The 51,946-nt window shown below is 42.3% G+C and carries 43 protein-coding genes; 16 read left to right on the forward strand and 27 right to left on the reverse strand.

The features are described from left to right. The coding region (locus tag BHC51_RS07140) for a YobI family P-loop NTPase (protein WP_143558806.1) at positions 1-3,664 on the reverse strand (3,664 nt) is incomplete at its 3' end. Positions 3,665-3,965: 301 nt separating this feature from the next. Continuing rightward, entirely contained in the window at positions 3,966-5,675 is a 1,710-nt protein-coding gene (locus BHC51_RS07145; protein ID WP_100153659.1) for a hypothetical protein, read from the reverse strand. A gap of 695 nt (positions 5,676-6,370) precedes the next feature. Between BHC51_RS07145 and galE the strand changes: the two genes are divergently transcribed. From galE to BHC51_RS07160, 3 genes are all read left to right on the forward strand, one after another. Continuing rightward, positions 6,371-7,399 (forward strand): UDP-glucose 4-epimerase GalE, encoded by a 1,029-nt coding sequence (gene galE / locus BHC51_RS07150; protein WP_100153660.1) that lies wholly within the window; start codon positions 6,371-6,373, stop codon positions 7,397-7,399. A gap of 393 nt (positions 7,400-7,792) precedes the next feature. Beyond that, complete coding sequence (gene tldD / locus BHC51_RS07155) at positions 7,793-9,244, forward strand: metalloprotease TldD (RefSeq protein WP_100124266.1); 1,452 nt, start codon at positions 7,793-7,795, stop codon at positions 9,242-9,244. Positions 9,245-10,078: 834 nt separating this feature from the next. Continuing rightward, positions 10,079-10,642: a hypothetical protein gene (locus BHC51_RS07160; RefSeq protein WP_100099228.1), complete on the forward strand. Its 564-nt coding sequence runs from the start codon at positions 10,079-10,081 to the stop codon at positions 10,640-10,642. A 513-nt stretch (positions 10,643-11,155) separates the two neighbouring features. Here the strand turns inward: BHC51_RS07160 and BHC51_RS13080 are convergent. The 3 genes from BHC51_RS13080 to BHC51_RS07170 form a co-directional block, all read right to left on the reverse strand. Then, a complete protein-coding gene (locus BHC51_RS13080) occupies positions 11,156-11,281 on the reverse strand; it encodes a hypothetical protein (protein WP_257381463.1) in 126 nt (41 codons plus the stop codon). Between the two features lie 183 nt (positions 11,282-11,464). After that, the gene (locus BHC51_RS12770; RefSeq protein ID WP_180296457.1) at positions 11,465-11,605 is read right to left on the reverse strand and encodes a hypothetical protein; all 141 of its coding nucleotides are present in this window, start codon (positions 11,603-11,605) and stop codon (positions 11,465-11,467) included. A 19-nt stretch (positions 11,606-11,624) separates the two neighbouring features. Next, a complete protein-coding gene (locus BHC51_RS07170; protein ID WP_100153662.1) occupies positions 11,625-12,164 on the reverse strand; it encodes a gamma carbonic anhydrase family protein in 540 nt (179 codons plus the stop codon). A 129-nt stretch (positions 12,165-12,293) separates the two neighbouring features. On the opposite strand from BHC51_RS07170, the gene BHC51_RS07175 reads away from it, so the two are divergent. The 3 genes from BHC51_RS07175 (at position 12,294) to BHC51_RS07185 (ending at position 17,501) form a co-directional block, all read left to right on the forward strand. Beyond that, positions 12,294-14,393, forward strand: coding sequence for a M3 family metallopeptidase (locus BHC51_RS07175; RefSeq protein ID WP_100153686.1), 2,100 nt, complete (start codon positions 12,294-12,296; stop codon positions 14,391-14,393). Positions 14,394-14,688: 295 nt separating this feature from the next. Then, the gene (locus BHC51_RS07180; protein WP_180296458.1) at positions 14,689-16,392 is read left to right on the forward strand and encodes an AAA family ATPase; all 1,704 of its coding nucleotides are present in this window, start codon (positions 14,689-14,691) and stop codon (positions 16,390-16,392) included. Between the two features lie 5 nt (positions 16,393-16,397). Continuing rightward, positions 16,398-17,501: a 5-methylcytosine restriction system specificity protein McrC gene (locus BHC51_RS07185; protein ID WP_100153664.1), complete on the forward strand. Its 1,104-nt coding sequence runs from the start codon at positions 16,398-16,400 to the stop codon at positions 17,499-17,501. Positions 17,502-17,593: 92 nt separating this feature from the next. Here BHC51_RS07185 and BHC51_RS07190 read toward each other — a convergent pair whose 3' ends face one another. The 7 genes from BHC51_RS07190 to BHC51_RS13085 all read right to left on the reverse strand — a co-directional run bounded on the left by BHC51_RS07190 (position 17,594) and on the right by BHC51_RS13085 (position 24,127). Next, positions 17,594-18,652 carry a hypothetical protein gene (locus BHC51_RS07190; RefSeq protein ID WP_100153665.1) on the reverse strand — a complete coding sequence of 353 codons (1,059 nt, stop codon included), beginning with the start codon at positions 18,650-18,652 and terminating at the stop codon, positions 17,594-17,596. Positions 18,653-18,965: 313 nt separating this feature from the next. Further along, positions 18,966-20,258, reverse strand: coding sequence for a signal recognition particle-docking protein FtsY (gene ftsY / locus BHC51_RS07195; RefSeq protein WP_100153666.1), 1,293 nt, complete (start codon positions 20,256-20,258; stop codon positions 18,966-18,968). Between the two features lie 180 nt (positions 20,259-20,438). Next, positions 20,439-21,053 (reverse strand): Type 1 glutamine amidotransferase-like domain-containing protein, encoded by a 615-nt coding sequence (locus BHC51_RS07200; RefSeq protein WP_100153667.1) that lies wholly within the window; start codon positions 21,051-21,053, stop codon positions 20,439-20,441. 38 nt (positions 21,054-21,091) lie between these two features. Then, the gene (locus BHC51_RS07205; protein WP_100153668.1) at positions 21,092-21,640 is read right to left on the reverse strand and encodes a 5' nucleotidase, NT5C type; all 549 of its coding nucleotides are present in this window, start codon (positions 21,638-21,640) and stop codon (positions 21,092-21,094) included. A gap of 41 nt (positions 21,641-21,681) precedes the next feature. After that, on the reverse strand, positions 21,682-22,260 hold the full coding sequence (gene ruvA / locus BHC51_RS07210; RefSeq protein ID WP_100153669.1) for a Holliday junction branch migration protein RuvA: 579 nt from the start codon (positions 22,258-22,260) through the stop codon (positions 21,682-21,684). Positions 22,261-22,343: 83 nt separating this feature from the next. After that, positions 22,344-23,057: a septal ring lytic transglycosylase RlpA family protein gene (locus BHC51_RS07215; protein WP_180296459.1), complete on the reverse strand. Its 714-nt coding sequence runs from the start codon at positions 23,055-23,057 to the stop codon at positions 22,344-22,346. A 359-nt stretch (positions 23,058-23,416) separates the two neighbouring features. Then, positions 23,417-24,127, reverse strand: coding sequence for a ComF family protein (locus BHC51_RS13085; protein ID WP_257384787.1), 711 nt, complete (start codon positions 24,125-24,127; stop codon positions 23,417-23,419). On the opposite strand from BHC51_RS13085, the gene bioH reads away from it, so the two are divergent. The 3 genes from bioH to BHC51_RS07235 are packed head-to-tail and all read left to right on the forward strand — an operon-like array spanning position 24,126 to position 26,587. Continuing rightward, the gene (bioH, locus tag BHC51_RS07225; RefSeq protein ID WP_100099870.1) at positions 24,126-24,878 is read left to right on the forward strand and encodes a pimeloyl-ACP methyl ester esterase BioH; all 753 of its coding nucleotides are present in this window, start codon (positions 24,126-24,128) and stop codon (positions 24,876-24,878) included. The two genes, BHC51_RS13085 and bioH, sit on opposite strands and share 2 nt — an antisense overlap. Further along, entirely contained in the window at positions 24,875-25,690 is an 816-nt protein-coding gene (locus BHC51_RS07230) for a methyltransferase (protein WP_100099852.1), read from the forward strand. The genes bioH and BHC51_RS07230 overlap by 4 nt, the downstream gene beginning before the upstream one ends. A gap of 6 nt (positions 25,691-25,696) precedes the next feature. After that, positions 25,697-26,587: a patatin-like phospholipase family protein gene (locus BHC51_RS07235; RefSeq protein WP_100099853.1), complete on the forward strand. Its 891-nt coding sequence runs from the start codon at positions 25,697-25,699 to the stop codon at positions 26,585-26,587. A 395-nt stretch (positions 26,588-26,982) separates the two neighbouring features. Here the strand turns inward: BHC51_RS07235 and BHC51_RS07240 are convergent, their stop codons facing one another. The 9 genes from BHC51_RS07240 to metE all read right to left on the reverse strand — a co-directional run bounded on the left by BHC51_RS07240 (position 26,983) and on the right by metE (position 34,175). Further along, entirely contained in the window at positions 26,983-27,387 is a 405-nt protein-coding gene (locus BHC51_RS07240; RefSeq protein WP_100135768.1) for a DUF6201 family protein, read from the reverse strand. Between the two features lie 67 nt (positions 27,388-27,454). Then, entirely contained in the window at positions 27,455-27,856 is a 402-nt protein-coding gene (locus BHC51_RS07245) for a DUF6201 family protein (protein WP_100153670.1), read from the reverse strand. A 21-nt stretch (positions 27,857-27,877) separates the two neighbouring features. After that, positions 27,878-28,282, reverse strand: a complete 405-nt coding sequence (locus tag BHC51_RS07250; RefSeq protein WP_100135770.1) for a DUF6201 family protein — start codon at positions 28,280-28,282, stop codon at positions 27,878-27,880. Between the two features lie 67 nt (positions 28,283-28,349). Further along, positions 28,350-28,748 (reverse strand): DUF6201 family protein, encoded by a 399-nt coding sequence (locus tag BHC51_RS07255; RefSeq protein WP_100153671.1) that lies wholly within the window; start codon positions 28,746-28,748, stop codon positions 28,350-28,352. A 21-nt stretch (positions 28,749-28,769) separates the two neighbouring features. Then, complete coding sequence (locus BHC51_RS07260) at positions 28,770-29,168, reverse strand: DUF6201 family protein (RefSeq protein ID WP_100138019.1); 399 nt, start codon at positions 29,166-29,168, stop codon at positions 28,770-28,772. A 53-nt stretch (positions 29,169-29,221) separates the two neighbouring features. Continuing rightward, positions 29,222-29,746, reverse strand: a complete 525-nt coding sequence (locus tag BHC51_RS07265) for a DUF6201 family protein (protein WP_100153672.1) — start codon at positions 29,744-29,746, stop codon at positions 29,222-29,224. 176 nt (positions 29,747-29,922) lie between these two features. Further along, entirely contained in the window at positions 29,923-30,771 is an 849-nt protein-coding gene (locus BHC51_RS07270; protein ID WP_100153673.1) for a DUF6402 family protein, read from the reverse strand. Between the two features lie 2 nt (positions 30,772-30,773). Next, positions 30,774-31,271, reverse strand: coding sequence for a PAAR domain-containing protein (locus tag BHC51_RS07275; RefSeq protein ID WP_100153674.1), 498 nt, complete (start codon positions 31,269-31,271; stop codon positions 30,774-30,776). A gap of 630 nt (positions 31,272-31,901) precedes the next feature. Beyond that, positions 31,902-34,175, reverse strand: coding sequence for a 5-methyltetrahydropteroyltriglutamate--homocysteine S-methyltransferase (metE, locus tag BHC51_RS07280; protein ID WP_100153675.1), 2,274 nt, complete (start codon positions 34,173-34,175; stop codon positions 31,902-31,904). A 298-nt stretch (positions 34,176-34,473) separates the two neighbouring features. On the opposite strand from metE, the gene BHC51_RS07285 reads away from it, so the two are divergent. The 4 genes from BHC51_RS07285 to BHC51_RS07300 all read left to right on the forward strand — a co-directional run bounded on the left by BHC51_RS07285 (position 34,474) and on the right by BHC51_RS07300 (position 39,036). After that, positions 34,474-35,406 carry a LysR family transcriptional regulator gene (locus BHC51_RS07285; protein WP_100153676.1) on the forward strand — a complete coding sequence of 311 codons (933 nt, stop codon included), beginning with the start codon at positions 34,474-34,476 and terminating at the stop codon, positions 35,404-35,406. A 39-nt stretch (positions 35,407-35,445) separates the two neighbouring features. After that, entirely contained in the window at positions 35,446-36,222 is a 777-nt protein-coding gene (locus BHC51_RS07290; RefSeq protein WP_100153677.1) for a 2-keto-4-pentenoate hydratase, read from the forward strand. 125 nt (positions 36,223-36,347) lie between these two features. Next, positions 36,348-38,567, forward strand: a complete 2,220-nt coding sequence (locus tag BHC51_RS07295; protein ID WP_100153678.1) for a UvrD-helicase domain-containing protein — start codon at positions 36,348-36,350, stop codon at positions 38,565-38,567. Positions 38,568-38,616: 49 nt separating this feature from the next. Next, a complete protein-coding gene (locus tag BHC51_RS07300; protein WP_100153679.1) occupies positions 38,617-39,036 on the forward strand; it encodes an HIT family protein in 420 nt (139 codons plus the stop codon). Positions 39,037-39,576: 540 nt separating this feature from the next. Here BHC51_RS07300 and dnaJ read toward each other — a convergent pair. Together dnaJ and BHC51_RS07315 are read right to left on the reverse strand one after the other, a co-directional pair. Beyond that, a complete protein-coding gene (gene dnaJ / locus BHC51_RS07305) occupies positions 39,577-40,686 on the reverse strand; it encodes a molecular chaperone DnaJ (protein ID WP_100153680.1) in 1,110 nt (369 codons plus the stop codon). A gap of 283 nt (positions 40,687-40,969) precedes the next feature. Further along, entirely contained in the window at positions 40,970-42,844 is a 1,875-nt protein-coding gene (locus BHC51_RS07315) for a ribonuclease catalytic domain-containing protein (protein WP_100153682.1), read from the reverse strand. 930 nt (positions 42,845-43,774) lie between these two features. Here BHC51_RS07315 and BHC51_RS07320 point away from each other — a divergent pair. Next, a complete protein-coding gene (locus BHC51_RS07320) occupies positions 43,775-44,002 on the forward strand; it encodes an exodeoxyribonuclease VII small subunit (RefSeq protein ID WP_100099862.1) in 228 nt (75 codons plus the stop codon). Further along, entirely contained in the window at positions 43,986-44,882 is an 897-nt protein-coding gene (locus tag BHC51_RS07325) for a polyprenyl synthetase family protein (RefSeq protein WP_257384788.1), read from the forward strand. The genes BHC51_RS07320 and BHC51_RS07325 overlap by 17 nt, the downstream gene beginning before the upstream one ends. Positions 44,883-44,978: 96 nt before the next feature. Here the strand turns inward: BHC51_RS07325 and BHC51_RS07330 are convergent, their stop codons facing one another. After that, positions 44,979-45,548 (reverse strand): L-threonylcarbamoyladenylate synthase, encoded by a 570-nt coding sequence (locus BHC51_RS07330; RefSeq protein WP_100153683.1) that lies wholly within the window; start codon positions 45,546-45,548, stop codon positions 44,979-44,981. Positions 45,549-45,648: 100 nt separating this feature from the next. Here BHC51_RS07330 and BHC51_RS07335 point away from each other — a divergent pair, with 100 nt between their 5' ends. Then, complete coding sequence (locus tag BHC51_RS07335; RefSeq protein ID WP_257381581.1) at positions 45,649-46,422, forward strand: HesA/MoeB/ThiF family protein; 774 nt, start codon at positions 45,649-45,651, stop codon at positions 46,420-46,422. Positions 46,423-46,437: 15 nt separating this feature from the next. Here BHC51_RS07335 and BHC51_RS07340 read toward each other — a convergent pair whose 3' ends face one another. The 3 genes from BHC51_RS07340 to BHC51_RS07350 form a co-directional block, all read right to left on the reverse strand. Next, positions 46,438-47,643: a CynX/NimT family MFS transporter gene (locus BHC51_RS07340; RefSeq protein ID WP_100153684.1), complete on the reverse strand. Its 1,206-nt coding sequence runs from the start codon at positions 47,641-47,643 to the stop codon at positions 46,438-46,440. A gap of 56 nt (positions 47,644-47,699) precedes the next feature. Then, positions 47,700-48,569: a patatin-like phospholipase family protein gene (locus tag BHC51_RS07345; protein WP_100099865.1), complete on the reverse strand. Its 870-nt coding sequence runs from the start codon at positions 48,567-48,569 to the stop codon at positions 47,700-47,702. A 530-nt stretch (positions 48,570-49,099) separates the two neighbouring features. After that, positions 49,100-51,946, reverse strand: a 2,847-nt coding sequence (locus BHC51_RS07350) for a YadA family autotransporter adhesin (protein WP_180296460.1), incomplete at its 5' end; no start/stop codon positions are given.

Here is a 51,946-nt window from a genome sequence, read left to right on the forward strand (position 1 = left end):
GATATTTACTGATTAAATCCGCTAAATCATCAGTTGCAAAATTATGCTCCAGCACATAGGCCATTACTGCTGGTAAAAAAGAATGCTCAACAACAGATACCGGTTTGTCCGTACATTTCAGTAATCTGATTGCATCTTCATCATCAAGCCCTAGATTAACTAGCTGCAATGTTTCATCATAATCAAACAATTCAGTATCTTCAGTAATTAAATCCGCATAGTCGGCAATGTTTTTCTGTAGATAATCCAATACTGCTTCTTTATCACAATACACCCTTATAAATTCCAAAGCCTGAGTATTTTGCTCGATTGAAACTGATTCAATATGTTCATTCACCTGCTGTTTAATAAGCGCCTGAATATCGGCATCGTATTGTTGATATTTACTGATTAAATCCGCTAAATCATCAGTTGCAAAATTATGCTCCAGCACATAGGCCATTACTGCTGGTAAAAAAGAATGCTCAACAACAGATACCGGTTTGTCCGTACATTTCAGTAATCTGATTGCATCTTCATCATCAAGCCCTAGATTAACTAGCTGCAATGTTTCATCATAATCAAATAATTCAGTATCTTCAGCTACTAAATCCAGATAGTTAGTAAAATTGTTCTGGATAAAATATAAAGCATCCTCTTCATCATAATGACTTCTAATAAATTGCAAGGTATTTATACTCTTTGATTTATCATCTTCTAGTTTCAAACCAATTATTTTTTTATCAATCAGAATTTTAAATTTATTTCTACTTATATTATCAATATTGAAATTCACTTGCCAAAACTTTAAAGTTGATAATATTTCTCCATATTTATTATCACTGATATTTTGATTAATAATTACTTTAGCAAAAAAATTACCTCTTACATCTACGTTTTCATCATTACAGATTGGTTTAAAATCTAAAGCTTTTTCATTACTATTTATAAATTCAATTAAAGGTTCATCCACTTCTTGCGTATGTTGAAAATAACACAGAATATTTTCTTCGTTATAGTCAAGTTTGCCCGGATACAATAACTTTTGCCACAACTCTGTATTTTTAACCTTATCTAATCTGGTAATGGTTGTATACAGATAATCTATATATTCCAGCTTATGTTCTTCACTTATATCTTTGTGATTTAATAGTTGTAATACATCTGTTTCATCATCTTTTATCTGCTGTTCACAATTAGCCAGCATGATATGTATGTAGGCATCTATATTTAGTGCCACATACTTGGCTAAAGGCGAATCAGGCTTTTTCATAATACTAGTGTAATTCTGATAAATAATATTTTCCTTACTTACAGAAGTATATTGCGTAGCCAACATCAACTGGATATTAGTAAAATTCAGCTCATATAAATCATTCTGATATACCACATTAAATAAGTCTTTATTAGCCGTTTTATATTCAATTTCTTTAAATTTAATTTCCAGAAATATGAATTGTTTAATCAACTGTGCTACATCAGGTTTATCAATAATTAAATAATCATGGATATTAGCAATATAATTACTTAAAATATGGTTATCTGTATTTATTGTTGCAATAATATCCTGTGATGAAAAATATAAGGTTTTTATCGAAAAATCTTTAATTATATTATTTGAAACTGTTGTGCTATTTAACATAAGCATAAAAACCTGTGGGCAATGCTTATTTAACAACTGTACAAATCGTTCTAAATTTTTCTCATTGGATGACGGCCAGAATGCATTAATAAATTTCAGATTAGCTTCATGCACCAATTGATTCAAAATAGTTGTTACTTCGTAAGTATATACTGTAAAAGAACCTAACAGATAATTAACCAGATCAATATTCAATACCTCTGGTTGTTCAAACATGCTCTGCTGATGCAGAAGTTTTCCAGTAATTAACTCAGGATTATTTAGTTTATATTCATACTCCTTGGCTACTTCATCTGTCACACTACGAAGAAAAGTTTTATCTGCTATAGTCAAACTGTTAGGATAGAAATAAGTCATATAATCTGCATAAGTTTCATCAATATAGCCATTACGAATCAAATATTTTAATAGAGAGAGGTATGGACTAGTTTCTATATCTAAAATTTCTTTATTTTTATTATAATGCTCTAAGCATTCAGAAAAAAATTTATCAATATTTTCCTTATTAAGGATACACTTAAGTTTTTTATTTTGTAAAAATAATATTTCTCTACGGATATTACTTATTTCTTCTTGAAGCGATTCTATTTTTTCTCCATGGTTATTTTCTTCAACTTTTTTCAATTCTATTAGTGCATTTAATTTTTCTAATAATTTTTCCTTTTCAGTATTAATATAAAATATTTTTCTATTAAAGGCAGTAAAGACAAACCCTTGGCTAAGCTGTAAACAGGCAAAATCTAATGGAAACAGATTTTTATAAGTAATCAAGGCAAACATTTTATTAGCATTAAGTTCTGTATTATTTAATTTGGAAAAATACAGATGGAATTCATTACAGATATTTTTTAGCAGCCTCATATCATCAATATATAAAGATATTCCTTCCAAGAAACCTTTGTCTATTTCATGATTATCTACATACCCCTCTAGCAATTTTATCAGTTGATCATAGGAATTCGAGCCATCTACAACAGGAATAACGGGAATAATAAAATCAAAAAATTTTGTTCTGTCTTTGGTGGAAAAGATATCATCACGCAGCAAATAAAAAAATCTCAATGTATGCTTTTTCTGATACTGTTTAAGCTGATTATTCGCTAGAGTATTGATTTCCCGTAACCGTTCAAAGATATGCCGGTTCTCAAACCGGTCGATATCTTCAAATACAATTACATCTACATTAGCATTGGCAAAAATATACACTACTTCATTTAAATACCTGTCAAAAAAAGAATCACTGCATTCCGTGACAATTTCTATTTCATTGCCCTGTAATTTTAGTTTTTTGAATATATTTTTATGTTTCTGCATTTTAATTACATAGTTGAGAAAAATTGCAAATAAAGCAACATTCCATACACCACAAGACAGAATGAAGCCATTAGTTGTTGACGTTAGTAACAAATCTTTTAAGCAACTATCATCCAAAGATAAAACAAACGCTTTCCATGCCGCCGGGAAAATAATATCCAGCATCAGAAGAATAAAAATAATACTACTTATAGTGATGCCCAATAAATCTCTTTTACTGATTATTCTTTTAACAGCAAAATTGCTTTGCGGTATTTGTTCCGCTGGAATTTGATGAATCAGCTGATTAAGAATCTTAGCTTCCAGAACAGCTAACTCATTAGTCTTATGTGCTGAATTTTCTTTGTCGTTTGGGTATGCAGATAATTGATTATTTTCTGAACGAAAATGAGCCAGTGATATATGTAAAAACTTTTGTTTTTTACTCTGGCTTTCGTCTTGATGGTTATTTACTTGAATGCGTTTAATCTTCTCTTTATACGATTCAATCAGGCTGCTTTTACCCGAACCATATGCACCTGATATTGCTACATTTCTGACATCTTCGTGTTCAAATACATAATCGAATGCTTCTTGATAAGCATCTAATTCTACATCGGTATAAGGTGTTAATTTCTGATACTGATATTTTTTCTCTTTTTGTATATCAGCAGAATCTTTTTGCTTATTTGGATCTATTTTGTTCCGAATCCAATCCCACCTCCTTTTTAAAGACGATTTGATATTCATATTAGTCATGTTTAGAATTATTCAGTCAGTAATATACAAATTTGCATTTTAATGTATATTTTTACTAAATATCAACATTCTAAACATTTATACTTTGCTGTTACAAATTGCCGCAAACGATATCAAATTCCATCATATTAAGTCATACCACTTATTATAGGTAACTTCTTAAACATGAATACCTGCCACTAAAGCACCCAAGCCCATCAGTTGAAACAGATACTCAAATTATATTTACTAAATTCAGGTAACCATCAGTTGATGACTACCTGAATTGAACAACCACATAGACCAGCAGATATTATTTAACAGATAGTTTTTGCTGCAACTGTGCGACACAATCTCTTGCGGCCTGTTTAAGTTCACTGGCTTCTGGCTTGTAAAACTCTTTGTCAGCATACTGTTCGAATTGTTCCAGATTGCCAATGAGAAATTCATTCATAAAAATTTTAAATTCTTCATGCAGACAGGCAGCAAAAATCGTTTTCTTTGTGGAAGTACAGTTTTTTCGATAGGCAATGTTTTTTATCTTGTTAAGGCTCAGGCGTAGCCATCTGACATCCAGATTTTCAGGCAGATATCTGATGGCAGTATTTTTCAGATTTATGCCATGACTAAGTTTCAAATTATTCGGCAATTTACTGATTTTAGTATTATTCAGTATTATGCATTTTCCTACTTTCAAACCTGCTGGCAAAGATTTAATTTTGGTTTTGCTGATATCCAGTGTATCGCCTACATATAAATTGTCTGGCAGTTTGTTTATTTTGCTTTCGCTTATTGTTAAATCAGTTTCTATGCGCAGCTTATCAGGTAAATTTCTGATTTTGGTACCAGTTAAAATCAGTTTATTTATTTCTTGCAGATTTTCCGGTAGCCTGTCTATTGCGGTAAAACTGATATCCAGCCCACTTTTAACATTGAAATTTTTGGGTAATTTTTTAACTTTGGTACCTTGCAGGTTGAGGGTACCGCCAACGCTAAGGTTTTTAGGCAGCTTTTTAATATCTGTGTATTCAAGATATAGTGCTCCGCCTACACTTAAATTTTTTGGCAATTTTTCAATCCCAGACTCTGCCAGAATTAAATCACCATTTATGCTTAGATTGTCTGGCAATTTTTTGATATCGGAAAATTCCAGATTTAAATCATTTCTTATTCTTATATTATCTGGCAGCTTCTTTAAGCGGTAAAAGGTTAAATTCAGTTTATTAAATGTGCCATTATAATTTTTCAATAGTTGATAGATTTTTGTGTCTGCCAAGGACAGCCAGCCGTTTACTGTAAGATTTTCCGGTAATTTTTTTATTTTTGTGCCATCCAGAGTCAAATTTCTATTGATAGTTAGATTAGGCGGCAATTTTTCAATATCAGTATTGCTTAAATACAGACTTCTCCCTACAACCAGATCATCAGGAAGTTTGCTTATTCTAGTATTGTGCAGATTCAGGTTGCCGGCCACATTAAGATTTGCCGGAAGTTGATTAATTTGTGTATTGCTTAAATCCAGATCACCATTTACCTGCAAATTATCAGGTAAAATATTGATCTGGCTATCTTTCAGACATATACTACCTTTTATATTAAATTTGTCTGGCAATTTGGTAATGGCGGTTTCTGAAGCGTCAAGATTACCGACTACAGTTAAATTTTCTGGCAATTTCTCAATTTTAGTGCAATGTATACTCAAATCACCATTAACTGTTAAATCTTCTGGCAATATTGTGATAGCGGTATAATTCAAATACAGATAACCGCCAACCTTTAAATCTGCCGGTAGTTCTTTTATTTGTGTACGTCCTAAGCACAATTTCCCTTGAACAGTCAAATTATCTGGCAGCTTTTTTATTTTAGTAGAAGATAAGGTTAGACCACCATAAACTGTTAAATTAGCAGGTAAATCTTTAAGATTGGTTTGAAAAAAATCCAGGTTTTGATATACGCTGATAGCGTCATTTACAACTGTATATCTAATGCCTTTTTCATCCAGTATTTTTATAAATTTTTCCATTTGTCTAAATCTGTGTAGTTATAAACAGTAATAAAATATGATATAGGACTTATTCAGATTATTTATGCATATGCAATATGCATAAATTCAATGATATTTATGCAAAAATAATTTGATAAGCATGTTAAATAGATATAATCTGTAATCAGATAGCACACAATTTTGTGTATTTTTCTTCAAAAAAATAATTTTTATTTATTTGAAAAAGAAATAAACATGCACAGTTTGCCCCGTATCGGGCTGCTTTTGAGGTTGTTGAAAGAAAGAAAATAAATACAGCTACGATATAAGAATAATACATTGCTGACAATTGATTAACTGCTAGCTCTAGCAGTAGTTAGGTAGGGTAAATGTACACCAGTTAATAAAGGGTGTAAATAGTCTTCTGCTGATAAATAGTCATTATTTGCAATAAGTGTTGGTTAAAAACTTCTTGAATAATCATCATACACAGATGTCAATGCTTATTCAGGCAGATTATGCTGTTGTATGTCGATGCTGGCCAGCATCCTTTGCCGCTATAAATTAATCACTCTTTATTAATCTAATCTCGGTTTAATACAATCAGGCTATAATTACAGGATGCTGCTCGCACATGTGTTTTTAATCGATGTAGCCAGACTAAACAGGTGGCGCACTGCTGCCTGATTTCTGGTTATTACTTTGTTTTGTTCAAAAATCATTACGGATAGTTTATGGCCATTCTGGTAACAGGCGGTGCCGGCTTTATCGGCTCGCATACTACTATACAATTACTCAATGCCGGCCACGATGTGGTGATTATTGATAATCTGTGCAATGCTTCACCTGCGGTATTGCAGCGTTTAACTCGGATTACTGGTAAAGAAGTAGCGTTTTATCAGGGAGATATTCGTGATCGCGGTTTGCTGCAAGATATTTTTGCCCGGCACTGTATTGAGCATGTATTGCATTTTGCCGGCTTGAAAGCAGTAGGTGAAAGTGTGCGCGAGCCGTTGAAATATTATGACAATAATGTTGGTGGTAGTCTGATTCTGGTAGAAGAGATGGCGAAAGCCGGAATATTTAATCTGGTGTTCAGCTCTTCTGCCACGGTGTATGGTACGCCGGCTACTGTGCCGATTGATGAAAGTGCTGCTACCGGCGGCACCACCAATCCATATGGCACGTCCAAATATATGGTGGAGCGGATGTTAATGGATATACAGGCGGCAGATGCGCGCTGGAGTATGACATTATTGCGCTATTTCAATCCGGTAGGTGCGCATGAATCCGGCCTGATTGGTGAAGACCCGAACGGTATTCCGAATAATCTGCTGCCGTATATCTGTCAGGTAGCGGTAGGCAAGCTGGCACAATTATCGGTATTTGGTGATGATTATCCTACTGCCGATGGTACGGGTGTGCGTGATTATATTCATGTAATGGATCTGGCCGACGGGCATTTAAGTGCTATGCGCGCTACGGGCAATCGGCCGGGTGTACATATTTACAATCTGGGTACGGGTCAGGGCTATTCGGTATTGGAAATTGTGCGCGCTTTTGAAGCAGCCAGCGGCCAGAAAATTCCCTATCAGATTGTTCCGCGCCGTGCCGGCGACATAGCTAGCTGTTATGCTAATCCTGAGCGCGCTGCACAGGAATTGGGCTGGCAGGCGCAGCGTGATCTGGCCTGTATGATGGCCGATGCCTGGCGCTGGCAAGAGCTCAATCCACAAGGTTATGGCGGTGATGATTTGGCCTGATTGCTGAAACTCTGTTTTTTAAACACCAAACCCACTGAAATATCAGTGGGTTTGGTGTTTTCGGTTTTGAGTTTTGATGCAAAATTTAACGCTAATCGCTAGGCCGCTCCTGAATATAGTTTAAATATGCTTGAGGTCGTTACCGGTTAACTATCGCTAACTAACTGGTAACACATATTATAGTATAATGATAATTATTATCAATATCATTTATTTAATTTTTACATAATGCAGTCTTTTGCTGAAAATAATACAACACTGCTTCTGTTTCTGATATGACTGGTGGTTATCACACAGAAGCAGCTTGTTTTCGGTATAATTGCCCACAAGTGCATTCTGATCAGACTATTTCTCTGTTTGTGCTTTTTGTCACAACCCAACCTTTTATTGCTCATGCCTATTTCTACCCAAACCGCTCAACTTGTTCACCAACAGCTTCTGGCCGATAACGAGCTGGCTGTAGCTGATTTTACTCATGCACTGTCGCTGATGGGTGCACACCATATTGATTATGCTGACATTTACTGCCAGCGCAGTACCTATGAAAGCTGGCATCTGGAAGAAGGCATGGTGAAATCAGGCAGCTTCCAGATTGAGCAGGGGGTAGGGGTGCGTGCTGTAAGTGGTGAAAAGACGGCGTTTGCTTATGCTGATAATCTGAATGTACAGGCATTAACCGATGCTGCACAGGCTGTACGGGCAATTGGGCGAGCCGGCCAGCAGCGCGCTGTTGGTCTCACTACTTTACCACTGGCCAAACCGCTGTATGGGATGGCTAATCCGATGCTGAGTCTGGATGCGGCAGCGAAAGTGGCTTTATTGCAGCGGGTGGAAACACTGGCAAAAGCAGCAGATCCGCGCATTGTGCAGGTAATGGCCGGGCTGGTATGCGAACACGAGCTGATTTATCTGGCTCGGCTGGATGGACGGATACATACTGATATTCGTCCGCTGGTGCGCTTGTCGGTTACAGTTATAGCCAGACAGGGTGAGCGGCGCGAACAGGGCAGCAGTGGCGGTGGCGGTCGCTTTGACTTGGGCTATTTTGATGAAACCATGCTCAAATCGTATGTGGATACGGCCGTGGCTCAGGCGCTAACTAATCTGGAGGCGCGTCCGGCACCAGCAGGCTCGATGACAGTGGTATTGGGTAACGGCTGGCCGGGTGTTTTATTACATGAAGCCGTTGGTCATGGTTTGGAAGGTGATTTTAACCGCAAGGGCACCAGTGCATTTGCCGGCCGTCTGGGTGAACGCGTTGCCGCCAAAGGGGTTACCGTGGTGGATCAGGGCAATATTGCCGAACGCCGTGGCTCTCTGAACATTGATGATGAAGGTAATGCTACCAGACGTACTGTGCTGATTGAAGACGGTATTTTATGTGGTTATCTGCAAGACGAAACCAATGCCCGTTTGATGGGTGTACCGGTTACGGGTAATGGCCGGCGTGAAAACTATGCTTCAGCACCCATGCCCCGTATGACCAATACTTATATGGAAAATGGCCAGCTTAATCCGGAAGAAATTATTGCTTCTGTTGACAAAGGTTTATATGCAGTGAATTTTGGTGGTGGACAGGTAGACATTACCAGCGGCAAGTTTGTATTCAGTGCTTCGGAGGCATGGTGGGTTGAAAATGGTAAGCTCCAGTATCCGGTTAAAGGAGCCACCATCATCGGCAGCGGCCCTGAGGTATTAAAACACGTCAGTATGATTGGCAATAACACCAGTCTGGACAGCGGTGTAGGCGTATGTGGCAAAGACGGCCAGAGCGTTCCGGTAGGTGTGGGGCAACCCACTTTACGTATTGATGCCGGTCTCACTGTTGGCGGTAGCCAGACCTGATCAGCACAAAACCAGTGAACAAAAACGGGCAGGAATTTCTGTGCCCGTTTTTGTTTTTAATCGGACCAGTGTGTACCTTAATCATGGTTTACGCTTACATTCCCTGAAGAGTAGCATATTTGGTTTTTTATTGTGGTTATTAAAGTGAAATTTGCATTTTTTCTGGTATAGATAATATTTATCCTGCGCTAAACACGGCCAGCCGCCGCCTGCCAATGATCAAATGAAGCAATCTGCTGAGTTTTTCTTCCGGCTTAGCAAGCGATCATTTTTATTATGCAGGTGGGTTCGTTTACTTTTTCCACCATCAGTCAAGATATCATCCGGATATCAGCAGTATGCTGGTTAAGCGCACTGATATTCGGTTCACGACAGAGAATTTTCTGTAACCTTCGGCGGGTAGCGCTCGGGGATTATTCCTACACATACTTTATCGTTCTGACACAATAAATCATAAACAGAATTTTTATCTGTAATGCTGCGATGATGGTTATTCAACGGCTAAAGGATAACCAATGTTTGTGGTTATGCCAAAATCAATCAGCAAATCTAATGCCAATGACGACACTATTCAGCTTACCAGCTTAGATAGGCTTACTGACACTAATTTAATGTATGTTTCTTATCTGCTCAATTCCTGATGCAGGTGAATCTTTTATATTTAAATGTATGATATAACGAAATTTAGTTTCTGTTATGTGGGTATAGTAGTAATATTTGTTAAATATTTTTATAACACTGCTTTAATCTGTTTTTTCCAACCTAAGTTATTCTGTGAGTCGCTATATGTTTGTTACCTCAAAAATCAAATCTAATCTAAATCTGATAAAGTTTATGATAATCGGTATTTTATTAAGCTTAAACTTTAATCTTGCCATGGCACAGGATGTAACAGGCGATGCAGCACCGCAGGCGCGGATACGCATATTCGGGCAAAACGGTAAGCCTACCAATATGAAATACCGTTTTCAGGGACATGTGGTCAAAGAATCAACCGGCGGCAATATGGGTGGTGCGTTTGCTTCTATGTTGGGCATAGCCCGTAACAGCACCATCGGCATACCAGCCACGACCACTCTGGAAACTATGAAGCAACACAATCACAATCTGTCTAAGCTGTATTACCGTGAATTCACTATCCCGGCCAATATACCCATTACTATATCCAATGCTATCATTGGTCTGACCAACGTTAATAATACTCATCATGATGGAAAGATAATTAATTATCAGCCATCATGTCAAAGTAACAAGCTTACATTTGTAGCTAAACCCGGCAAAGATTATGAAGCAGTTGCCGCGTCCACATCAGCCCAGTGTGGTGTTATTCTGCTGGAAGTAAATGCAGATGGTTCAACTACACCTCTGGTTAATGTAGAAGAATCTGCTGATCATTAAAGCGTCCACTTTATATTGCCTGATTCACTCTTATATTCACTGTCACAAATATAACGCTGCTATAGCAAAATCATTTAATCCGGCTTACTGGTCAGATTGCTGTTGGCTGAAAAAATTAAGCATGCATGTAAAGTCTGCAACTATTTGGGCAAAAGATGCATGCGGCAATGCGTTTTTATCCCGATAAAGTCCTGCTGGTCAGGCATTTTCGGTGTAGCACAAGGAACACAAGGCATCTATTTTCTGTTTTTTCTTATACGGAAAAGAAAGTGTTTCCTGACACTTCTGAATAAAACTTCAAATCTGCCGGCATTTGCCATCAGCAAAAACCAGCCTAAACGCCTGTACCTGTTTTATATTTTTCTATAGCTTTTTAACCGGCTATTTACAGTGATGACTACAGCATCTTGCGGTTTGCCTGTCTGTAAAATCAACCATACAAAACAAAAAAGTGATTGGCTTTGCCAGATAAAATTTTCTGGCAAATACAACCACTTTTTATTAATACAATAATTAATTAGATTCTACTGCGGCATTTACATCGCTATAAGGAGCTTCTTTCGTAGCAGAATGTGTAGTTGCACAAGCAGACAGCAACATGGCAGCCAATAAAGCACTAATTCCCAATAATTTTTTCATCATAGTGTCCTTTGTGATTGGTTTGAAAAACTGTTTAGGTAATCCGATTTCACTTTACCACTATAACAATTAGTGCATACAAATTTTGCACTTTCTTAATTGCAGAATATAACCTTATTACGACACTAATCAATTTATGTACAACAATAATTTATACCAGCCAGGTTAGCTTGGCCAGTAAACTTAATGACCAGTATGCGACGATTCCACCCCGCCTTTGATCTGGCCATATGCCTCAGTCTGGCTACCACCTGTGCCATTACTGGCACAAGCAGCTAATACGAGTACACTGCATAACAGGCTTAGAGATAAAAGTTTCTTCATTCCATTATCCTTTCATTTATCAAGAGTTAATCTGATAATTTCGCATAAGCTTAACATAATGCGCCGCAGAATATGGTAAAAACTCGCGTTCTTTTTCCGTTAACGGGCGAATTTGTTGCACTGGCGAACCCATATACAGATAGCCACTGGCCAATCGTTTGCGCGGCGGAACCAGACTGCCGGCACCGATCATCACCTCATCTTCAATAATGGCATCATCCAGCACTATTGAATTGATACCCACCAGAACACGATTACCAATGGTACAACCATGCAAATTAACATGATGGCCAATAGTTACATCTTCACCGATAAGCAATGGTGAACCTTCCGGCTTCGCAGCGGTTTTATGGCTCACGTGCAGCATACAGTGATCCTGAACATTGCTTCTGGCACCGATTTGCATACTGTTTACATCTGCACGAATCACCGCAAACGGCCACACAGATACCTGTTCATGCAAAATCACATCCCCGATAAGCACTGCCATATCATCTATATAACAAGTATCAGCAATTTGTGGTTGCGTATTCAAATAAGAACGAATATTGTTTTTCATGGTTTTGACCTTATCCTATTGCATTATACAGCATCATTTATAGCAGAAGATAAACAGCAGCTCCTGCTCCTTCCACCCGATTTACCTGAAAAACCGCAAATTTACAGGTATTTTTCTGATGAGAATACTATGTCTGAAAATGTTTTGTTGAATCTGGACAGCGAACCACGCTTTGATGCCATCAGCGCTAATGATATTGAACCGGCCATGACTGAAGCCATGAATCAGGCTAATACAGCTATTACTGCATTGAAAGCAGAGTCTGGCATAAACTGGAATAACACGGTAGAAGCTTTAACCAATATTACTGAACGTGTTGGCCGTATCTGGGGAGTAGTTGCCCATTTAAACAGTGTGGCCGATACCCCTGAATTACGTGCAGCTTATAATGCTTTGATGCCGAAAGTGAGCGAGTTTTTCACTGCCATCAGTCAGGATATCGATTTATATGAGCGCTTCAAGAGTATTAAGGCCAGTGCAGAATATGCACAGCTGAGCACAGCACAGCAAACCAAGCTGAATCATGATTTACGCGATTTCGTCCTGAGTGGCGCAGAACTGCCGGCACAGGAACAAGCTGAATTTGCTGCATTGCAGGCAGAGGGAGCTCAACTTTCCGCCGCATTCAGCCAGAATGTCCTTGATGCCACCGACGCGTTTGCATTGTATTTTGCCAATGGTGAAGCACTGGCCGGTAAAGAGAATGCATCCGGCCACAGCAGTACCGCTGCCGATTTTGCCCACGACAGCGAAATCAGCGGGCTGACAGAAGAAGCTCTGGCTATGTTTGCCGCAGCAGCTCAAGCCGAGGGTAAAACCGGCTATAAAATCGGCCTGCAAATGCCGCATTATCTGGCGGTAATGCAATATGCGCACAACCGTGAACTGCGCCGGCAGCTTTATCATGCCTACTCAACCCGAGCCAGCGAACTGGGTGAAGCAAAATGGGACAATACCGCCAATATCAATCGTATTCTGCAAATCGCCGCACGTGAAGCACAATTGCTCGGTTTCCAGAATTATGCTGAACTGTCTCTGGCCACCAAGATGGCCGATACGCCGGAACAAGTACTGACATTCCTGCAAGACTTGGCCAGCCGCGCCAAACCATTTGCTGAAAAAGATCTGGCAGAAGTGAAAGCATTCGCCCATGAACAGCTCGGACTGGATGATTTACAACCATGGGATGTTACCTATGCCAGTGAAAAACTGCGTCAGGCCAAGTATGCATTCAGCCAGACTGAGGTAAAAAAATACTTCCCGGCTGATCGTGTTCTGGCTGGCCTGTTTGCTCAGATTGATAAATTGTACGGTGTGCATTTTATTGAAAAACAAGTACCGGTATGGCACCCAGATGTACGCTATTATGAGCTGGAGCAGGGCGGTGCCATTATTGGCGGCGTATACATGGATCTGTATGCACGTGCCGGTAAACGCGGTGGCGCATGGATGAATGACTACCGCGGCCGCCGCCGTTTCACCAGCGGAGATCATACCGGCCAGCTCCAGACACCGATTGCCTATCTGGTATGCAACTTTACCCCGCCTGTAGCCGGTAATACCGCACGCCTGAGCCACGATGAAATCCTGACCCTGTTCCATGAAACCGGCCACGGTCTGCACCATCTGCTTACGCAGGTAGATGAGCTGGGTGTATCCGGCATTAATGGCGTGGAATGGGATGCAGTGGAAATGCCCAGCCAGTTTATGGAAAACTTTGTCTGGGAATACGATGTGCTGGCAGGTATGAGCAGCCATCAGGATACCGGTGCCATGCTGCCTAAAGAGCTTTACGACAAAATGCTGGCGGCCAAAAATTTCCAGACCGGTCTGTTTATGCTGCGCCAGATGGAGTTTGCTCAGTTTGACATGGAAATCTACAGCCATCCGGGCTGCGACTGGCAGCAAACCTTGCAGGAAGTACGCCGCAGAGTAGCAGTGATGCCACAGCCAGATTTTAACCGCTTTGCCCATTCATTCAGCCATATCTTTGCCGGTGGTTATTCTGCTGGTTACTACAGCTACAGCTGGGCGGAAGTCCTTTCCGCCGATATCTATGCTGCGTTTGAGGAAGAAGCAGATGCAGCTACCACAGGCAGGCGCTTCTGGCGTGAAGTCCTCGCGGCAGGCGGTTCCCGCCCGGCCATGGAGTCATTCAAAGCTTTCCGCGGCCGCGAGCCACAAATAGATGCACTGTTGCGTCATTGTGGTTTTAATGAAGCAGCCTGAATTTAGGCTCAATACAGACAACGCGGTGTATTACACCGCGTTTTTATTTGACCAGAGTTTGGGCAGATATTGTGTTAGCCATTCAGAATCAGACAGAAATTTTGCCAGCATTTAGAATAACTACCATTAAATCTATGCCGATATATTAAAATTTATTTTAAAAACAGTCTGTTTTTTTAAAACCAGCTTATTAACCCTTAACATGATCATGCTAAAAACTTAGCCATATTAATAAAAAATAATTAACATGCTATGATTTGGCTACTGCTTCTGACAATTGGCATAGATGAAGAAAATGGTTAATACAAATAAAAACTATTGGTTTTTAGGAGCTTGTTTTAATGATAATGATGACCAGAGTGAAAATTTTATCAACAAAGGCGAGTGGCTATACAACGGCAATAATAGCAAGGATATGGAGCTGATTCGTTTAATTAGTACTGGTGATCAGGTTGCAATCAAGGCTACTTACGTACAAACGGATGATTTGCCTTTCGATACGCAAGGCTACCCTGTTCCGGTAATGAAAATTAAAGCCATCGGTACTGTTATCGACAATCCTGGCGATGGTAAATCCCTGAAAATCGAGTGGCAAAAATGTACACCTGAAAAAAAATGGTATTTTTATACCAGCTTAAAAACTATCTGGCAGGTAAATACTTCCAACTGGAAATCTGAGCAATTAGTTAATTTTACCTTTCATAATCAGCCTCAGGATATCAACAAATTTTGCAACGCACCCTATTGGCGGGAACGTTTTGGTGATATCAATCTTGCTAAACAACAATTAAATGACATTGTAAATCAGGTGCAGGAAAATAATGGCTGGAAACAAACAGTACTGGGTTTCATTAAGACGCTTTGTCAGCAAAATGATAGCGATATTTTTACCCGACAACAATTTCTAATTCAGTATCAGCAGCGGCTGCAAACTCTATACCCAAATAATAATACTATAGGCTATACCCTGAGCCGAACTCTTCAAGAATTACGCGATCAAAATATTTTACTTTTTATGGGAAAAGGGCAATATAAACTATTGAACTATAATCCTGATATTACAGATGAAAAAGATACTGATATTCTGAAGAGTATTGACCAGCCTGTAGTCAGAGAACCTTATACCCTGAATGACTTAATAGCAGAAGGCTGCTTTATCGACCCGGATCAGCTAGCAATCATTCAGGCAAGATTAACTGAAAAGAAAAACCTGATTTTACAAGGGCCACCCGGCACAGGAAAAACCTGGCTGGCCAAACGTTTGGCTAATCTGATAGTCGGTTATCGCGATTTTGATAATATTAAAGCGATCCAATTTCACCCGAATATGTCATACGAGGATTTTATCCGTGGCTATCGCCCATCCAGCAATGGCAAGCTTGAATTAATTGATGGGCCTTTTATCGAAATAGCCAATCAGGCAAGAAACGATGCCCATACAAATTATGTCATGGTAATTGAAGAAATTAATCGTGGTAATCCGGCACAGATTTTCGGAGAAATGCTAACCCTGCTGGAAGCTAATAAGCGTACTGCCCATGAAGCACTCGAATTAACCTATAAGCGCGAACATGAAAAGGGCTTTTTTATTCCAGATAATCTGTACGTAATCGGTACCATGAATATTGCCGATCGCTCATTGGCGATGGTTGATTTTGCCTTACGGCGCCGCTTTGCATTTTTCAGTCTGCACCCAAATTTTGGTGACAGGTGGTTGGAATATATGACTGAAAAAACCACTATCGCACCACAAAAGTTACTGAATTGGCAGCAACGTATGCACCAACTGAACCAGCTAATCAGTGAAGATCCGATGCTTGGGACTGCATTTACGATCGGACACAGCTACCTGACCAGTAATAAGGCTATAACTGATGCCGATAACTGGTTCAGAAATATCATTTATACTGAAATTCAGCCCTTACTAGCAGAATACTGGTTTGATGAACCAAATAAAATTGAAGATGCCATAGAATTATTACTGTCTGATGCCAGCTAACTGTTATGAATCTGTCTAATCAATCAACAGTAAAAACCACCGTAGCCACTGTACCTATTAGAAACATTTGGCTGCTTTTACTCTATGCTTCTGATCTGTATCAGACACTTGGCGAACAGCAACGGGTACAACTGGAAAATAATCCGGAGGATCTGATCAAGCTGGTGGCCAAACTGTATTGTCAGGCCGTAGATAAAAGGCTGATGCGCTCATTATCCTGTGGCTATCAGCAACATACTCAGGTACTTAATCGTGTCAGGGGAAAAATAGATATGCTTGTCACAGCACGACAGCAATTACTGGAAAAAGGCCGAATTCAATGCCATTTTGATAATTTAACTATTGATACACCTAAAAACCGTTATATCCATGCGGCTGCACATGCCTTGCTGCTACAGTTACAGGATAAAATGCTAATTCGGCAATGCCAGAAAATCATCACCCGTTTTACGGCGCTGAAAATAGGTCAGTCAACCCACTATGACTATTTAACCGACTATTTCGATCAATCAGGCAAGCAGGATAAAACTCTGCTCACCCTGTGCCGGCTGATTTTTAATCTGGCCATTCCCACTGAGCTGGCAGGTATACATCAGGTCGAACAGGTAAAGAAAACCGATCACTGGTTACGGCGTTTATTTGAAAAAGCAGTAGCTGGATTTTGCCGGGCAAACCTGAATAGCAACGATTGGAAAATAAGCACAGGCAAACGGTTATACTGGCAGCAGCAACAGGCTAGCTCTGGCATAAAAAATTTTCTGCCTAATATGCAAACAGATCTGATTATTGAGCATCGCAGCTGCAATCATCGGCTGATTATTGATACCAAATGCACAAATATCCTAAAACCATCTCGGTTCAGCGAAAAAACATTTAGCAGTAATCATATTTATCAACTGTATGCTTATCTCAAAAGCCAAGAGAATACCACTGATTCAGCTTCTCTAAATGTTTCGGGAATGTTACTGTACCCTACTATAGACAGTGAAGTTAGAGAACAAGTATTCATTCAGGGTCATCACTTAAGCTTTAATACCATTGATTTAAGCCTAGACACAGCTCTTATCAGAAACAATCTATTAACCTTATTGAGTAAATGTGCCTGTTAATATATCGATTCGGATTTTTTGTTTTTTATTTAAAATATGGCAGCACGTAATAATTGATAAATTTTAGTTTACATTGATGTATTTAATAGTGACTAGAATAATGATTTTAATTTTTCCCACCAGCTCATAGATTCCAATTTTTGTAATTTAATTTGTAATTCTTTATTTATTCTTTCAGATTCTACTAACTTAATTTCTAAGGACTGACAGTTTTCATTTGCAATATTAAGCATTTCATTCATCTCTTTGTATTTATGAAGTAATTCCTGATTTAATCTGCTAGATTCTTCTAATTTATTTTCTGAACACAGAAAATTCTGCTTCTGAAAATTTAAATCTTCTTCTATCTTTTTGTATTTATCACTTATATCGTTCTTTTCTTGCTTGCATAGCTGAATTTGTTTTATATATGATTTAAGCTCTTCTTCTTTTAAATCCAATTGTTTTTGGTAATATAGATCTGAACTAGGATCTGAAACGATACGGCCATAAACCAGTTCAGTAAATGTTTTTGTTAAAAATTGATTGTAATTTTCTACATCCGTACTATCAAATATTTGTTTTTTAACTTCTTTTAAAAAACGAATTTTTTCTGATATATAAACTTCTATTATTGGTATATTATGGTTAAAGAAATCTTTTATTTTCTGAGGTTCGCATTTATGATTTACAACAACTTCAATTGCCACTTTACCATTCCATTTACTGGCTAGCTCACATTCAGAATCAAAATATCCTATCAGATCAGGGAAATAAAAATGCCCATTTTCAAACTGGAGCCGCGGCCCCTCTTGAAAATGTGAAAAATTTAAATGGTAACATTCTTGTCCTATTACAAATTTTATTTTTTTTAATTCCGATAAAACTGAAATAGCTACAGAATGAGAAATTGATTCATTATCTCCATTTTGGTTATTGCCACCTTTCATATTTTCAGTATATTTAAAAAAACCATTTTTAACTGGAGTCATTCTAGAGCGATTTGATTCATTTGTCTGAGTACTATAAAAAGTTAATTCATTATATTTTTCAGGAAAATTTTGTTTTATTTTCAAAACCTCCCATATATAAAATTTTCTCAGGCTTGAGTGTTGGCCTCGAATAAAATCGTTTTGTTTATTTTTAGCATATGCCCATATTTTTTTTACCATAAGCATACTCCTATATTACATACACAAAAATTTAGCAAACAAATTCCGTAGAAAATTATGCTGCATATTTAAGTACTTTATATTCAATCAGTATCATATTATTTAATGCCTCATGAGCTCCTTAACCGGAATGTTTGCTTTAGCCTCTCTGAATATAGATACGCTTTGGTGTTTAGTCTTCTTTCATACTTAAAACTTCTGTAAATTAATTAAAAAATTCCTAGTTTACTTATTGAAATAATCAGACGATATTCATTTATCAGTTAAAACAATATTTAAATTTTCTCTTATCATATCTTTCTGTGCTTAAATATTACTCATCCTCAATCAACGCATCCACAAACGCGCGTGCATCAAACGGGCGTAAATCATCGATGCCTTCACCTACGCCGATAAAACGTACCGGAATAGGGCGTTTGGCGGCTAAAGCGGCGAGAATGCCGCCTTTGGCGGTGCCGTCAAGCTTGGAAACGATCAGGCCGGTTAAGCCTAGGGCATCGTCAAAGGCTACTACCTGATTAATGGCATTCTGGCCGACATTGGCATCCAGTACCAGCATCACTTCATGCGGTGCTTCGGGCAGGGATTTTTGCACCACGCGTTTTACTTTTTTGATTTCTTCCATCAGATGCAACTGGGTTGGCAAACGGCCGGCGGTATCAGCCAGTACTACATCAATGCCACGCGCTTTCGCTGCTTCCAGTGCATCAAAACACACAGCGGCTGAGTCACCGGAAGCCTGTGCGATTACGGTAACGTTATTGCGCTCACCCCATTGCTGCAATTGTTCGCGTGCAGCGGCACGGAAAGTGTCGCCCGCGGCCAGTAATACGCTTTTACCTTGGCTCTGAAAGTACTTTGCCAGTTTACCGATACTGGTGGTTTTGCCTGCACCATTGACACCAGCCATCATGATGACAAACGGCTTTTTATCGGCGGGTAAAATCAGAGGCTGCTGTAGGGGCAGCAGTAATTCATACAGTGCCTCTTTCAGGGCACTGCGCAGTTCGTTACCGTTTTTCAGCCCTTTCAGGGTAACACGCTGGCGTACCTGTGCCAGCAGTTTTTCGGTGGCTTCGATGCCCATATCACTGGTGAGCAATACGGTTTCCAGCTCTTCATACAGGTCTTCATCGATTTTGCCACCGCCAAACACAGAAGCCAGCGATTTGGCCATGTGGTTACGCGATTTGCTCAGCCCCTGTTTTAAACGTGCCGCCCAGCCCAGCTTAGCTGGTTTTTCTGCTTCGCTACTGGTTTCTGCCGGCTCTACTGGGACAACAATGGTACTTTCGCTTGCCTCTGGCGTCTGGGCTGGTGCTGTTTCTGTGGTGACGGCAATGGCTGCCGGTTCATCCACCACCGTCGGTACTATGATGTCTTCTGTTATCTCCGCAGCTGGTTGGGCTGGAGCCTCCTCAGCCGGTACTGGTTCTGCTGAGATATGCTGAGCTGTTTCCGATTCTGTTTTTACCATTGTTTCAGCCGGCGCTGATTCAGTAGCCGCATCCTGTGGCTGTTCTACTCTCTCTGGCTGGCTGGGTGTAGACGCTGGTTGTTCTACTGCTGGCTCAGTATTTTTTTTTCTTCTGAAAAATCCAAACATGGGGTATTCCTGATGCTGTGGTAGACCAAAGTTTAATAAAACCTGTCTTTGGCAATGAATTAATGGTGCTATTGTAGCCTACAGGCGCTTATTTGATAATGTGCTACAGTAATATTACTTCTGGTTCAGGCGGTTTTACTTATCCGCGTAATTATCTTATCTGTTTCCATTCACAGATATTCACACCACTGTATAATCATGCTTATTTACAACAATGGCCTGATGATTATTAAAAGGTATTAATTGTAAATGATCGCTATACTTTGCATAGATCTGCTGCACTGATTCAACAAAAGGTTCTTCTATATAATGCGGCAATGGATAGAAGTCGATGATGTTTAAAGCAGTATAGTTCTCCAGCTCAGGAGCCAAACTGCTGTCATCCATACTACTACAATATTCTATATCTGCGGCCAGAATGATTGTGCCAGCTGATTCCCCGATATAAATACAGCCTTCAGCAACTCTCTGTACAAGCAGCTTATCCAGATTTTTTCTTTTCAGCTCCTGTAATAAATAAAATGTATTACCGCCGGCTATGCAGATTATTTCCGCGGCAGCAAAGGCTTGGTGGCACTGCTGGATATCGGTACTGGCTATATCCAGTAATTCAAGCTGAAATCCAAGTTGTTGCAGTGCTGCTTTGCCTTCATCTATATATCCGGTATAGCTTTCAACATTGCCAGCAGTAGGAATAAACAGGATATTTTTACTGTTTATTTGATTTTTCTGAATAAAATCCCCAAGCTGCCGGATTGTTCCGGCAATATAGGAGGTTAAAAATATTGTTTTCACTGCTAGTCTCCAATCTTTCTATTTATTCTGTATGGTCATTATTGCAGTAATTCAGACCAGGTTTCCGGTTGCGACCAGTTTACTCGCTTCAGCTTGGTCTGGTCTCGATTGTAAGGCTGATCATAAATCCAGTGCTGCCATTGCGGGATCAGGCTACCGCTTATCTGTGGTTTATCATCAATCAGAATATCGCCGCGTACCCAAGTTTTGTCTTTGGTTAAAATAATGCGCTGTAGCCATTCCTCTCCCAGATGCCGGCCTATCCAGTCGAATTTTTCGGACACACAATAATGATAAGCCTGTATGGGTGAAGTACAGATACGTACATCATGGCCAGCTTCCAGTAAGCGTTTGGCCGCAGCAATACCATCTAACATGGGTGGTAAAGAGGCAAAAAAGCCTTTGCTGCTGTAAAGCTCATCTAATTGATGATGAAATTGGAGCGCCATATCATCACGCAGGTAAAAATGCCGGCGCTCAGCCAGTGGCAGTGGTTGCTGATAAGTCTGCTGCCATAATTGCCGCACTCCCTGCTCAAAGTCGGCCAAAACACCATCCTGATCAAGCAAAATCAATTTTGATGCCATACAATTTCCTGTGGTGCCTTGTGTAATTATAAAACAAATATTTATAGCATATTTTTTAAGGCCAGCCGTACACCTTCACTGATTTCGGTGCCTGCCGGTATATCTTTACAGGCAGTACGGGCTTCTTTGTCGGTATAACCCAAAGCAAGCAGTGTATTAATAATATCTTCGTTATTACCGGCCGCTTCTGAGGCAAACAGGCCGGCAGCATCGCCACCACCAGCAAGCTTGCCACGCAATTCCAATACCATGCGTTCGGCTGTTTTTTTACCGATACCGGGAGCGGCTGTCAGGCGTTTAATATCTTCATTGGCAATAGCCGTAGCCAATTCATCACTGGAGAGTGCGGATAAAATGCCCAAAGCACTTTTAGCTCCAATACCGCTTACTTTTACCAGTGCGCGGAATGTCTCCCGTTCTTCGCGGGTGCCAAAACCAAATAGTAAATGGGCGTCTTCACGTACCACAAGCTGTGTATACAATGCAGTTTCTTCGCCCACTGCCGGCAAGGTGTAAAAGGTTTGCATGGAAACCTGCGCCTCGTAGCCTACGCCATGAACATCAAGTACGACTACAGGCGGATTTTTTTCCAATAATATGCCACGTAAACGACTAATCATTTTGTTCCTTCTTTTCTCAAGTACCGAATATACAAAAGCCCGTGCATGATACCACGGGCTTTGCTCTGGTCTTGTAGCAGGCTTTATAGTGAGGTTAGCATTGATTTTTTCGCTTCATCGGCGCGTTGCTGCTGCTTGAAAGGACCCATACGGACAATATAGCTGTCTTTAACTTTCACTAGCTTGGCCTGCTGTTCGCTTCCGGCTGCCTGTAAATGCTGTGAGGTAGCTTTCAGATACTGTTGAGCTTTTTCTTTGTTGCTAAACTGTTGCAGGTCTACATAAATACTGCCACCTGTGCCAGCCGGTTGCATACGTTCACCGGGCAGAATCTGTTCTACCCGTACCTGAGCAGTACCGGCACGGACAAAACCCAGTTGTTTCGCTGCGGCATAGGATAAGTCCATTACGCGGTTAGCATGAAACGGGCCGCGATCATTGACACGTACTACTACTGTCTTACCATTAGAAAGATTGGTTACCCGAGCATAACTGGGAATAGGCAGAGTTGGATGAGCGGCAGTCAGCATCTGACTGTCAAAACGCTCACCGGAAGATGTGCGCCGTCCATGAAAGTTCTGACCATAATAGGAGGCGCGACCCACCTGACTGAAGCTGGCCACTTTTTGCAGCGGATAATAACGTTTGCCCGCTACCTGATAGCTAAGATTAGCTGTTTTATGCAGATGTTCTGCAGGTACTACTTTAAGATTAGATACTGATTTTTTAGCATGATAAACCGGCGCTGACAAATTACTGGCTTGTTTGGCATAGGCCATATTTAAACCAAGCATCATTGCAACGCTAACAAATAATACTTTAATCCTGATCAAACCGTATTTCCGTTTCTTTGAGTAATAGACGCAAAAACCAGACGTACAACCAGTGTTGTTCACAATAACACTTTATCTGGTAAAACTGAATTTATACTAAGACAGCAAAAAACAGCGGCAGCCACTTTAAAATGTGGCAGGAGAGGCAGTAACCTCAATTGGCAAGAACTAACACCAGCTGTTATTTAGTACAGCACTTTGGCGGGTTCAAAAAGTTGCTTACGAACTGGCAAAATGCCAAAATTGTAATGCAGTTAATAATTGAATCAGTTATTTAACAGGGCGACACTATGCCAAATAGCCTTTTTTCTGTCAAAGATTTTTCATTCCGGATGCGCCAGAGTCCAGACATAAATCCGTGAGACGCCCGATTTTTTAAGGGTTTGAGCTAATTCGGTAATTGTTGCGCCTGTGGTCACAACATCATCAATTAACAACAGGTTACGTTTTTTTACTGCATGATTAAGACGAAATACACCGCGTACATTGCGCTGGCGTGCCGACTTTTTCAAAGTTGATTGTGGCGGCCGGTAGCTACGTTCTACACAGTCTGGTTGCAGTACAGGCAAAGCGTAATGTCGGGCAATGATTGCAGCAAGCAGCTGGCTCTGATTGAAACCCCGTTCAAACAGACGTTTGCGGCTCAATGGCATGGCCAGTACAGCATCTATCTTTACTTGCTCTAGCCATTGCGGTGGCTGTGCCAGCATCAGTGCTGCCAGTGTATCCAGCAAGGCAAGCTGGCGCTGATGCTTGAATGCACGCAGCATCTGCTGTAATGGTGCCGCGTAGCGATAACTGGCATATAAAGAGGTAAACGGCCATTGCTGCTGGCACTGTTCGCAAAATCCGGCCGAAATCTGGCCGCCACAGTAACGCGGACATATATCTGTATCCGTACGCTGCAAGGCTGCCATATCATTCCAGCACGCTCGGCACAAACCTGAGATATCTGCATAATCGTGGCATAATAAGCAATGGGGCACACCGATACATGCGTGCCAGAATGAAGTGAGTAATGAAATTATACCCATGATCACACCTCCTCATACCTTACTGATTCACGGCTGGGGCGCCAATCATCATATATTCGACCCCTTACTGGCACATCTGCCGGCCACATGGCAAAAATTCTGCTATATACCGGACTTGCCCGGCCATGGCTGCGCACCATTTGATGGCACTTTTAATATAGACAGCATTGCCGACCAACTGGCCACGCAACTAACCACCCGTACCCATTTACTTGGCTGGTCACTGGGGGGCATGGTGGCATTGAGTTTGGCAGCACGCTATCCAGAGAAAGTAGCCTCGCTATGTCTGACTGCAAGTCTGGCCAAACTGATGGCCGACAGTGACTACCCACAAGGTTTACAGCGTGCTAGCCTCAATATGATGTCCAGCAGATTCAGTGAAGATTATCCCAAATACATGCAACAGTTTCTACAGTTGCAGATGCTGTATGCAGATACTGGTGCGCGCGCATGCCTTAATAGTCTGGTGACGGCTATCTGCCAGTATGGAGCGCCTGCTGCTCTTAACGCTGCTTTGCATGCGTTGGAACAGGCTGATTTACGCCCTTTACTCAGTAGCATAAACTGTCCGGTATTATTGATTTATGGTGGCCGCGATGCCATTACCCCGCCACGCATGGGTGAATATCTGCATCAGCAGCTGCCACAAAGCGAATGGTGTCTGCTGCCGCAGGCTGCACACACACCATTTTTAAGCCATCCTGATGAATTTACCCGGGTACTGGGTCAGTTTTGGGAACAATATTCATGACAATTCTGCCACACCAGCCAGACTGGTTTCTTCATGCACATCTCGCTGCCACTCTGGACGAACGCCTGAGTATTCTGAGACAGCCACCGGAGCATATCCTGCTGGCCGCAGCAGATGGCAATGAAAGCTACCGGCTGCTTAAAATGCGTTATCCACATGCACAGTTTCAGGAATTCGACAGCCGCGATACCTATTTACAGGCAGCTCTGGCTATTCGCAAAACCAAACTAAGCTGGTGGCAAAAACTCAATGCCAGCCTGCCTGAACAGATTGTTTCTGATCAGCTTCCCAGCAATCAGGCTGCCGATATGGTATGGAGTAATCTCGGCCTGATTCATCAGGCTGACCCCATAAGCGTGATTAGTAACTGGGCGGGAGCTCTACGGCCAGATGGTTTACTTTTTTTCAGCCATTTCGGACCGGATACCCTGAAAGAAGTGCTGACACTGTGGCGCGCAGAAGGTATAGTTGTTAAAACGCCATGCCTGCTGGACATGCACGACCTTGGGGACATGCTTTATCAGCACGGCTTTTACGATCCGGTGATGGACATGAACATGCTTACCCTGCAATATACCAAGGCAGAGCGTTTTATTGATGACATGCGCACGGCCGGCCTGTGGCAAAGTTTACAGTTTGATAATGAAATCGATGCAATACGCATTCTGGCCAAAGCATGGCAAGACAATGATATCCATAATATAACTCTTGAACTGGTGTATGGACATGGTATTAAAAAACAAGTACTCCCAGACAATGCTGCACCAATACAGTTTTACTCTTCATCTTCAACTAAAACACCCGTATCTTAATATCATATGAAATTCACAGCACTGCTGCGCAATAGCGTACTGATTATTACTACATTGGCCACCATTACTGCCTGCAAAAGTACTGCTCCGGCCACTCCAACAGCTCCAGCCAAGCCTCGTGCCATCATTGGGCTGGCGCTTGGTGGCGGTGTTTCCAAGGGTTTTGCTCATATTGGCGTAATTAAAGTTTTACAGGAAAACCATATTCCGGTGCATATCGTTACCGGCACCAGTGCCGGAGCACTGGTAGGCAGTATGTACGCTTCCGGTATGAGTCCCGACCGGCTGGAACTGGAAGCTGAAATACTGAATAAATCCGATCTGGTCGACCCGGTACTGTCTACTTCTGGCTTTATCAAGGGGCAGAAACTGCAAGATTACATCAACACCAAGGTACGTAATAAGCAGATTCAGCAATTTCCTATCCGCTTTGGAGCAGTAGCCACTGAATTTGGAACCGGACGCATGGCTGTTTTCACCAGTGGTAATGCAGGGCAGGCTGTGCGGGCTTCTGCCAGTATTCCCAATATTTTTCAGCCTGCCGTTATCGGTAACAAACGTTTTGTAGATGGTGGTCTGGTTGCGCCCGTACCAGTTAGTGCCGCTAAGCAACTTGGCGCCAATGTGGTGATTGCTGTAGATATTTCTGCCAAACCTGCACGCCTTACCAGCGAAGATTTCTTTTCTTACCTTGACCAGAGCCTTAATATCATGAGTGCTTCCGCATTAAGCAGCGAACTGGGCAAAGCACAGGTGGTTATCCGCCCACAGGTACAGAAACTGGGCGCTGTTGGCGGCTTTGACCAAAAGACTCAGGCTATCCAGCTAGGCGAACAGGCCGCCCGTGCCGCTTTACCACAAATTCGTGCTGCTTTATCTAAATATCAGGTTAACTAAGGTATATAGATTAAAATAATCTGCGCAGGCTGCGCCGTGTGGCAGTCTGTGTTTTTATTGTGGTTAATTTAGTTAAAATTAGTGCAAGATAAATATTTAAAATTTAATAAATACTAATTAGGACAATACTTTATTACTTATATATCAATATGCGCCCATATTGATGAAGAGTCTAATAAACCAAGACAGCTTATAGAGAAAAACCTAAGCAAATATACGATTTATAAAATTGTTTGTGCAGCAATGAGTAAAGGTGATCAATGCTGATACAGATTAAAATCACCATAAAAGCTGGATGATGAAAATAACAGTAACCATGCAATAGCCAGACAAGGTGAAGATAAAATAATGAGCTTTAGCAATATTTTTTTCATAAACCACCTATATAAAATGATTTACTGTAATTTATGATTACGTATAGTTTTAGAAAAATCATACCCATCTAGCCCATGATTTGTTGGGCAAATAAAATTTCCTTCCATTCCTTCTTCATCAGGAAAAGCCATCATATCAACCAATGATTCCTTGCCAATATAGTCAAAGTAGGATACCCTCCACAACTCTTCTCCCTTTTTATTATATAAAACAGTGAAGTATTTATTGCCTCCCAGTATTTGCACTATAGAAATAGGTGATGTGGGCAAATGTTTATATATATTGGCATAATACTCGCCACTGTCGCTCCTTATTGTTTTATAAAGATTAAAATCTCCATAAAAACTGGATGATGAAAACAGGCATAACCAGTAAAAAAATGCAAAATAGCATATCCCTTTTATGATTTTTATCAATTTTTTCATTATCTAAAACTCCACTACCTGATGATAGGCTGGCTAAATCCACTGCTAACCATCTATGCTGATTTCCTTATTTTTTACCGTTTACTTGATTTATTTTATCCGTTAAATCAATTGCTTCCCATCCTTCATTACTTGAATACCTTAATAAATTGTTTTTTTTAGTAGGAATAGCCATACCAGATATATCATCACTTAAATAGGCATAATAAGGTGAATGCCATATCTCCTTGCCCTCTTTATTATATAAAACCCAAAAATATTTGTCGTATCCATCTATCAGCTTATAGACCGCAATCGGTGTGGTGGGCAGATGTTGATACATATTTAAGTAATACTCACCATCATCGCCCTCTTTGGTGTAATACAAATTAAAATCACCATAAAAGCTGGATGATGAAAACAACAGTAACCATACAATAGCCAGACAAGATGAAGATAAGATAATGAGCTTTAGCAATATCTTTTTCATAAACCACCTATATAAAATGATTTACTGTAATTTATGATTACGTATGGTTTTGGAAATATCATACCCAACTAGTCCATGATTTGTTAGGCAAATAAAATTTCCTTCCATTCCAACATCATCTGGAAAAGACATCATATCAAACACTGATTCCTCATCAATATAGTCAAAGTAGGATACCCTCCACAATTCTTCTCCCTTTTTATTATATAAAACAGTGAAGTATTTATTGCCCCCCAGTATTTGCACTATAGAAATAGGTGATGTGGGCAAATGTTTATATATATTGGCATAATACTCGCCACTGTCGCTCCTTACTGTTGTATAAAGATTAAAATCTCCATAAAAACTGGATGACGAAAACAGGCATAACCAGTAAAAAAATGCAAAATAGCATATCCCTTTTATGATTTTTATCAATTTTTTCATTATCTAAAACTCCACTACCTGATGATAGGCTGGCTAAATCCATTGCTAACCATCTATGCTGATTTCCTTATTTTTTACCGTTTACTTGATTTATTTTATCCGTTAAATCAATTGCTTCCCATCCTTCATTACTTGAATACCTTAATAAATTGCTTTTTTTAGTAGGAATAACCAAACCACCTACTATATCCCTTAAATAGGCATAATAAGGTGAATGCCATATCTCCTTGCCCTCTTTGTTATATAAAACCCAAAAATATCTGTCTCCAACTATCAGCTTATAGACCGCAATCGGTGTGGTGGGCAGATGTTGATACATATTTAAGTAATACTCACCATCATCGCCTTCTTGGGTGTAACGCAGATTAAAATCACCATAAAAGCTGGATGATGAAAACAACAGTAACCAGACAATAGCCAGACAAGATGAAGATAAAATAATAAGCTTTAGCAATATTTTTTTCATAATCCGCTTATATAAAATGCTTTACTGTAATTTATGATTGCGTATGGTTTTAGAAAAATTATACCCATCCAGTCCATGATTTGTTGGACAAAAGAAAGTATTACTACTTTCATCAGGAAAAGCCATCATATCAAACAGTGATTCCTCACCAATATAGTCAAAGTAGGATACCCTCCACAGCTCTTCTCCTTTTTTATTATATAAAACAGTGAAGTATTTATTACCTCCCAGTATTTGCACTATAGAAATAGGTGATGTGGGCAAATGTTTATATATATTGGCATAATACTCGCCATCGTCACTCCTTACTGTTGTGTAAAGATTAAAATCCCCGTAAAAACTGGATGACGAAAACAGGCATAACCAGTAAAAAAATGCAAAATAGCATATCCCTTTTATAATTTTTATCAATTTTTTCATTATCTAAAACTCCACTACCTGATGATAGGCTGGCTAAATTCACTGCTAACCATCTATGCTGATTTCCTTATTTTTTTACCGTTTACTTGATTAATTTTATCTGTTAAATCGATGGTTTCCCATCCTTCATTACTTTTATATCTTAAGAAACTGTTTTTTTTAGTAGGAACAACCAAACCACCTACCATATCACTTAAATAGGCATAATGAGGTGAATGCCATATCTCCTTGCCCTCTTTATTATATAAAACCCAAAAATATTTGTTGTATCCATCTATCAGCTTATAGACCGCAATCGGTGTGGTGGGCAGATGTTGATACATATTTAAGTAATATTCACCATCATCGCCTTCTTCTGTGTAACACAGATTAAAATCACCATAAAAGCTGGATGAGGAGAAAAAAAACAACCATATCAGCATAGCTATGGTTAAAATTATAAATATTAATTTTTTAATAAATTTGCTATTTTTCTGCAAGACAGTTGTAATAAATACAGCAAAAGCATTGCCTTTCACTTTTTCTTTCCTATGGTTTGATTTAATTTTCAAATCTATCAGCACAATTATTACCACCATATTAATAATTTTGCCTTGTCTGGTTTTTCTGTTAAATCAATATAATCAGATCTATCTTTAGGAATTACATGGACAAAACCATAATTCTGCTGGTCTAAGGGGCAGTGCAGAAAATAACAAACAACCCAAAGAGCTAAAACCAGCAATAAAACCAAAGAATATTTAAGATTATTTCTTCATAATTTAACAATTCTATCCCCAGATAAAGGAGGCATCCAGAGAATATCTGAAAAAACAATAAAATCAATACCCGTATTCCTTATTTGCTGCCATTGCCTGAAATCCTTATTATATACCGGCACTGTCCATTGCATCCCCATATCATATAAAAGTTTCCACTTTTTCAGCTCATAGGCATTCATATATAGCAATGCCTGTTTTTTGCTGAGTATGCCTTTTTTATTCCAGATACCGAGAAATTCATCACCGAGAAAATCATAGCTGTCTTTGATATAAAATCCGATGGCCTCGGTAATAAAAACATCTTTGCCCTGAAATTTATCCTGATACCCCTGTGGTGCAACTTTTAAATTTGCCTTACCTATTGCGCCGAAATAATCATTAATGGTTTCTCCAAAACCCCATAGATAATCGCCTATTTTAGTTGAATTTACTACAGTTAATGTATCAATCTCCCTCACGTCTCTGTAATGTCTGAGAATACCATTGTTTTTTACAAGTTGCTTGCGTAACTCTTCACGTCCCTTTTCACTTGCCCAGTTTTCTTTTAATTTTACAAACCCTTTTTGCACAGGTTTATATCTCAACGCCCATTCCATTTTCACAATAGAATCATTTACATGCTGTAATGGAATATTTATTGCCGATCCCGTCATATAGGTATTTTTTGTGGCTTCAGTAAAACCTTTGGCCGGCTTTCCGCTAAACCAGTGCCGCATGAGTTGCGGAGCTACTTTCCAACCCATATTGTCCATCGCGGCCGGAATCTGGTCTATGGAAAAAATATCTGCATTCAGGGTAATTCTGGGCGCAGATTTCATGGTATGGGTAATCAATTCCGGCATAGTTAAATTCCTAATTTAGTCTGAATAAAATAGCTTACTTCCACCGACTCGGGCTGTGGGGTTTGTATCGACTCCAGATAGCCATCCCGGCTTGATTCACCTTCTACCAGACGTGAAGAGGTTTTGATGGCATAAGCCACACCATAGGTTTTAATATTTTCTGGCGATTGAATATAAAAGCTGCGTGAATACGGCATGCTCTCAACAACAGGTTTGGACATTGTTTCATCAATATAACTGTCGGTAACTGTTGGAATAAAACGTGCATTACATGGGCAGGTACTGATGCTGCTGATTGAGCCGGCTAATTTTCTAGCGGGACTAAACATATTGCTTACACCACCTGATATGCGATAGGTTCCGCTATGTTGTCCACAGGTAACCTTATCTCCTTCCCAAGCGGAAGCAACTCCATGCCATAAAATCATGCTGTCGCCACTGATTATTTTGCCACCACAAGTGGTGCGATCTCCAACCCTTAAAAAATATCCCTTAGCCAATTTTTTTCCTTTAAATAATGGTTAAGTATAAAATTTCTCCATAATAAATTATGGCTTTGTAAGGCGCTTAGATGAATCTATTCTTTATGTAGCTGTTTCTTTATTTCTTAGATATTACTGTAAATATAGTCCTTTGCCAAAATTATATCGTCAATCAATTACTATTCTGCCACACTATTATTTTAAGAGCTGAGCTGTAAGCATTTAATATTTGTCTAATCGATATTAATTAAATTTGTAATTACACTATGGCTAATCGCGGCGGTAATAGGATGCTTTGGTCAGAAAACTGCAATATTTTCAACTGGCAATAATATAATTGTGCACTCTAGATAGCCTGTGTATATGCTGGTTTGTTTGCTAGTAGTATGAAAGCGGCTTGCATTCAATCTAAGCAGAGCTGTATGTTCCGTTTTTGTTGCAGCTTTACAGTAAATATGCAACAGACTACATGATTATTGTGGAAATATGTCTGCTTAATATAGGGGCTTTTATATGTTCATTTTAGTCTTATGGAATTATTGAGTTAATTATTTATTGGTATTTTCCTGAACGTTAATTTAGCAAGCGGATACAGAAAACCGCCTCGGTTGTGCCGAGACGGCTGAATTGTGCAGGACTAAGCGGGGTTTAGGCATTTAATTCGTCGCGCAGTTTTTTGGTTACTTTTACCATCACTTGTAGGGCGGCGGTGGTTTCTGGCCAGCCGCGGGTTTTCAGGCCACAATCCGGATTTACCCACAAACGACGCTGGTCGATTACTTTCAATGCTTTACGCAGCAGGTGTTCTACTTCTGCCTCGGTAGGTACACGCGGGCTATGGATATCGTAAACACCGGGGCCGATATCATTCGGATAGCTGAATTTAACAAAGGCATCCAGTAATTCCATATCGGAACGTGAAGTTTCAATAGTAATGACATCAGCATCCATGCTGGCAATGGCTGGCAGAATATCGTTGAATTCTGAATAGCACATATGGGTATGAATCTGGGTGCTGTCATCGGCATCGGTTGAAGTAAGGCGGAATGATTCACATGCCCAAGCCAGATATTCATCCCATTGAGCGCGTTTTAGCGGCAAAGCTTCACGAATAGCCGGTTCATCAATCTGGATAACACGGATACCGGCTTTTTCCAGATCCAGTACTTCATCATTCAGTGCCAGTGCAATCTGCTTGCATACCAGACTTAATGGTACATCGTTGCGCACAAAGCTCCATTTCATCATGGTTACTGGTCCGGTTAGCATACCTTTCATCGGCCGGTTGGTCAGTGATTGGGCATAGGCAGACCAGGCAACGGTCATGGCTTTGGGACGTGCCACATCACCAAAAATAATCGGGGGTTTAACACAGCGGGAGCCGTAACTTTGTACCCAGCCATATTGTGTGAAGCAATAGCCATCCAGCTGTTCACCAAAGTATTCCACCATATCGTTGCGTTCGGCCTCACCATGCACCAGTACGTCGATATCCAGTTGTTCCTGCTGTTGAACACAGTAGGCAATGTCTTGTTTCATGGCTGCTTCGTAATCAGCTGCGCTCAGCTCACCCTTTTTAAAGGCGGCACGTGCCTGACGGATTTCCTGAGTTTGTGGAAATGAGCCAATGGTAGTGGTTGGCAGCAAGGGCAGATTCATCCATGCCTGCTGTTTTTCAATCCGCTGTGCAAACGGGCTATGGCGCTGGTCGGCATGAGCGCGCAGGCCGGCTACGCGCTCTGCAACCTTATTATTATGAATCAGTTTGCTGGTTTTGCGTCCGGCAGCCGCCGCATCGGAAGCGGCAAGCGCATCCTGTACGGTGTCTTTACCGTGTGCCAGTGCCTGTTTGATAATGCCCAGTTCCTGTAATTTCTGAGCAGCAAAGGCAAGCCAGTTTCTGATTTCGGGGTTAAGTTTCTCTTCTACACTTAAATCCTGCGGGCTGTGTAACAGCGAGCAGCTCGGGGCAATCCATAAGTTGTTGCCTAGCTGGGTAGCAACCGGTGCCAGCAAGTCAATCACTTCACGCAGATTGGCACGCCAGACATTGCGCCCGTCAATCAGGCCAACAGACAGTACTTTATTTTCCGGCCATGCATTGGCAAATTCAGCCAACTGTTCCGGTGCACGTACACAATCGATATGTACGCCGTTTACTGGCAGGCTTTTCAGTAAATTTAGGTGTTCGGCCACACTGCCAAAATAAGTACCAATAATGATACGTGTGCCGGTGATCGTCAGTTCCTGATAGGTTGGTGCGAAAGCATCCAGCCATTCACGGGCAATATCTACTGCAAGAATGGGTTCATCAATCTGAATCCAGTCGACACCAGCATTAGCCAGCTCACGCAAAAGTTTCTGATATTCAGGCAACAGGCGTGGCAATAATTGTAGACGGTTATGGCCGGCATCTTTTTCTTTACCCAGCCATAACAGGGTAAGCGGGCCTACCAGAGTTGGTTTGATATCATGCCCAGTGGCTTTAGCTTCTTCTATTTGGGCAATGAGGTTAGCTGCATTGGCTTTGAAACTGGTGTTCTGGTGCCATTCAGGTACGATGTAGTGGTAGTTGGTATCAAACCATTTGGTCATTTCCATGGCTACCTGAGTGGCATTACCACGTGCCAGTTCAAAATACTGGGTTAGTGTCAGGCTGGCTGCATCAAAACCGAAGCGTGCGGGAATCGCTCCGAGCGCACACAGGGTATCCAGTACATGGTCGTAATACGAAAAATCGCCTACAGGTAGCAAGTCTGCACCGGCGGCAATCTGGGTGGCCCAGTTTTTCTGGCGGATATCGGCCGCAGTCTGGCGCAGCTCGGCTTCGGTTTTGTTGCCTTTCCAGAATGCTTCAACTGCAAATTTTAATTCGCGTTTAGCTCCAACACGTGGATAACCGGACAGATGGAATGTGTTCATTCTTGTTTCTCCTTATGTGAATGATGGATCTCAATAATTGGCAGTGTGCGTGAGTTATGACATGACTACAAGCGATAAATTTTGCAGTTATACATGAATATTTTTAATACTGTATTTCAGTACAATGCAATGCGAGAATATGATATGGTATGTGAGTGTTTAGTCTTAAAACAGATAAATGGCTGTCATTAAAGTAATAATTATGTTAGCCATATAACTTTCATTTATAAACAGTGTGGCTGTTTATGAATTCTTTAACTTATATTCGCAGTAATAATGTTAAGCAAAGGTGGAAAACATGGAGTCGATTATTGAACTGCGTCATTTACGCACTTTACTGGCTCTGGAAGAAACCGGTAGTGTATCAATGGCTGCCAAGCGGGTTTTTCTAACCCAATCTGCGCTGTCACATCAGATTCGTGTTCTGGAACAATTCTACGGCACACCTCTGTTTGAACGTAAGTCCAACCCAATCCACTTTACACCGGTGGGTATGCGTCTATTGCAACTGGCACGCGAAATTACGCCGCTGGTCAAGGTAGCTGAGCTGGATATGGTTCAGATTATTGAGGGGGAAGCAGGGGAGCTGCGCGTGGCGGTGGAATGTCATACCTGTTTTGACTGGCTGATGCCGGCTATGGATGCTTTCCGGCCTTTATGGCCCAAAGTGGAGCTGGATATTGTATCTGGTTTTCAGGCAGACCCTGTGGGGCTATTGCTGACTCATCGGGCAGACCTGGCGATTGTGTCTGAATATGCTCCGCAGCCGGGTATTATTTTTCAACCACTGTTTGCCTATGAAATGGTGGGTATTTGTGCTCAGAATCATCCGCTGGCCGCAAAAAGTGTATGGCAGGCACAGGATTTTGTGGATGAAACGCTTATTACTTATCCGGTACCAGATGATATGCTGGATTTGCTGCGCAAGGTATTAAAGCCGGCCGGTGTGCAGCCGGCGCGCCGCAACAGTGAATTAACCATTGCTATTATTCAACTGGTATCAAGCCGGCGTGGTATTGCTGCCTTACCTTACTGGACAGTGATGCCTTATCTGGAAAAGGGCTATGTGGTAGCACGACAGATTGGTGATATACCGCTGCAAAGTGAGCTGTATGCAGCCATGCGTGAATCTGATGGTGATAAAAGCTATCTGGATAACTTCTGCCAAATTGTACGCGAACGCAGTTTTGCCGATTTACCCGGACTTAGCCCGCTTAGCACACCAGATTAACCTGTACTGGAGACACTGGTATGCACAAAAGGAAGCAAGATGGGTTATCAGAAACTGGCTGCCTCTTTGCTACAGGCGTATAAACAGCATCAGCCATTGAGCATGCTCAACTATACCGAAAGTGTGCGTGATATAAATAATGCTTATCAGATACAGCATGTGTTTACTGCTGGCAAGTCTACGCCTTTGGGCGGCTATAAAATTTCCCTGACCAATAAAATTACTCAGATGCTGTTCCGAATGGATGAACCATTGTATGGGCAGCTAGAACATAGTCATATATTGTATGCGCCGGCCACGTTGTCGCTGGTTCAGATGAATGAACCATTAATTGAAGCCGAGCTAGGCTTTATTGCCAAAACCGATTTAAGCTACGGCATAAGCGATGCAGATTTATTAAAGCATGTCTGGGTAACTGGTTGCATAGAGATTCCCGACTCTCGCTTTGCACACTGGTTTCCGGCTCTGAACAAATACCTGATTATAGCTGATGGTGCAGTAGGTGGTTATATTGTCTGCGGTGAACGTATTGACGGCCATGATTTACAGGTAGAGAACTTAAGTGAGATTCAGGTGGAACTCACTCTGGATAATCAGACTGTGATTACCGGTCAGGCAAGAGCAGTGATGGACAATCCACTGTCTGCCCTGCAATGGTTACTGAAAAAACTGGCTGAGCATGGCCTGAGTTTACATACAGGTGAAGTGGTATCTTCCGGTGCCTTTTTTCTGACTCATAAACTTGTTGCGGGAGAATACAATGCCCATTTTTCCGGTGCTCTCAGCCAGAGTTTAACATTACATGTATTACCCTGATTCGGCCAAGTACACCTGAACAGCATGGTAATCATTATTATTCAGCCATTTAAGTACTTAATTCATAGGCTTCAGGCATATTTTTCCCAGCGATTTTTCAGCTTTAATCAGCTACAATAAGCACTATGGAAATTTTATCTTCTGCCGGCTTACTGGCCGGCCTTAATAGTGAACAGTTAGCTGCCGTAACCTGGCCTGCGCAACCTGCGCTGGTACTGGCAGGAGCAGGAAGTGGTAAAACCCGGGTCTTAACCACCCGTATCGCATGGTTATTGCATACTGGTCAGGCCAGTGTGCACAGCATTCTGGCCGTTACTTTTACCAATAAAGCGGCTAAAGAAATGCAATTGCGTCTGAGTGCGCTGTTACCATTTTCAGTGCGCGCAATGTGGCTGGGTACTTTTCATGGCCTGTGTCATCGTTTTTTGCGCCTGCATTATCAGGAAGCCGGTCTGCCGAAAACATTCCAGATACTTGATATTGGCGACCAGCTAGCTGTAGTAAAGCGTTTGCTCAAACAGTTGAACATTGCCGATGAAGTGATTGCACCGCGCAGTTTGCAGGGATTCATCAATGCGCAAAAAGAAAATGGTCTGCGTGCTTCCCAGTTGACGACACGCGACCCGCATGAGCGGCAGATGATTGAATGCTATGCTGCTTACGATAGCCTGTGTCAGAACGAAGGCGTAGTGGATTTTGCTGAGCTGATGTTGCGCAGTTATGAAATTCTGCAAAGCAACAAAGTGCTGCGCAGCCATTACCAGAATCGTTTTAATCATGTCTTGATTGATGAATTTCAGGACACAAATAAATTACAGTATGCCTGGTTAAAACTGCTTGCCGGAGAACATGCGGCAGTTTTTGCTGTCGGCGACGATGACCAGAGTATTTATCGCTTTCGCGGTGCTGAAGTAGCAAATATGACGCGTTTTCTGCATGAATTCGGTGTAAGCGAACCCATCCGGCTGGAGCAGAATTATCGTTCCGCAGGCAATATCCTTACCGCCGCCAATGCCGTGATTGCGCATAATGCCAGTCGTTTGGGTAAAAATCTGCGTACAGAGGCAGGCAGTGGTGAAAAAATCCGCGTGCTTCAGGCAATCAATGATATAGAAGAAGCCCATTTTATAGTCGATGAAGTAAAAGCTTTACATCGTGAAGGGCTGAATTACATGCAGATGGCGGTACTGTATCGCAGTAATGCTCAATCTCGTGTTTTGGAACAGGCACTGTTTCGCGCCGGCATACCTTACAAAATCTATGGCGGTTTACGCTTTTATGAGCGTCAGGAAATCAAGCATGCACTGGCTTATCTGCGCCTGGCCGCCAACCCCAATGATGATAATGCATTATTGCGGGTAATCAATGTACCCGCACGCGGTATCGGCGCACGCAGTATCGAAAATATTCAGGCAGCGGCTAATGAAGCCGGCACATCGTTATGGCAGGCTGCTACCAGCCTGTCCATCAAAAACAGTAAAATTGCCGCTTTTGTGCGCCTGATTGAAAATTTGCAGGCACAGGCTGAGCAAGTTTCTCTGCCGGAACTGATGGCCGCTGCCATTTATGATAGCGGCCTGATGGAACATTACCGCACTCAGAAAGGTGAGCAGCAGGAGCGTATTAACAATCTGGAAGAATTACTGAATGCCGCTGTAGCATTCAAACCGCAGGAATCGGGTTTTGACATTGAACCAGAATATGATGAAAACAACCCATTATTCGCCGTACTGTCCTTTTTAAGCACAGCCTCACTCGAAGCAGGCGAGCATCAGGCCGGGCAGGGTGAAGATGCCTTGCAGTTAATGACAGTTCACGCGGCCAAAGGACTGGAATTCGATGGTGTATTTCTCACGGGGCTGGAAGAAGGTTTATTCCCGAGCGAATACAGTATGGCAGAGCGAGACGGGCTGGAAGAAGAACGGCGCCTGATGTACGTAGCCATTACCAGAGCGCGCAAACGCCTGTATTTAACTATGGCAGAACAGCGCCTGTTGCACGGGCAAACTCATTTTGCCTTGCCGTCACGCTTTGTGGATGAAATACCTGAAGTAGTACTGCAATATCTGTCTGCACATAAGAGCACACTGGTCACCAGACAACAGACCACACAGCGCACAAACCCTTTTCATAGCCGCAGCAAACTGGCAGAAACACCGGCCAGTAGTGATTTTGACGGATTCCGGCTAGGCCAGAATGTTCACCATGAACGCTTTGGTACCGGCGTGATTATAGACGCCAGCCACAAAGCGGAGGGAGCACGTCTGACAATTAATTTCGGCAAACAGGGGATTAAAGAACTGGATACCGTATTTGCCAAAAGCAAGTTAACCATCATTTCTTAAACAATTGCTCAGGTAACAGCAAGCAGGCAAACCTGAGAGGAGACAGCTAATGCAACAATACGACCGTAACAACATTTTTGCCCGAATTATCCGCGGTGAAATTCCCTGCCATAAAGTTTATGAAGATGCACAGACACTAGCATTTATGGATGTGATGCCACAAGCACGTGGCCACGTGCTGGTCATTCCGAAATGCGAAGCAGTAGAATTAACCGATGTACCACAAGACTATCTTATTGCGGTATTCAGCGCCGCCAAGAAAATCATTGGAGCACAACGTAAAGTTTTACACCGCGATGGCATTGTTCAGTTACAGCTCTCTGGTGAGCAGGCTGGTCAGTCTGTATTTCATTATCATATACATTTGATTCCCGGCCATATTCACGAACTGGGAAAACACGAGAGTGTGGCTGCGGATCAGGCACAACTGGCACAACTGGCGGCACAATTACGCGCAGAACTGGCCTGAAACAGTGATGTGATTTAAAAGTTATCCACAGACTTACACACAGAAAGTCAGTAAAATAAACTAAATCATTCATGCTATAACCATTGTATTATAATGGCTTAACCGTATAGGATAAATTTTATTCAGCCAAATACATTAAATTTGTCCACAACAAGTTATCCATTATGTCAAACCTTTTGCATCACTCCTGTGTCATTCAGACAGAGGAGTGATAACTTTATTTCCTAATTAATATCCAACTACACTCATCAGTGACTTTCAGCTTAAACAGTCTTGCCATTTCATACCAGTCACACCCCGCGTATTTAGCAAACTTTAAACTGCTCAAACTCGGACTTACTCATTTTCTCAACAATAAAGCGACAAATCATCACCTGTCACCAACACAATCGAGATAAGTTTCAGATTACTGATATCTGTTCTCTGCATAACAAAATCCCGTTGATTACACACAATCAGCGGGATTTTGCAGAGCATAACCAGCATTAATCATTTACATATCTGGAATAAATACTCCTGAGCCATGCTGTTTTAACTGTTTTATTCAAACAGATCACGTAGCTTGTCCATAAATGATTTCTGTCGCGGCGTTTGCGCCCGATCCATACCAGTAGAGATTTTCTCAAACTCTTCCAGCAATTCACGCTGGCGCTCAGTCAGATTCACTGGCGTTTCCACCACAATGTGACAATATAAATCGCCCACCGCAGCTGAACGCACTGATTTAATTCCTTTTCCACGCACCCGCATGCGACGGCCGGTTTGTGTTTCTTTCGGAATATTCAGTTTAACCTTACCATCCAGCGTTGGCACTTCAACTTCACCGCCAAGCGCAGCTATAGTGAAACTAATAGGCAATTCACAGTGCAGATCCATACCGTCACGCTCAAATACCTGATGCGGACGTACATTCACCATCACGTATAAATCACCTGCCGGTGCACCATGCTTACCCGGTTCACCTTCACCGCTCAGCCGGATACGTTGGCCATCATCAATGCCGGCCGGAATAGACACCTCAACCGTCTTGCGTGTTTTTACCAGCCCCTCGCCATGACATTTAACACACGGGTCTTTAATCTGCTTGCCACTGCCGCGACAGGTAGGACATGTTTGCTGAAGCTGGAAAATAGCCTGCCGTACATGCACAACCCCACTACCGCCACACATACTACAGGTAGTAGCAGAAGTACCGGTCTTGGCACCACTGCCATGACAAACATCACATTCCTCATGAGTAGGAATAGTGATTTTCTTCTTGATACCGCGCGCCGCTTCCTCCAGACTGATTTCCACATGATATTGTAAATCAGCACCCTGATGATTCTGCTGCCTTCCGCCAGCGCTGCCGCCGAACATCTGGCTGAAAATATCCCCGAAATCAAAGCCACCGGCAAAACCACCGCCACCAGCGCCCATATTGCCATCTACACCTGCATGGCCAAACTGGTCATAGGCAGACCGTTTTTGTGCATCAGACAATACATCATAGGCACGCTGTACTTCCTTGAATTTCTCTTCGGCGCCTTTATCGCCCTGATTACGGTCGGGGTGGTATTTCATAGCCAGCTTGCGATAAGCTTTTTTGATTTCCTCATCCCCTGCAGTACGGGTTACACCCAGCACTTCATAAAAATCTACTTCAGTCATAATTTTATTCCAAATGTTTGCAGACAACCTGCTCCTGTACAGCAGGCTGTCTGAAAAGCAAAACCGGATAATAGAAATGCAACCCATATATGGGCTGCATGTATAAAAACAAGGTTTTAAGCAAAAGTTATTTCTAAATGAAGCAAAACCAGCCAACCAGCTTATACACCGCTAAACAGCACAGACCACAGCAGCGTATTTATTCTGCCAGCAAAACAGTGAACCAAATTATGACCAGTCACCCCGCCAATCATAAAATCTTTCACCAGATTCATCCCGACAGTCAGGTTCCGGCTACCGGTACCAGAGCATTCACATAATTGAGCCCAACACTGACCTGTACCAGATCAATTCCGGTTATCGATGTCCTCATCCGGCATTTAGGCATCGCATCAATCGGCACCCCACTGACACGGCTAACCAGAGGTAGCCCCTCAATGCGCACCAAATCATCGCGTATTAACTGGGCAGTCAGTTCCTGCATCTGCTCCTGCTGGATATATATCAGACTCCAGTAGGCTTCCATATGCCGTTGAAAATCATTATAGACAGCGTAAGCCGATTCAAAATCGCGCAATACCGCAAACAGCATGGCATCCTGCGGTTCAAAGCGGGGCAGGGCAGCCGAATCCAGCAAACTAATTAACTGTTTCTGATTAATATAATCAGTAGCACGCCGCAACGGCGAAGTAAACCAAGCATAATGTTTCAGCCCCAAACCAATATGCGGTTCAGACTGAGTACTCATACGCACCCTGCCAGTTGGCTGCACCCGGAACAAACCAGCCATACCCGCCTCATCCAGCATCTGTGCCCAAGTACTGTTGGCAAAAATCATCAGCTCACTTACTAAAGTATCAATCGGGGCGCCACGTTCACGTACACTTATGCGCACCTTATTATCTGCTTCCAGCTTAATTCCATAATCATACTGGGGCAAACGTTCCGGGTCATATTTACCCCGTGCCTGCATTCTGGACACAGCAAAATCATACAGCCAGTTCATTTCATGCTGATGAGCAAAATCTTCAATATCCCCGCGCTCCTGTTGGGGCTGAAATACCTGCTCAATATTCTCAATGCGGATATTACTGTCTATATAAACCGATTCAATTCGAGATTCACAATGCACAACCTCAAACTGCGGATTAACTTCAGCATACAGGCTGACTGCCGGCCGTGCAGCACCTTCATCCAGACTGAAAGCAGCCACCCAGTTATCAGGCAGCATCGTGATTTTGCCACCAGGATAATATACCGTACTCAAGCGTTCAAATATCAGCTTTTCCAGCGAAGATTCAGCAGTAATGGCCAGAGCAGGAGCAGCAATATGAATTCCGACCAGTTTATTACCATTAGGCAGATCGCGTACACTGAACGCATCATCCACTTCACTGGTTTCAATATCATCAATAGAAAATGCCAGCACTGCTGTATCAGCAGCAGGCAGATTATGAGGAGCAGGCACAGGATAATCACCACCGTCCACACCCTTAGGAAACTGGGTCAGCAAAAAACCATCAAGAAAATATTCAGGCAGTGGCGGCACAGCTCCAACACTCTGGAGCAGGGCAAACACCGAAGTTTTTTTCTGGTCAGCAGCCTTTATCACCGCCTTGTAACTCAAACTCTGTTTATCAGGCGCATGCAGAATCATTTTAGCATCAGCAGCAATAGGGGCAGGCAGACTGCCGGCCAGCAACTCCTGTATCCAGCTATTGATTTGTGCTTCCTGCTGTTTGCGCCGCTCAATCGCCGCCAGAGCCTGCTGTAAGATTTCTTCTGGTGCCGCCTTAAACACACCTTTATTTTTCTTGTAAAAATACATGGGTGCGGCATACAGAGCCATTAACGTGGCCGCCACCTCAACATTACCGCTGTTACTGCCAAAATATTCCGCAGCTGCGCCAGTTGCAGTAAATTCAGCCTCACTACCCACCGCTTCCCACAATAAACTGATATCAATATCGGCGGCAGCATCAGTGGCCTGCTGTAAAAACTGCGCAGCATCACCATCAAATACCAGAAAAACATGGCTGGTCTTGATTTTTGCCCGCTTACCGTGCTGCGTATTAACCAGAAAAGTAGCATCATTTTCCTGTACCACCTCCGCTACTTTAAACTGACCAGACTCCTCATAAAAAATATGTTTACCCATAACGCCTACTTAAAACCAAAGAAACTACCCAAGTAACTACTAAAACAGATTGAGCAACCACCCATTATTCGATTATAAACGAATACTCGGCATTGCAAATTTCATGCCGGAATGATCATTCTGCATCAATACAGCTATACCAGTACAAATAGTTCATCACCACCTCCCCTCAGGTTGTCCTGTTTTTTCATATATTTAACCATCAAAACATACAAATTAAATAATTCCCTGTTTTAATTTTCAAACAAAACTATCACACTAAGTTAGCACAACATAATTATACCTTAAACAATATTATGCTTTAAAACCAGATAAATAAACAGCAAAAACCCTTTCCATCTGACAATATTCATAAAAGCGGACAAAATTTATACAAAACCGAAGAAAATAATTAACTAAAACATCATAAATAAAATGCTACCATACACAAGTAGATATATCCGGATATCAAACTATTCCATTAAATATATGCCATTAATATAATCACATAACCAAATCTTTACCAGCTTTTATATATTAGAATTTATTCCTATTTTTACCATCATCAAACCCATAATCAACAACAGAAAATAATTAATTTCCATATAAATAAATAGCTATTTTCCAGTAATATTTTAAATATATTTATTAATATTCAAACAAAATATAATATTAAAAAACAAAGTAAAGAATAAGAGCAATCTAACCATTCTAAAGAAAATACCTTTATAGAAACAGCAATTTATCTAAACAATATGAATAAATATTATTAGTATTGTTAATATCTGTACTCATTTATACACACATCAGTCCCGTTATCCCTGTACAGTCCGGATAACATACCTGCCGGCATCCACAGCCTATAAGCTGTCGCCACTTCTACAGATATCCACAGCAAGAGCGGCGGTGCGAGTGTTACAATAGTCAGAAATTCGCCAGAAGAACCAAGAGATGAAGAAAATAACCCCCAAAAGCTATGAAGAAGCCATCCAGCAACTGGAAAAAATTACTGAATCGATGCAAAACAACGATTTGCCATTAGAAGAGTCATTAGCAGCCTATGAATACGGTCAGGAACTAGTGCAATACTGCCAGCAAAAACTGGCGGAAGTAGAACAAAAATTGCAGGTACTGGATCACGGAGAATTAAAGGAGCTGAAACTTGAAGCAAAGGAGTGACTTTACCGACTGGCAAAAACAGGCACAAATCCACACCGAACAAACCTTAACCCGGCTACTACCACCAGCCAGACAACTTCCTGCTCCACTGATTGAAGCCATGCGCTATGCCACACTGGATGGCGGCAAACGTATGCGGCCGATGCTGGTATTGGCAGCCGCCGAACTGGGCAATGCCGTTACAGAGGCGGTAGATTATGCTTTGGCAGCAGTTGAATGCATTCATATTTATTCACTCGTGCATGACGACATGCCAGAAATGGATAATGACAGCCTGCGTCACGGCAAAGCTGCCTGCCACATACAATACACACCAGCAACAGCCTTACTGGTTGGCGATGCATTGCAAAGTATGGCTTTCAGCCTGCTGAGCCAGCCAACCAATCTCGAAGCAACACGACAGCTACGCATGGTACAGACACTGGCGCAGGCTGCCGGCTGTGGCGGTATGGCTGGCGGACAGGCGATTGATCTGGCTCATGTGGGTTTGAGCCTGAATCAAACCGAACTTGAGCACATGCACCAGCTGAAAACCAGCGCATTGATTCGGGCGGCAGTAACTCTGGGCGGACTGTGCTGTCTAGACATCGACCAGCAAGCACTTACCGCACTTGACCGCTATGCCACCCATCTGGGACTGGCCTTTCAAGTTATAGATGATGTACTGGATTATGAACAGGATAGCAACATATTGGGTAAAACAGCCGGTAAAGATGCTCAGGCCAACAAACCCACCTACGTTAGCCTGATGGGACTGGCTACAGCACGCCAATATGCCGAAAATCTGGTACAAAAAGCCATTGATACACTGGCCGGTTTTGACCAGCGTGCAGCTCATCTGCGCACACTGGCACAATTTGTTATTGCCCGCAATCATTAGAATCATACCTAGCGCAACTTAAACATATCGCTGTAGCAATGTACCCCTGTCTGAGAGATGCACAGATATTCATCTATCAGCCGGCAGCCGGAATAACTAGCGCAGCCGCTTACCAGATACCCAGTCAACAATCTGGCTGGGTTGGTTGCGCCCCCCTGTACGCCCACCTAGGATCATCACCTGACGCCCAAACTGGCGCCTGACTTCTCGTTCTGTACTACAGGCTTTTTTTCCGGCTCGATTACAGGAAGTAGACACCAATGCCGTACCTGCGGCCTTGCACAGAAAGCGCGCCGTTGCCAGATCGGGAATACGTACAGCCAGAGTTTGCCGCCCACGCCCACGCAACACCGGCAAAACCCGCTGCCGTACCGGTAGCAGTAAAGTTTTGGGTGCTGGCCACTGCTGCCTGATGGACGCTATTTCAGTTGCGCTCAAAGGCGCCAGCAAAGGCTGCAACTGAGCAAAATCAGCAGCAATAACAATCAGGCCTTTATGTTGCGGCCGTTTCTTCAGCGCCATCACCTTACGTATCGCCGGCGCATAATCGGGCAGACAACCGAGTCCATAACTACCTTCTGCCGGGTAGGCAATTAGGCCGCCACGACACAGATGGGCACGCAGACGATGTAAAAACCGGCCGGCCGGCCGGACAGGATGGCGCATAAATATTCAGAAAAACAAAACCAAACCATTATAATAGCAGTGCAGAATAAACCACACTACTTATACTCTCGGATACCACACTCAATAACCAGAGACTACCATGATAACTGATGAACAACTATTACGTTACAGCCGTCATATTTTACTGGATAAATTGGATATTGCCGGACAAGAAGCCATCCTTGCCGCACACGCACTGGTGATTGGTGCCGGCGGACTGGCACATCCGGCGATCACTTATCTGGCAGCCAGCGGAGTAGGGCACATCACAGTTGTGGATAACGACAACATCGAAATCAGCAATCTACAGCGCCAGTTCTGGTTTAGCGATCGGGATATCGGCCAGGCAAAAGCGCGTATATTATGCCAGCAGCTACAGGCATATCACCCGCAAACTCAATTACAGCCCGTTGTCGCCCGAGCAGATATCAGCCTGTTACAACAACTGGTTCATCATGCGGATATCATTCTGGATTGTACCGACAATTTTGCCAGTCGCCGTTTAATTAATCAGGCCAGCTTTAATGCACGCAAACCACTGGTGTCAGCCTCAGCGCTGGTATTTGCTGGCCAACTGGCCGTATATGATTTCAGAGATGGTCATGGCCCCTGCTATCAGTGTTTATTTGAAGGCGACATGAACGATGAAGGTGCCAGTTGTGCCAAAAACGGCGTTTTTGCACCATTACTAGGCATAATGGGAGCAGCACAGGCAAGTGAGGCATTGCAGATAATCGCCGGTATTCATCCCACAGGCTGCTGGCTACACTGTTTTGATGCTCACCGTTTTCAGTGGCAACGTTTACAATTGGCAGCCAATCCAGATTGCCCCGTATGCAGACAAACAGTCTTACCCACAGAAATATGTGGATAAGACTGTGGATATTTATTATTTCTGAAAATCAGACAGCTTGCGATCCTGCCCAGCTTTCCAGCCAGACACAGTAATCACCAGTGCGGCTAAGAGCATTAACCATAATGCAGGAAACCATGAATGCATCATGTCGTGTAAGGCACCCATTAATACTGGCCCCACAGATGCAAACAGATAGCCACAGGTTTGTGCCATTCCGGATAACAACACTCCTTCAGTAACACTTTCACTGCGCAAACTGAAAAACATCATACTCAGACAGAACGCCCCACTGATTCCCAGCCCCAGTAACAATACTGCCGGAAAATAGCCACCGCGCCATGGTAACATCAACATCAATACTGACAATATCAATGCAATCCCGCACATTACCGCCATCCAGTGCTGCTGTTTTAATCTGGCTGCATAAATCGATATCAGCAAATTAGTTGGCATCATCACCAATTGCATCAACCCAAGCCAGCTACCGGCTTCAGTTGCAGACACCCCGGCTTTAGCCACAATCTGCGGCAGCCAGCTAATGGCGGAGTAAAACAAAAATGACTGAAACCCCATAAACAGAGTTACCTGCCAAGCTAGCGGATTACGCCATAGATGTACTGCTACCGGACGTGAACGTACAGCAGTTCTAGGAATAGCATTGGCGGTTTTAAAAGGCAGCCACCAGATAACCATTGCCACCAAGGCCGGAAGCATCCAAGCCATCAGAGCACCACGCCAGCCCCACAAATTACCATGTGCCAAAGGTACACTTAAAGCAGAGCCTATAGCCCCGCCAGTATTCATCACCAATGCATACAGTGCCGTAATCAGCCCCATTTTTAACGGAAAATACTGTTTCACCATACTGGGAATCAGCACATTACCAACCGCAATCGAACAACTTAGTAATGCCGTACCGGCCAACAGCAGAAACAACCCACCGCCACAACGCAGCACCAGCCCCAAAGCTAATACCCACAGAGAGAAAAACACCATCTGTTCGGCACCCAGACGTACCGCCATTCTGGGGATAAAAATGGAAAACAAACCAAATGCCAGCAATGGCACCGTAGTCAGCAGACCAGCAAGGGTACTGTTAATCTGTAGCTGTACCTGAATATTCTGCAACAAAGGTCCCACACCAGTCAGAGGCCCGCGCAAAACAAATGCCAGCGCCAAAATAGCCACAAAAATACTAAGCTGGTGCTGTGTTTTCGATGTAGTCGAATCTGTTTTCATTCCATCACCAAATTATCGTTCTTCTTCATTTCACATATCAAAGTTGAAGAAACCATTTAATACATCGGCCATTGCTGCACTAATTCACGGCCGCATGCCAGACCAACTGCGTAGCTATAGCGTAAACGATCAGCATCCCGACACAGACGTCCGGCCATTTTGCTATCATCCGGAGGATTGATTTCAATAATATAGCGACAGTTTTCAGGCTGTCGCATCCATGCTAATGTAGTATTATAATGTTTTACCCGCTGGCGTAACGCCTGCGCAAACCCGCTGGCGGGTAAACGCCGTGCCAGCAAAGCATCACACAGACCACCTTTCTTAATATAACCATGAGCACGGGTGCGAACAACTACCACACGCCCGATATGCGGCTGAGACAGCGCCCACTGTACCGGCAGGGCATCTGCCACGCCACCGTCAAAGTAAAATTCACTACCGATTTGTACAGGCTTGCGGATAATAAAGGGAATTGAGCTGGAAGCACGTAACACCTCCAGAAAAGATTCAGGTTTGGCAACGGCATATTGTGGCAGGCCACTATCTGCATTACTCAGCACAATTCTGAAATCACGCTGCTGCGCAAACATACACTCACAATCCAGCGGATTTTCCTGTTGAACAACACGCCATAACCAGTCAATATCCATCAGATCACCACCACGGATAAAGCGTGACCAGCGAATAAATTCCGGCCGGCATGACTGATCGAGCAGAACAGCCAGATTACGTCCTTCCTGTCCTGCCAGATAACTGGCAATGGTACTCGCTCCGGAAGACACCCCTACCAGCAAAGTAAATGGATTAAATTCTGCCTGTAAAAAAGCATCAGTGACTCCGCTACTGAATGCAGCACGCATACCTCCGCCTTCAATAACCAATGCAGTCTGCGTTCTGGCAGGTTCCTGCTGAGCATCAGGCATTATTTACCATTTCCACAGTTATGTAATATAAAATTAATATTATTATATTATTAAATATATAATACCAGTCGGATTAAATCAATGAAGCCCCTACCGACAGCTCCACATACTGTTATCTGCATTTTATATAGCTTTCGCAACATCACACTGCCCAGCTCAAAGTAGTAAAAACAAAGACAACAACACACCATATATTGTACACCGTCATAAATTCCTTGGTTGAAGAAATCCACATGTTTAACTGATAATTTCCATTACCATCTTGCTGATATCATCCGGCCAATAAGATTTTTATCTGGAATATTTACAGTAAACAGCATAGATGTTTTCCACAATTGGCTAAAACCGCAGCTTCTCCGGTAAAAATCAGCTAACCCAATTTACTTTTATATTCTCCAGCCGCAAAAACCATACTGGTTCAGATTAAAATTAACCAGAATCATTCACACTTTAGCGTATTGTCAAACCATAAAAAAAACTTCCGGATTTAGAAGAAATCCGGAAGTTGCTTTAGCTATTCAGCAAAATATTTAATTGCCGCCCCACTTGAAGCCGACACCAGCATTAAAGCCTACCTCTTTACCGGTGGTGGAGACACCTGCACCCCAACCAACGTTACCACTATTGCTGATTGCCTTGTAGTTGGCCCCTACCGCAGTGTAGCCACGATACGTACCTACACCCACACCAACAGCCTGTTCACCAGCATTCAGAGATGGCAGATAAGCACCGGATAATGCCATGGCCAGAGCAGTACCTGAATAGGCACGGCGTTCAGTACGCTGTACACGCTCATTTATTTTATTTACATACTTATTGATGTTACCAATCTGATTATTAACACCTTTAAGCTGAGCCACATTCACCGCATCTGAATCCTCCGTACCCGCAGCAACTCCGGTTATCTGACGGTATTGTCCCTCTTTTGCATTTCCTACCGATACCGCCCCATACTCATCACTTTCCGTAGCTAAGATTGCCTTAGCCTGGGAATCTGTTGCCGTTTCTGGTATATACACGTTTCCTTTTCTACGGTTACCCGCCCTATCCGCTACTGATCCGGCGCCCAGCGCAACACCTCCGGCCTTCTGTGACTTCGCTCCTTGACCCATCGCTACACTATTGCTTTCCGGCGCACTTGCTGAATCACCTATCGCAATGGCTGATGCACCACTGGCCATCGCATCTCCGCCTATTGCGATCGAATCCATACCCGTAGCCTTTGCTTGTGTCTTCATCGAATTGATACTCTCATACTTCGTACCATTCTTCTGTATTGCCTGCAGCGCAGATCCCACATCATGTACTGTTTCTCTATCTCCATTAGGAGCATAAATGTCATAATTAGGCTTATTAAAACCATTATCAGAAGCAAGAGAAATATTGTAGCTAGGCTGATTACTACCATCAGAGTTGGACTGTTTTGTACCCCCCAGTGCCTCTGACATAGAAGCAATCTGGCTGGCTACGCTTGCACTAATTGATGTTGACAGACTATCCAAAGCTCCCTGGGAAATATTGCCTCCTGTAGGCAGATTATTTACCGTTGTAGACAGACTATTCAGATCATTTCTCACTTCCCACAATTGATGGCCGTTGATGGCATCGGTGGAATTTTCTCCAAGAGTACCGGCTGCTACATTGGTAATCCTTTTAGCATCTCCATTACGAGCGGCATCATAGGCTCCGATATTGCTATTCCATTGCAATGCATTGGTAGATGTATTTGCCATCATACTGGCTAGCGAAGACAAACCTGTTGAAGTAGATGAAGACAAACTGAGCAGATCGTCTTTCACTATTCTTAATTGTCCGCCATTTACTGCTTCATGCGAATCCGGCTCAAGTGAACCATCTGCCAGATTCACAATCTTGCCATAAGAAGGAGCACGAGTCAGGCTGTTTGGTCTGCTGGCATCAAATCCGCCCTCACCATTACCTAGATCATTATTCCATTTCAGGCTGTTCTCTCTCAGCTTATCCACATCATTGCGGATATTCTGATAATTGGTATCCAAACTGGTGAGTTTGTCATTGGTGCTGGTCTCCAGCTGGCCTAACTGGGCTTGCGTTGTACTCAAACTGCTGAGCAGTTCATTGTATCCGGTAGACATAGAAACGCTTATGCTGCCGATATCGGAAACTGCTGTTGATAAACTGCTCAAACCGGTTGAGGTAGAGGTAGACAGCTTAAAGAGCTGGCCTGCATTAACCGCATCAGTGGAATTCTCTCCAAGAGTACCGGCTGCTACATTGGTAATCCTTTGAGCATCTCCATTACGACTGGCATCATAGGCTCCGATATTGCTATTCCATTGCAATGCATCCTGTTGTAATGTAGTCAGACTCTGATTAACACTGTTCATACTGGAACTCAGGCTGTTCAGACCAGTTGCAGTTGACAGCGACAGGCTGTTCAGGCCTGAAGTAGCAGTATCCAGTCCTGTCTGTGTCACAGTTGACAGACTGTGCAGCTGTGAACCGTTGATCGCATCCGTTGAATCTGCTGCTATATAGCCTTCCTTAATACCGCTCAGTTTTTGGGTACTGCCACCACGGGTGGCATCATAGGCACCAATATTGCTATTCCATTGCAATGCATTCTGCTGCAATGCAGTTACACTGCCATCGATAGTACTCAGCCCAGTAGATAAACTGCTTACATTTTCATTTAAGCGGGAAACAGTACCAGACATGTCACCCATCTGGTTTTCGGTAATCGTACTCAGACTACTTGACAGACTGCTCAGACCGGTTGAGGTGGAGTTAGACAGACTAAACAGCTGGCCTGCATTAACCGCATCAGTAGAATTCTCTCCAAGAATACCGGCTGCTACATTGGTAATCCTTTTAGCATCTCCATTTCGAGCGGCATCATAGGCTCCGATATTGTTATTCCATTGCAATGCATTCTGTTTTAATTCTGTCACACCCTCAGTAGCATTGCGCAGGCTGGAATTTATACTGGAACTCAGGCTGTTCAGACCTGTTGTAGTCGACAGCGACAGGCTGTTCAGGCCTGAAGTTGCAGTATCCAGTCCTGTCTGTGTCACAGTTGACAGACTGTGCAGCTGTGAACCGTTGATCGCATCCGTTGAATCTGCTTCTACCCGGCCTTCCTTAATACCGGTCAGTTTTTGGGTACTGCCATCACGGGTGGCATCATAGACTTTGCCATTCCATTGCAATGCATTCTGCTGCAATGCAGTTACACTGCCATCGATAGTACTCAGCCCAGTAGATAAACTGCTTACATTTTCATTTAAGCGGGAAACAGTACCAGACATGTCTCCCAGCTGGTTTTCGGTAATCGTACTCAGACTACTTGACAGACTGCTCAGACCGGTTGAGGTGGAGTTAGACAGACTAAACAGCTG

The organism is Snodgrassella alvi (assembly GCF_002777745.1).
In the GTDB taxonomy this organism is placed as follows: domain Bacteria; phylum Pseudomonadota; class Gammaproteobacteria; order Burkholderiales; family Neisseriaceae; genus Snodgrassella; species Snodgrassella alvi_D.

Excerpts from the sequence above, each read along its gene's own strand:
- BHC51_RS07145 (WP_100153659.1), bottom strand. The coding sequence starts at position 5,675 with ATGGAAAAATTTATAAAAATACTGGATGAAAAAGGCATTAGATATACA.
- galE (WP_100153660.1), top strand. The coding sequence starts at position 6,371 with ATGGCCATTCTGGTAACAGGCGGTGCCGGCTTTATCGGCTCGCATACT.
- tldD (WP_100124266.1), top strand. The coding sequence starts at position 7,793 with ATGCCTATTTCTACCCAAACCGCTCAACTTGTTCACCAACAGCTTCTG.
- BHC51_RS07160 (WP_100099228.1), top strand. The coding sequence starts at position 10,079 with ATGATAATCGGTATTTTATTAAGCTTAAACTTTAATCTTGCCATGGCA.
- BHC51_RS13080 (WP_257381463.1), bottom strand. The coding sequence starts at position 11,281 with ATGAAAAAATTATTGGGAATTAGTGCTTTATTGGCTGCCATGTTGCTG.
- BHC51_RS12770 (WP_180296457.1), bottom strand. The coding sequence starts at position 11,605 with ATGAAGAAACTTTTATCTCTAAGCCTGTTATGCAGTGTACTCGTATTA.
- BHC51_RS07170 (WP_100153662.1), bottom strand. The coding sequence starts at position 12,164 with ATGAAAAACAATATTCGTTCTTATTTGAATACGCAACCACAAATTGCT.
- BHC51_RS07175 (WP_100153686.1), top strand. The coding sequence starts at position 12,294 with ATGTCTGAAAATGTTTTGTTGAATCTGGACAGCGAACCACGCTTTGAT.
- BHC51_RS07180 (WP_180296458.1), top strand. The coding sequence starts at position 14,689 with ATGGTTAATACAAATAAAAACTATTGGTTTTTAGGAGCTTGTTTTAAT.
- BHC51_RS07185 (WP_100153664.1), top strand. The coding sequence starts at position 16,398 with ATGAATCTGTCTAATCAATCAACAGTAAAAACCACCGTAGCCACTGTA.
- BHC51_RS07190 (WP_100153665.1), bottom strand. The coding sequence starts at position 18,652 with ATGGTAAAAAAAATATGGGCATATGCTAAAAATAAACAAAACGATTTT.
- ftsY (WP_100153666.1), bottom strand. The coding sequence starts at position 20,258 with ATGTTTGGATTTTTCAGAAGAAAAAAAAATACTGAGCCAGCAGTAGAA.
- BHC51_RS07205 (WP_100153668.1), bottom strand. The coding sequence starts at position 21,640 with ATGGCATCAAAATTGATTTTGCTTGATCAGGATGGTGTTTTGGCCGAC.
- ruvA (WP_100153669.1), bottom strand. The coding sequence starts at position 22,260 with ATGATTAGTCGTTTACGTGGCATATTATTGGAAAAAAATCCGCCTGTA.
- BHC51_RS07215 (WP_180296459.1), bottom strand. The coding sequence starts at position 23,057 with ATGATGCTTGGTTTAAATATGGCCTATGCCAAACAAGCCAGTAATTTG.
- bioH (WP_100099870.1), top strand. The coding sequence starts at position 24,126 with ATGATCACACCTCCTCATACCTTACTGATTCACGGCTGGGGCGCCAAT.
- BHC51_RS13085 (WP_257384787.1), bottom strand. The coding sequence starts at position 24,127 with ATGGGTATAATTTCATTACTCACTTCATTCTGGCACGCATGTATCGGT.
- BHC51_RS07230 (WP_100099852.1), top strand. The coding sequence starts at position 24,875 with ATGACAATTCTGCCACACCAGCCAGACTGGTTTCTTCATGCACATCTC.
- BHC51_RS07235 (WP_100099853.1), top strand. The coding sequence starts at position 25,697 with ATGAAATTCACAGCACTGCTGCGCAATAGCGTACTGATTATTACTACA.
- BHC51_RS07240 (WP_100135768.1), bottom strand. The coding sequence starts at position 27,387 with ATGAAAAAATTGATAAAAATCATAAAAGGGATATGCTATTTTGCATTT.
- BHC51_RS07245 (WP_100153670.1), bottom strand. The coding sequence starts at position 27,856 with ATGAAAAAGATATTGCTAAAGCTCATTATCTTATCTTCATCTTGTCTG.
- BHC51_RS07250 (WP_100135770.1), bottom strand. The coding sequence starts at position 28,282 with ATGAAAAAATTGATAAAAATCATAAAAGGGATATGCTATTTTGCATTT.
- BHC51_RS07255 (WP_100153671.1), bottom strand. The coding sequence starts at position 28,748 with ATGAAAAAAATATTGCTAAAGCTTATTATTTTATCTTCATCTTGTCTG.
- BHC51_RS07260 (WP_100138019.1), bottom strand. The coding sequence starts at position 29,168 with ATGAAAAAATTGATAAAAATTATAAAAGGGATATGCTATTTTGCATTT.
- BHC51_RS07265 (WP_100153672.1), bottom strand. The coding sequence starts at position 29,746 with ATGGTGGTAATAATTGTGCTGATAGATTTGAAAATTAAATCAAACCAT.
- BHC51_RS07270 (WP_100153673.1), bottom strand. The coding sequence starts at position 30,771 with ATGCCGGAATTGATTACCCATACCATGAAATCTGCGCCCAGAATTACC.
- metE (WP_100153675.1), bottom strand. The coding sequence starts at position 34,175 with ATGAACACATTCCATCTGTCCGGTTATCCACGTGTTGGAGCTAAACGC.
- BHC51_RS07285 (WP_100153676.1), top strand. The coding sequence starts at position 34,474 with ATGGAGTCGATTATTGAACTGCGTCATTTACGCACTTTACTGGCTCTG.
- BHC51_RS07290 (WP_100153677.1), top strand. The coding sequence starts at position 35,446 with ATGGGTTATCAGAAACTGGCTGCCTCTTTGCTACAGGCGTATAAACAG.
- BHC51_RS07295 (WP_100153678.1), top strand. The coding sequence starts at position 36,348 with ATGGAAATTTTATCTTCTGCCGGCTTACTGGCCGGCCTTAATAGTGAA.
- BHC51_RS07300 (WP_100153679.1), top strand. The coding sequence starts at position 38,617 with ATGCAACAATACGACCGTAACAACATTTTTGCCCGAATTATCCGCGGT.
- dnaJ (WP_100153680.1), bottom strand. The coding sequence starts at position 40,686 with ATGACTGAAGTAGATTTTTATGAAGTGCTGGGTGTAACCCGTACTGCA.
- BHC51_RS07315 (WP_100153682.1), bottom strand. The coding sequence starts at position 42,844 with ATGGGTAAACATATTTTTTATGAGGAGTCTGGTCAGTTTAAAGTAGCG.
- BHC51_RS07320 (WP_100099862.1), top strand. The coding sequence starts at position 43,775 with ATGAAGAAAATAACCCCCAAAAGCTATGAAGAAGCCATCCAGCAACTG.
- BHC51_RS07330 (WP_100153683.1), bottom strand. The coding sequence starts at position 45,548 with ATGCGCCATCCTGTCCGGCCGGCCGGCCGGTTTTTACATCGTCTGCGT.
- BHC51_RS07335 (WP_257381581.1), top strand. The coding sequence starts at position 45,649 with ATGATAACTGATGAACAACTATTACGTTACAGCCGTCATATTTTACTG.
- BHC51_RS07340 (WP_100153684.1), bottom strand. The coding sequence starts at position 47,643 with ATGAAAACAGATTCGACTACATCGAAAACACAGCACCAGCTTAGTATT.
- BHC51_RS07345 (WP_100099865.1), bottom strand. The coding sequence starts at position 48,569 with ATGCCTGATGCTCAGCAGGAACCTGCCAGAACGCAGACTGCATTGGTT.